At 51.9% G+C, this 57,671-nt stretch carries 45 protein-coding genes and 1 pseudogene (2 of these 46 only partly in view); 29 read left to right on the top strand and 17 right to left on the bottom strand.

The window, feature by feature from the left end; translation table 11 throughout:
* Positions 1–1,478, top strand: partial view of an Hsp70 family protein gene (locus WH279_RS18720; protein WP_445235258.1) — the 3' portion only. The gene continues 205 nt to the left of window position 1, outside the view; the window shows 1,478 of its 1,683 coding nt (coding positions 206–1,683); the start codon falls outside the window, past its left edge; it ends in the stop codon at positions 1,476–1,478.
* 52 nt (positions 1,479–1,530) lie between these two features.
* Here the strand turns inward: WH279_RS18720 and WH279_RS18715 are convergent, their stop codons facing one another.
* From WH279_RS18715 to WH279_RS18695, 5 genes are all read right to left on the bottom strand, one after another.
* A complete protein-coding gene (locus tag WH279_RS18715; protein WP_339457995.1) occupies positions 1,531–4,194 on the bottom strand; it encodes a DnaJ domain-containing protein in 2,664 nt (887 codons plus the stop codon).
* The gene (locus tag WH279_RS18710) at positions 4,191–4,898 is read right to left on the bottom strand and encodes a DUF1266 domain-containing protein (protein ID WP_244290440.1); all 708 of its coding nucleotides are present in this window, start codon (positions 4,896–4,898) and stop codon (positions 4,191–4,193) included. The genes WH279_RS18715 and WH279_RS18710 overlap by 4 nt, the downstream gene beginning before the upstream one ends.
* A 142-nt stretch (positions 4,899–5,040) precedes the next feature.
* Positions 5,041–5,844 carry a carboxymuconolactone decarboxylase family protein gene (locus WH279_RS18705; RefSeq protein ID WP_339457994.1) on the bottom strand — a complete coding sequence of 268 codons (804 nt, stop codon included), beginning with the start codon at positions 5,842–5,844 and terminating at the stop codon, positions 5,041–5,043.
* Positions 5,845–5,885: 41 nt separating this feature from the next.
* On the bottom strand, positions 5,886–6,605 hold the full coding sequence (locus WH279_RS18700; RefSeq protein ID WP_325169061.1) for a putative quinol monooxygenase: 720 nt from the start codon (positions 6,603–6,605) through the stop codon (positions 5,886–5,888).
* 150 nt (positions 6,606–6,755) lie between these two features.
* A complete protein-coding gene (locus tag WH279_RS18695) occupies positions 6,756–7,328 on the bottom strand; it encodes an NAD(P)H-dependent oxidoreductase (RefSeq protein WP_339457993.1) in 573 nt (190 codons plus the stop codon).
* A 236-nt stretch (positions 7,329–7,564) separates the two neighbouring features.
* Here WH279_RS18695 and WH279_RS18690 point away from each other — a divergent pair, with 236 nt between their 5' ends.
* Positions 7,565–8,464, top strand: a complete 900-nt coding sequence (locus tag WH279_RS18690) for a LysR substrate-binding domain-containing protein (RefSeq protein WP_339457992.1) — start codon at positions 7,565–7,567, stop codon at positions 8,462–8,464.
* 150 nt (positions 8,465–8,614) lie between these two features.
* On the opposite strand, the gene WH279_RS18685 is transcribed toward WH279_RS18690, so the two are convergent.
* Positions 8,615–10,072 (bottom strand): efflux transporter outer membrane subunit, encoded by a 1,458-nt coding sequence (locus WH279_RS18685; RefSeq protein WP_339457991.1) that lies wholly within the window; start codon positions 10,070–10,072, stop codon positions 8,615–8,617.
* An 89-nt stretch (positions 10,073–10,161) separates the two neighbouring features.
* Between WH279_RS18685 and WH279_RS18680 the strand changes: the two genes are divergently transcribed.
* The 4 genes from WH279_RS18680 (at position 10,162) to WH279_RS18665 (ending at position 16,501) form a co-directional block, all read left to right on the top strand.
* A complete protein-coding gene (locus WH279_RS18680; protein ID WP_339457990.1) occupies positions 10,162–10,776 on the top strand; it encodes a TetR/AcrR family transcriptional regulator in 615 nt (204 codons plus the stop codon).
* Positions 10,777–10,852: 76 nt separating this feature from the next.
* Positions 10,853–11,962 carry an efflux RND transporter periplasmic adaptor subunit gene (locus WH279_RS18675; RefSeq protein ID WP_339457989.1) on the top strand — a complete coding sequence of 370 codons (1,110 nt, stop codon included), beginning with the start codon at positions 10,853–10,855 and terminating at the stop codon, positions 11,960–11,962.
* A complete protein-coding gene (locus WH279_RS18670) occupies positions 11,959–15,072 on the top strand; it encodes an efflux RND transporter permease subunit (RefSeq protein ID WP_339457988.1) in 3,114 nt (1,037 codons plus the stop codon). The genes WH279_RS18675 and WH279_RS18670 overlap by 4 nt, the downstream gene beginning before the upstream one ends.
* A gap of 208 nt (positions 15,073–15,280) precedes the next feature.
* A complete protein-coding gene (locus WH279_RS18665) occupies positions 15,281–16,501 on the top strand; it encodes a Bcr/CflA family efflux MFS transporter (protein WP_339457987.1) in 1,221 nt (406 codons plus the stop codon).
* Positions 16,502–16,735: 234 nt separating this feature from the next.
* Here the strand turns inward: WH279_RS18665 and cspE are convergent, their stop codons facing one another.
* Together cspE and WH279_RS18655 are read right to left on the bottom strand one after the other, a co-directional pair.
* Complete coding sequence (gene cspE, locus WH279_RS18660) at positions 16,736–16,948, bottom strand: transcription antiterminator/RNA stability regulator CspE (RefSeq protein ID WP_339457986.1); 213 nt, start codon at positions 16,946–16,948, stop codon at positions 16,736–16,738.
* A gap of 1,031 nt (positions 16,949–17,979) precedes the next feature.
* Positions 17,980–18,522: a TetR/AcrR family transcriptional regulator gene (locus WH279_RS18655; RefSeq protein WP_339457985.1), complete on the bottom strand. Its 543-nt coding sequence runs from the start codon at positions 18,520–18,522 to the stop codon at positions 17,980–17,982.
* A 133-nt stretch (positions 18,523–18,655) separates the two neighbouring features.
* Here WH279_RS18655 and WH279_RS18650 point away from each other — a divergent pair, with 133 nt between their 5' ends.
* The 4 genes from WH279_RS18650 (at position 18,656) to WH279_RS18635 (ending at position 22,763) form a co-directional block, all read left to right on the top strand.
* On the top strand, positions 18,656–19,747 hold the full coding sequence (locus tag WH279_RS18650; protein ID WP_339457984.1) for an alkene reductase: 1,092 nt from the start codon (positions 18,656–18,658) through the stop codon (positions 19,745–19,747).
* Between the two features lie 75 nt (positions 19,748–19,822).
* Positions 19,823–20,605: an SDR family NAD(P)-dependent oxidoreductase gene (locus WH279_RS18645; RefSeq protein ID WP_339457983.1), complete on the top strand. Its 783-nt coding sequence runs from the start codon at positions 19,823–19,825 to the stop codon at positions 20,603–20,605.
* A 20-nt stretch (positions 20,606–20,625) separates the two neighbouring features.
* A complete protein-coding gene (locus tag WH279_RS18640) occupies positions 20,626–21,444 on the top strand; it encodes an oxidoreductase (protein ID WP_339457982.1) in 819 nt (272 codons plus the stop codon).
* A gap of 404 nt (positions 21,445–21,848) precedes the next feature.
* On the top strand, positions 21,849–22,763 hold the full coding sequence (locus WH279_RS18635; RefSeq protein WP_339457981.1) for a GGDEF domain-containing protein: 915 nt from the start codon (positions 21,849–21,851) through the stop codon (positions 22,761–22,763).
* Between the two features lie 67 nt (positions 22,764–22,830).
* Here the strand turns inward: WH279_RS18635 and WH279_RS18630 are convergent, their stop codons facing one another.
* Positions 22,831–24,633, bottom strand: a complete 1,803-nt coding sequence (locus tag WH279_RS18630; protein ID WP_339457980.1) for a glycoside hydrolase family 13 protein — start codon at positions 24,631–24,633, stop codon at positions 22,831–22,833.
* Between the two features lie 445 nt (positions 24,634–25,078).
* On the opposite strand from WH279_RS18630, the gene WH279_RS18625 reads away from it, so the two are divergent.
* Positions 25,079–25,351, top strand: a complete 273-nt coding sequence (locus tag WH279_RS18625) for a PTS transporter subunit EIIB (RefSeq protein WP_133841657.1) — start codon at positions 25,079–25,081, stop codon at positions 25,349–25,351.
* Here WH279_RS18625 and WH279_RS18620 read toward each other — a convergent pair.
* Complete coding sequence (locus WH279_RS18620; RefSeq protein ID WP_133841658.1) at positions 25,348–26,283, bottom strand: LysR family transcriptional regulator; 936 nt, start codon at positions 26,281–26,283, stop codon at positions 25,348–25,350. The two genes, WH279_RS18625 and WH279_RS18620, sit on opposite strands and share 4 nt — an antisense overlap.
* Positions 26,284–26,406: 123 nt before the next feature.
* On the opposite strand from WH279_RS18620, the gene WH279_RS18615 reads away from it, so the two are divergent.
* The 8 genes from WH279_RS18615 (at position 26,407) to WH279_RS18580 (ending at position 37,900) form a co-directional block, all read left to right on the top strand.
* Positions 26,407–27,672 (top strand): ABC transporter substrate-binding protein, encoded by a 1,266-nt coding sequence (locus WH279_RS18615; RefSeq protein WP_339457979.1) that lies wholly within the window; start codon positions 26,407–26,409, stop codon positions 27,670–27,672.
* A gap of 35 nt (positions 27,673–27,707) precedes the next feature.
* A complete protein-coding gene (locus tag WH279_RS18610) occupies positions 27,708–28,685 on the top strand; it encodes a carbohydrate ABC transporter permease (RefSeq protein WP_339457978.1) in 978 nt (325 codons plus the stop codon).
* Positions 28,682–29,527, top strand: a complete 846-nt coding sequence (locus WH279_RS18605) for a carbohydrate ABC transporter permease (RefSeq protein ID WP_133841661.1) — start codon at positions 28,682–28,684, stop codon at positions 29,525–29,527. The genes WH279_RS18610 and WH279_RS18605 overlap by 4 nt, the downstream gene beginning before the upstream one ends.
* A 32-nt stretch (positions 29,528–29,559) precedes the next feature.
* The gene (locus tag WH279_RS18600) at positions 29,560–30,921 is read left to right on the top strand and encodes a family 4 glycosyl hydrolase (protein ID WP_213202073.1); all 1,362 of its coding nucleotides are present in this window, start codon (positions 29,560–29,562) and stop codon (positions 30,919–30,921) included.
* A gap of 61 nt (positions 30,922–30,982) precedes the next feature.
* The gene (locus WH279_RS18595) at positions 30,983–32,092 is read left to right on the top strand and encodes an ABC transporter ATP-binding protein (protein WP_339457977.1); all 1,110 of its coding nucleotides are present in this window, start codon (positions 30,983–30,985) and stop codon (positions 32,090–32,092) included.
* Positions 32,093–32,124: 32 nt separating this feature from the next.
* On the top strand, positions 32,125–33,771 hold the full coding sequence (locus tag WH279_RS18590; protein WP_339458783.1) for a glycoside hydrolase family 13 protein: 1,647 nt from the start codon (positions 32,125–32,127) through the stop codon (positions 33,769–33,771).
* Positions 33,771–35,429, top strand: coding sequence for a glycoside hydrolase family 13 protein (locus WH279_RS18585; protein ID WP_339457976.1), 1,659 nt, complete (start codon positions 33,771–33,773; stop codon positions 35,427–35,429). The genes WH279_RS18590 and WH279_RS18585 overlap by 1 nt, the downstream gene beginning before the upstream one ends.
* Positions 35,430–35,752: 323 nt before the next feature.
* A complete protein-coding gene (locus WH279_RS18580; RefSeq protein ID WP_339457975.1) occupies positions 35,753–37,900 on the top strand; it encodes a TonB-dependent siderophore receptor in 2,148 nt (715 codons plus the stop codon).
* Here the strand turns inward: WH279_RS18580 and fhuF are convergent.
* From fhuF to WH279_RS18560, 4 genes are all read right to left on the bottom strand, one after another.
* Positions 37,884–38,651: a siderophore-iron reductase FhuF gene (gene fhuF, locus WH279_RS18575; RefSeq protein WP_339457974.1), complete on the bottom strand. Its 768-nt coding sequence runs from the start codon at positions 38,649–38,651 to the stop codon at positions 37,884–37,886. The two genes, WH279_RS18580 and fhuF, sit on opposite strands and share 17 nt — an antisense overlap.
* A gap of 1 nt (position 38,652) precedes the next feature.
* Positions 38,653–40,641 (bottom strand): Fe(3+)-hydroxamate ABC transporter permease FhuB, encoded by a 1,989-nt coding sequence (gene fhuB, locus WH279_RS18570; RefSeq protein ID WP_339457973.1) that lies wholly within the window; start codon positions 40,639–40,641, stop codon positions 38,653–38,655.
* Positions 40,638–41,450 carry an ABC transporter substrate-binding protein gene (locus tag WH279_RS18565; protein ID WP_325169065.1) on the bottom strand — a complete coding sequence of 271 codons (813 nt, stop codon included), beginning with the start codon at positions 41,448–41,450 and terminating at the stop codon, positions 40,638–40,640. The genes fhuB and WH279_RS18565 overlap by 4 nt, the downstream gene beginning before the upstream one ends.
* A gap of 304 nt (positions 41,451–41,754) precedes the next feature.
* Positions 41,755–42,825 carry a LacI family DNA-binding transcriptional regulator gene (locus tag WH279_RS18560; protein WP_339457972.1) on the bottom strand — a complete coding sequence of 357 codons (1,071 nt, stop codon included), beginning with the start codon at positions 42,823–42,825 and terminating at the stop codon, positions 41,755–41,757.
* 205 nt (positions 42,826–43,030) lie between these two features.
* Here WH279_RS18560 and WH279_RS18555 point away from each other — a divergent pair, with 205 nt between their 5' ends.
* Positions 43,031–46,138, top strand: coding sequence for a beta-galactosidase (locus tag WH279_RS18555; RefSeq protein WP_339457971.1), 3,108 nt, complete (start codon positions 43,031–43,033; stop codon positions 46,136–46,138).
* 53 nt (positions 46,139–46,191) lie between these two features.
* Entirely contained in the window at positions 46,192–47,457 is a 1,266-nt protein-coding gene (locus WH279_RS18550) for an MFS transporter (protein ID WP_213202071.1), read from the top strand.
* Positions 47,458–47,597: 140 nt separating this feature from the next.
* Here WH279_RS18550 and WH279_RS18545 read toward each other — a convergent pair whose 3' ends face one another.
* Positions 47,598–48,434: a MipA/OmpV family protein gene (locus tag WH279_RS18545; RefSeq protein ID WP_339457970.1), complete on the bottom strand. Its 837-nt coding sequence runs from the start codon at positions 48,432–48,434 to the stop codon at positions 47,598–47,600.
* 204 nt (positions 48,435–48,638) lie between these two features.
* On the opposite strand from WH279_RS18545, the gene WH279_RS18540 reads away from it, so the two are divergent.
* From WH279_RS18540 to WH279_RS18525, 4 genes and pseudogenes are all read left to right on the top strand, one after another.
* On the top strand, positions 48,639–49,316 hold the full coding sequence (locus WH279_RS18540) for a response regulator (protein ID WP_227534686.1): 678 nt from the start codon (positions 48,639–48,641) through the stop codon (positions 49,314–49,316).
* Positions 49,316–50,704, top strand: coding sequence for a sensor histidine kinase (locus WH279_RS18535; protein ID WP_339457969.1), 1,389 nt, complete (start codon positions 49,316–49,318; stop codon positions 50,702–50,704). The genes WH279_RS18540 and WH279_RS18535 overlap by 1 nt, the downstream gene beginning before the upstream one ends.
* A gap of 49 nt (positions 50,705–50,753) precedes the next feature.
* Complete coding sequence (locus WH279_RS18530; protein WP_133841672.1) at positions 50,754–51,191, top strand: hypothetical protein; 438 nt, start codon at positions 50,754–50,756, stop codon at positions 51,189–51,191.
* A 141-nt stretch (positions 51,192–51,332) separates the two neighbouring features.
* A pseudogene (locus WH279_RS18525) lies at positions 51,333–52,452 on the top strand (IS3 family transposase).
* Positions 52,453–52,504: 52 nt separating this feature from the next.
* Here the strand turns inward: WH279_RS18525 and WH279_RS18520 are convergent.
* Together WH279_RS18520 and WH279_RS18515 are read right to left on the bottom strand one after the other, a co-directional pair.
* Complete coding sequence (locus WH279_RS18520; RefSeq protein ID WP_339457968.1) at positions 52,505–53,047, bottom strand: DUF3916 domain-containing protein; 543 nt, start codon at positions 53,045–53,047, stop codon at positions 52,505–52,507.
* Between the two features lie 687 nt (positions 53,048–53,734).
* Complete coding sequence (locus WH279_RS18515) at positions 53,735–53,863, bottom strand: hypothetical protein (RefSeq protein WP_445235260.1); 129 nt, start codon at positions 53,861–53,863, stop codon at positions 53,735–53,737.
* A gap of 176 nt (positions 53,864–54,039) precedes the next feature.
* Here WH279_RS18515 and WH279_RS18510 point away from each other — a divergent pair, with 176 nt between their 5' ends.
* From WH279_RS18510 to WH279_RS18495, 4 genes are all read left to right on the top strand, one after another.
* Positions 54,040–54,582, top strand: coding sequence for a hypothetical protein (locus WH279_RS18510; protein ID WP_339457967.1), 543 nt, complete (start codon positions 54,040–54,042; stop codon positions 54,580–54,582).
* A gap of 391 nt (positions 54,583–54,973) precedes the next feature.
* A complete protein-coding gene (locus WH279_RS18505; RefSeq protein ID WP_339457966.1) occupies positions 54,974–55,582 on the top strand; it encodes a biosynthetic peptidoglycan transglycosylase in 609 nt (202 codons plus the stop codon).
* Positions 55,569–56,228, top strand: a complete 660-nt coding sequence (locus WH279_RS18500; protein ID WP_339457965.1) for a hypothetical protein — start codon at positions 55,569–55,571, stop codon at positions 56,226–56,228. Before WH279_RS18505 ends, WH279_RS18500 begins: the two co-directional genes overlap by 14 nt.
* 289 nt (positions 56,229–56,517) lie before the next feature.
* Positions 56,518–57,671: the 5' portion of a DUF3800 domain-containing protein gene (locus WH279_RS18495; protein ID WP_339457964.1), read on the top strand. Its footprint extends 58 nt past the window's final position; the window shows 1,154 of its 1,212 coding nt (coding positions 1–1,154); the start codon lies at positions 56,518–56,520; its stop codon lies off the right edge, out of view.

Below are 57,671 nucleotides of genomic sequence, written 5' to 3'. Positions count from 1 at the left end.
CGGCGCTGTTTAAGCGCTTTATGGGCAGTAAGAAACAGTTTCGGCTTGAGACACAAACCTTTGATGCGCCCGAGTTATCGGCGCTGGTGCTGAAATCCCTGAAAGCGGATGCTCAGGCTTACCTTGGTCATGACATTTCCGACGTGGTGATCTCGGTGCCCGCCTATTTCAGCGACGAACAACGCAAACAGACCCGCTTTGCCGCAGAACTGGCAGGGCTCAATGCGGTCAGGCTGATTAACGAACCGACCGCCGCCTCCATGGCCTACGGGTTGCATACCCAAAATACCGGCCGCACGCTGGTCTTTGATCTCGGAGGGGGAACCTTTGACGTCACGGTGCTGGAATACGATCTGCCGCTGATCGAGGTGCATGGTTCGGCGGGCGACAATTATCTGGGCGGTGAAGATTTTACCCAGGCGATGATTGATGCCTGTCTCCGCGAGTGGAAGCTCAATGCGGAGACAATCCCCGCGACCGAACTGGCGCGCCTCTCCGATTGTGCTGAACAGCTAAAATGCCAGCTCGGTCAGCATAATGCCCCGAATCAGTTGAGCTGGCAGTGGCAGGATAAGACGTGGATGCTCTTGTTTGATGAAGAGAAACTTGAACAGATCTGGTTGCCGCTGATGACGCGTCTGCGAGCCCCGATAGAACAGGCGCTGCACGATGCCCGTCTGCGGCCGGAGCAGCTTGATCATCTGGTGCTGGTCGGCGGTGCATCGCGTATGCCGGTGATTCAGAAGCTGGTGGTGAAACTGTTCGGGAAGTTGCCTCACCAGCATCTGGACCCTGCCACCATTGTTGCGCTGGGTGCCGCCGCTCAGGCCGCCTGTCGCTTGCGTAATGAAGATATTGAAGAGGTGATTCTCACCGATGTCTGCCCCTATACGCTCGGTATTGCCACCGCCAGCGAGCAAAGGAGCGGGATATTTTCCCCGATCCTTGAGCGTAATACCGTTGTACCGGCATCACGGGTGGAGACGTTCACGACCCGTCACGTGGAACAGACGTTTATCCGCATTGCTATCTATCAGGGCGAGAATCCCCTGGTCGCCAATAATATTTTTATAGATGAATTACAGGTGCCGGTCAAACCCAACGGCACGTTACAGAAGATCGACGTACGCTTCAGTTATGACATTAACGGATTGCTGGAAGTGGATGTGCACTTGCCTGATAGCGGTGAGTCATTAAGTAAAGTGATCGACCACAGCCCGATTGGTCTCAGCCCCGAACAGCAGCAGCGCAGCCGTGAACGGTTAACAGCGGTGAAAATTCATCCCCGCGACACGCTGGTGAACCGCAACTTGCTGGCGCGTCTGGAGAAATCCTGGGCGCAATCGCTGGGCGATACCCGTGGACAGATTGGCCTGTGGTTAGAAGAGTTTGAAATGGCGTTAGCCAGCCAACAGGAAAGCCGTATCGCGCCATTGCGTCAGCAACTGGAAGGCATGCTCAAGGACATGACGCTGTAAAACCCAAAAAATATGCCGCCCGTGAACCCGGGCGGCATACACACCTTTCCGACTATTTCTTTCGCCGCCAGCCGGGCGGAGGGCCAAAGCGGTTTGGCTCAGGCATCCCGCGTTTGAACAGATACATCCCCAGCAGTTTCAGCACCGGAATGTTAATCTCTTTCAGTTTATCCGCTGAGGCCAGGCCCAAATCCCGTCCACGGCGCACGATCGCGCTGTAAACGTTCATCACCACCAGCAGCGCCGACAGCGCGGTATTCGCCAGCTGCCCTTCAGCGACAATCGCGTTTACCAGCAGGATAGCGAGCTCGCTCCCCAGCACAATCTGCAATATCAACCCCACCCGACCCAGGCGTGAATTAACCCGCCAGAACTGCCAGAAATAATTGCGGCGCTGCGGGTACTGCGCAAACGCATTCTGACGGCGGGTATTGATCTGCAGCATTGTCGCGGCCGCTAAGCGCAGCGCGATATCCATTGCGGGGTCGTCAGCACAGTGCCCGGCAGCGGCACTCAGTTTGGCGTCCAGCAAATATTCCGGATTGCTGCCAAGCTGATGGATCCCCAGGGCGATTGCCGACGCGTCACTTGCCCCGCTGGCAACCGTGTCGTCTGTCGGGAATACCGGCAACTGGCGTAACAGCAATTGCTGCTTAAACGCGGCTTCTTCTGGCGAGCTGGCGGTGAGGGCCTCCAGGGCGTCCAGATTTTCCTGTGCATACTGCGCATTGTCATGCGACAGGAAAACCGCGTGGTACAGGGCCTGATATGCGAAGGGGGATTGCGCCAGCCGTGGTTGCCACTCGGCTTGATACCGATAGAAGTAGTGGGCCGAGTTGGAGGAGATCTCTTCACGCCGGGTAATATACTCTTCGATACTGACGGGCAGCCGGGTCCAGCAGTTGAAATGCAGCGAATTGTTCAGGTCCAGATGGCTTTTGAGCTGGCTAACTTCATCGCCCTGAGCCGGGTCAATTTGGGTAAATACCTGATACATCGACCAGAAGGGGTGCTGTTCATCCAGCGGAAAATCGTTCAGCTGGCTGAGCAGGGAGATGTTGTCGATATCCAGTTCGAGCATCGTCTCCAGCAGCATCACCTGACGCAGCGCATCGTGCGGCGGCGTCTGGTCCTCTTCCGGCAAGGCAATATCGGCATGACCGAGGAGATAGCACAGCCAGCTGGTATGCGCTGGCAACACGCTCTCGCCATACGCCGGATGTTGCGCCAGCCTGGACAGGCTGTGAGGGGGAAGCGGGCGCCAGTGCCACAACCAGGCGATGCTCTGCTTCCAGGCGGCACCCTCGCCGTCGGCGAAAATCTCAGGCAGCGGCGTCTCTTCTGGCGCAGATAACCACGCGCTGAACGCCGCCAGCACCGGTGAACCCTGAAGCCACGCCAGGCGCTGTGCAGCCTGGCGCTGCAGACCGCGTAAGATCAGCGCTTCCAGCGGTGCCGCGGGAAGCGGCTGGTCAAGGATCGCCTGTAATAAGGCTTCATTGCCCATCGTTAACATGCTGGCCTGCCAGTAGAGGTGCAGCAGTGTATCCGAGCCATCGACCTGCAAAAGATGCGGGAACATCACCTGCGCGCGATAGCGGCCTGATTTCCAGCTGATGAAGTCAGTGGCGACAGGGGACACATCCATAGGTATCGTTTCGGCCCAGCGCACCAGCGTTTGAGGTGATTGTGCCTGCGGCCGATAAGCGGTTTCTTCCTCGTCGGTGGCGGAGGCCGCCGGCGGAACATCCGGGCGGTCAAAGGCCTGAATCAGCAGGGGCAGGTAATCCGGAGAATGGCTGGCACACCACGCCAGCAGCCACTGTTCGGCTTCGGCATGCTGGTACTGTTCATGCAGGATGAGCCACAGCGGGAAGGCTGTGTCATGATCCCCCATCATACTGCAGTGGCTGGCGCTCAGATAAAGCCACTCAGGGTCATCCGGATGGCGTTCCTGTTGCCGCAGGCAGTAGTCACGCACCTCCGCGTTAGAATCTGCCGCGACATTAAACCAGCGTGCTACCTGTTTCATCAGGCGTGGACACGATGGCCAGTAAATCACACGCGGTTCTCTCAGCAGATGCCGCAACCAGCCCGTCGGTTGTTCCCAGTAAAAGTGCCGAATCTGATGGAAGTAACCCAGCGTTTCGTCCTGTGCTGCCAGACTGAGAGGGGCCAGCGTCGAAAGATCGAAAATGTCGCCGCCCTCGGCAAAGTTCAGTAAGTCGTCCGCCCGCGCGCCCATGTCCTGATCAAGTTCCGGCAGACGCATCCGCCATTGCAGGCGGTTAGCCAGCAGTAACAGGCAGTCGGCCGAGACAAAGTTCACCTGCAAAACGGCCTCCAGTAACGGCCAGCGGAGCTGGTCGATGGTGGCGACGGGGTGAGCGTCGAGCTGGCTGATAAACCGCAGCCAGTTGATCGGCAGATAACGCTCAGCGGGGGAGGCGATCAGTTGGCTGAAGGCATCAAGCAGGCCAGTGGGATCGGCTGAGGGGGGGGCTGGCGGGGGGGGTGATGGCGCAAACGGCATCAGGGGAGCGGGTTCATCCACGCCTTTCCGCGCCTGTTCATAGGCTTCACGCAGACGCTTAAACCCTTCCGGATTGCTTTCCGGGTGGCAGGTGGGCAGCAGGTCGCGGTAGGCCTGGCGAATCACCTGCTGATCCTGCGTCGGTTCAATGCCCAGGGTTTCCCAACATGACGGGTTACTCATAGATCCATCTCCGGCAATGATGCGGGTTTCTCAATTTCATTCATCGCGATGTGCCACGGCAGTTGGGATACCGGGCTATCCGGATGCGTGTAGAGCTGGCGCATTAATTCAATATTGGTGGTGCTACCGGCATCGGCACTGAAGGCATAACGCCGGGCATCGGCGTCGGAGGCATTGAGTGACTGCCAGTAGAGCCTTCCGATGATAAAACCGGCGTTATAGCGCTGCCAGCTGGTGTAGTAGTAACGGGCTCGCGCTGCCAGACGGCTGTGCAGCCACAGGTTTTCATGCGGCGTAATCCAGCCGTTGAGCAGCGCGATACGGCAAAGAAAGCCCATTCTTGCCAAATCCCAGGCGCGGATCCCGCCGTCACCGCACATCACCGCGCTGTCAGCCACCAGTGCCAGCAGGGGCTGTACGTCCGGCGCCTGATGTGCCGCATAATCCTGCCACTCTGTCAGGGGCAGACGGTGCCAGAGCCTGAAGTAATGGGCCAGATCGTCCGCGTGGCCGTTGTCGCTCATTCTGACAATCATCTCAAACAGCTCTTCACGGGAATCAATGCCCCAGCTGTCACTCAGGTCCACGCCGGTATCAAACGGATAAAACTGATCGCAGTCGTAGGCAGCACCCGCTCCGGCATTTATCGCCACCATCGGGGCTGAAAGCGCGAGCAACCAGCGCCGTGCAGAATCATCAATCACTGAGCATTTCTCCGGTAGGGGGGTATCCGCTATCCATTTGAAAAAAGTGCGCTTAGGTTACATGAAATGTTTCTGACGGTTAATTTTTAGTTGAGTCAATTCATTGTTGTACTAAAACCCTTCACCCCACATGTAAGGCGTATTAATCCTCTTTGGGCAGCCGCGTACGTAATACTTCACCCACCACCGGCGCCGCAGAAAAAGCATTTGGCCAGCCCGCATAGAAAGCTGCCTGAGTGATAATTTCACCGGCTTCTGCAGCCGTCAGACCATTATCCATCGCCCGATGAAGGTGATAGCTAATTTGCGCACTCTGTCCCGAAGCGATTAACGCGCTGACCGTCACCAGACTTCTGTCACGGGGCTTCAGCGCAGGCCTCTGCCAGAGATCGAGGAAGAGAGGGGTGGCGGTGAATTTGACCAGCCCCGGAGAAAGAGGACCCACATTTTTTTCCACCGTTTCCGAACGCTGGTTTTCTGCCTGCTGATTGAGCGGTAACAGTTCCGGTGAGGCGTCAGGCAGATCTTCAGCCTTGACCCCACGCTCCTGAAAAACAGTTTTCGTGACGCTAATCGCCGACATGGCATTTGGCCAGCCGGAGTAGAAGGCAAGGTGAGTGATCATTTCCGAGACTTCGGCCGCTGTGACGCCGCTGTCTAGCGCGACCTCGAGGTAATACTTCAACTCAGTGGGGTGGTTTCTGGCAATGAGGATGGCGACGGTAATCATGCTGCGGTCCCGTGGAGAAAGCGCATTACGCTGCCAGAGATCCTCCGTTATGGCTTCGCGACCAAACCGGGAAAGTGCCGGAGAGACAGACAGGATATCGGCCTCGGAAAGGCCTGATGGTTCAGTTTTCAACATAGCTTCACCTCTTTTTTCATTTGCATTCGTCACATCTGCAAGTACAAGCGACATTGCCACTGCCGCAATGACCTTTTTCATGTTAGCGCCTCACCTGTTGTCCGAACGGCTAAGCTGAAGCCTCACTCAACAAACCGTATTTCGCCTTTATTTCGCAGAGAGAGCGGGGCGACAGGGAGAGATTCTTTGCTGACGGCCATGTGTGCTGTCTGCGCGATGTAGTCCCGAAAGTGCGGCGTCTGCCTGTGTTGCTGATAAGCCGCCTCGCTGGCGTAAATTTCATAAAAATACCAGCGGTACTTATTGTTCACATCCGTTGCGGCATACATAGCAAGAACGCCTTGCTCAATTCTGATGGACTCCGCCATTTCAGGAAGGACAATGCGTTTAAATGCCTCCTGAAATTCAGGTTTCACATCGACAACCACCAGATTATTGATGGTTCCTGAATTTTGTATCACGGGCTTATCGCTGAGAAATTGTGGTGTTAACTTTATCTGATGCTTCTGGTTGATTATTTCAGGGGCATAGGCAATAAATTTCTTATATTGCGCAGAATTAAGGTGATGGTGATAAGCCTCTTTGTTTTTATATATTTCAACCATGTAGGCCTGTTGCGGATGATCCTTATGCTTGAGGGCGTACATCGCCAGCGTCCCCGCTTCCTCGTCGAGTGACGTGGAAATCGTATCCCTTGCCATTTCATCATATTGCGGGTTTTTATCCGGTTTCACGCTGAGCTCAAAAATGCTCATTATCGGGCTGTGCGGAGAATTCGTTGCTTTCGCGATGACGGAACTGCTCATCATCAGACTGAGGGTCATTACGCCAATGTTTTTCACAGATAACCTTTATCGTCGAGGGTTAATATTCATATAACGGAAAATCACTTTTTCAGTCGAGCGATAAACTGCCCGCCTGTTTTACGTCTTTCTTTTTCGACGGATTTTGCGCCATGATCCCTGGCAAAGCCTGCGGCTGATAGCAGGTTATCACGATAATGGATATTCGCCGGTGACGGCATTAAGCACCCCGATAAGCCGTGATGCGTGTTCCCTTGCGATCGTTTTTTGTTGCGCAATTTTATCTGCATCCCTGTCCGCATAGCTGATACCGCAGGTATAAACAGGTTTGAGCAGCTCAAAATTGCAAAGCCTGGCCGTCGTTTCTAACGGGATGAGGTAATCTTCAACGCGATGTCCAAAGAATCCCTCTGAGGTATACAGCGCCTGAGGAGCACCCGTCGTAAATGAAAGGATAAGCTTTTTACCGCCGAGTTTTGCCATGGAGCCATGCGCGAATCCATGAATAAAAACCTCATCCAGCCATAACTTCATGATCCCCGGGAGCGAGTACCACGAAAAAGGGAATTGCCAGACAATCACATCCGCTTTCAGCAGGCTGTCCTGCTCCGCCTGGATGTTGATTTTACTGTCAGGATAAAGCCAGTCCAGACGACGGATTTCAGCCTCAGGCAGCGCAGTGGCCACTTCTTGCAGAATGGTTGCATTACCAATGGATGAACTCAGGTCAGGATGGCCGGAAATAATCAGAATATTATTCATTCGCTTTTGTACACCTCACGGAAAATGCGTTGCGCATCCTGGTTGTCACGATAATCCCGCATATCAGCCCCCAATTATCCAGACATAGAACTCGCATTTCAGTCTCCCGAATTGACTCTCAGATCGAACAGATGGGAAGTATAAGTTCACTTTTTCGGGAAGATTAGGCCATCATTGACTTAAGGATATTTAGTCTGTATCTAACAATCAGGTGGCTATTGTTTGAGGATGACGCTATGAATAACGCCATTTATAACCAGATACGTATTTTTCAAAGTATTGCCCGGGAAGGCAGTATCTCAGCGGCCGCTCGTAAGCATGAAATTACCCCTCCCTCAGTGAGCCATGCCCTGAAGTTGCTGGAGCAACACATTGGGCATCCGCTTTTTGTACGAACCACGCGGCGCATTGAGCTGACCGACATCGGGCAGCAGTTGCTTGAGCGAACCGCAGTGGCGATGGATTCGCTTGAGCAATCGGTGCAAAGCATCCGCGATCAGAATCAGGAACCGTCAGGTCTGGTGAGGATTACCCTCTCTCGCTTCGCGTATTTGCTGATACTCAAACCCGTAATGGCCGCGTTTTGTCAGCAGTATCCGGGTATCCAGCTAGAGATTTCGGTTTACGACGGCACAGTGAATATCATTGACGATCGCTTCGACCTGGGGATCCGCTTTGGCGATATTCTGGATGGCGGGGTGGTGGCACGCCCGTTAATGAAGCCCTTCAGGGAAGGGCTGTATGCCTCATCGTCCTATCTTGCCGAGTACGGTACGCCTGAGGTACCCGCCGATCTCTATCAGCACAAGCTTATCGGGTATCGCTTTATCACCAACAACCGAATTCTGCCCCTGATCCTGGATGACCACGGGGAGCAGCTGACCGTTGAGATGCCCGGCCAGTTAATCAGCAATGATATTGAGGTGATGGCTGACGGAATACGTAACGGGCTGGGGATTGGAAGGTTATTTGAACCCATTCACCGCTTACAACCGGATCGGGAAAAACTGATCCCCGTGATGGAGCGCTACTGGAAAACATACCCACCGGTTTATGTTTATTACCCGAAAAGCGCGGGTAAAACGAAACGAGTAAAGACATTGATTGATTTCCTCATCACAACCACCGGCGGGTAAACGTGCTCAGATCCGTTCTTCGGTTAACGCATTAACGCCAGGAGTGCCTGTTTTTTTCATCCATACCACCGGTTATCAGTACGGTTACCTGACGCTATCCGCGGTAGAAGGTTCGTCATGTCTTTGCCTGTGTGTCCCCGGACACGCGATTTATGAACGCTTTGGGGCCGCTTCCGGGGGCTGCCAACCCCCTCCGAGCGCCCTGAACGTAGCGACAGCGGCGCGTGCGGATTCTGTCTGGGCCTGTGCTCTGGCATCGGAAGCCTGCAACAGGGTTTCATCGTTATGCAGGACGTCAATCAGGCTGGCTGTTCCCTGCCGGAAGGCAATGAAAGACGATTCGCGCGCGCTGGCCAGCGCGGTTTCACCCCGTGTCAGCGTGGCTGCCTGTGCCTCGCGATTGATCAGGGCGGAGAAGGCATTTTCGACGTCTTCAGCAGCGCGTAATACCGACAGGCGATAAGCGGCGAGCGCCTCCTGTTCCTGGCCCTTCGCCTGGTTTATCTGGGCGTTGATACGACCGAAATCGAAGATCCGCCAGCGCAGTCCCAGCACGCCCGCCGACTGGCTGGCTCCGCCGGAGAACAGGTTATTCCCCGACACGGCGGTTGCGCTGCCGAGCAGTGCACTGAGTGAAAACTTCGGATAATACTCACTGATGGCCACGCCGATGCGTGCACTTGAGGCGGCGAGATGACGTTCCGCCACGATAATGTCAGGCCTGCGGCGCAGCAGGTCGGCAGGTGTGCCCGTTGAGACGATTTGCGGAGCCTGCGGAATGGCCCCCGGCAACGCTAACTCAGCGCGATGGGTGCCGGGCGGCGTGCCAAGCATAACGTCTAATGCATTTATGGCCGCATCAAGCCCCGTCCGGAGAACCGGTACGGTTGCCTGAACCTGCGCCAGTTCCCCTTCGGTCTGGCGAACCTGATACCCGGGCGCCAGTCCTTTAGCGTTCAGGAGTTGTACCTTTTCCAGCAGTTCCTGCTGCGTACTGACCTGTTTCTCCGCAATGGACAGCCGGGTCTGTAATCCGCGCAGGGTGATATAGATATCGGCAGTCTGCGCCGCGACGGCCAGACGGGTTGCGGCAACGCCTGCTTCGGAAGCCTGATAGTCTGCGAGTGCAGCCTGTCGCCCACGTCGCAGCCCCCCAAATACGTCAATCTCCCAGCTTGCGTTGAGATTGGTTTCATCGCTACTGCCGTAGCGATTATAATCCGGCGTGGCGCTGAGAACCTGACCCAGCGGGGTTTCGGCCGACTGATACGCGCGTGCCGCTTGCCCGCTGATGTTACCAGAGGGCAACAGCGCTGCTGTGGCCGCGCCCAGTCCGGCACGGGCCTGGGTCATGCGGGCAGTGGCCTGGGCGAGGTCGAGATTTTGCGCGAGGGCATCCGCAACGAACTGACTTAACAGGGGATCGTCGAAGCCGTCCCACCACTCAGCAAAAGTGGCGGGCCGGGATGCGCTTCTCTGCTGGACGGCCGACTGCGCCTGATAGCGTTCCGCAAGTGGCGCATCCGGGCGATGATAATCCGGCCCGACGGCGCAACCCGCCAGTAAGCCGGCGCTCACCACCAGTGCAAGAGTACGGAGGGGGAACATTGATATTCCTTGAGTCAATTTTGAGGAGTGACTACATGACCAAATGGTCACTCGTTGTCAATCAGGGCTCATTGAGCTAAGCTGGAAAAATGACTAAACGTATAAATGTACATGCCCCAAGGGGGCCATCGGATCACGGTGTTCGCGATCAGGTTGTGGACGCGGCCACAGAGCATTTCGGGCATTTTGGCTATGAAAAAACCACCGTCTCCGATTTGGCAAAAGCGATAGGTTTTTCAAAAGCTTATATCTATAAATTTTTTGATTCCAAGCAGGCGATCGGCGAGGTGATCTGCACCAACCGGCTGGCGATGATCATGGCGATTGTCCATTCAGCGATTGCTGATGCGCCGTCAGCCTCCGAAAAATTGCGGCGTTTATTCAGAGCACTGACTGAAGCCGGCAGTGATTTGTTTTTTCACGATCGCAAGCTTTACGACATTGCTGCCGTCGCGGCGCGGGATAAGTGGCCGTCGGCACAGGCTCATGAAGAACGGTTGCGAAAACTGATTGAGCAAATCATTGTTGAAGGGCGGCAGGCGGGAGAATTTGAACGTAAAACCCCGCTGGACGAGGCGGCTCATGCGATATATCTGGTCATGCGGCCTTACATCAGTCCTGTCCAGTTACAATACAATCTGGAAACAGCACCGGCTGCGGCTACGCTCCTGTCCTCACTGATCCTGAGAAGTTTGTCACCCTGAAAAGGTGACTATTGACATTATTGGTCACTAGTCTGAGAATGCGGTTACTCTCCTGTTAACGTAATGAAGGGAACCCATGCTCAGGCTTAATCCTGCCACCTTTGCCGTTTGCCTGTTGCCACTTGCCCTTGTGGCCTGCGGTGACACTTCCGTCACCGACGACCCTCGTACTCAGCCTCCTCTGGTCAGGTCTGCGACCGTGGTGAGTGCTGCCGATGTCTCCCGATCATTTACCGGCGTTGTTGTCGCCCGGATTCAAAGCGATCTCGGTTTCAGAGTGCAAGGCAAAATCCTTGAACGTCTGGTCGATACCGGCCAGACCGTTAAACGTGGCCAGCCATTGATGCGTCTGGATCCGGTTGACCTGAGCCTGCAGGCGCAGGCTCAGCAACAGGCCGTCGCGGCGGCACGGGCTCGTGCAAAACAAACGTCTGCTGACGAGGCGCGTTACCGCGGGCTGGTTGCGGGCGGTGCCGTATCGGCATCGGCCTACGATCAGATCAAGGCCGTTGCCGATACGGCGAAAGCCGAACTCAGTGCGGCCCAGGCGCAGGCGAATGTGGCGCAAAACGCGACGGGCTACGCCGTGCTGCTGGCGGATGCCGACGGCGTGGTCATGGACACGCTGGCTGAACCCGGTCAGGTTGTCAGTGCCGGCCAGCCGGTGGTCCGTCTGGCCAGAGCAGGGCAGCGCGAGGCCATTGTGCAGTTGCCCGAGACGCTACGTCCGGCTGCCGGAAGCGAGGCCGGGGCAACGTTGTATGGCACCGGTAAACAGTCCGTCCCTGCGAAACTGCGGCTCCTTTCCGATGCGGCAGATCCACTCACACGTACCTTCGAGGCAAGATATGTGCTTGAGGGGGCACTGGCGAGCGCGCCTCTGGGATCCACCGTTACCCTTCATATTGCAGACGATAAATTACCGGGCCAGGTGATGCAGGTGCCTTTAGCGGCCATCTATGATCCGGGCAAAGGGCCGGGGGTCTGGGAGATTTCGGGTAAGCCCGCCAAAGTGTCATGGCGGCCTGTGCAGGTGCAGGGATTGGGTGACGATGCGGCGAGGATCACCGGGAGCTTAGTGCCGGGTGAACAGGTGGTCGCCCTGGGAGCGCATCTGCTGCATGACGGTGAGGCCGTACGCATGGCCGAACAAAGCGATGCCCGCGTCGCCGGGAGCCAGCCATGAGCGGGGGGCGATTCAATCTTTCAGCGCTCGCCGTGCGTGAGCGCTCAATCACGCTGTTCCTGATTATCCTGATTACTGTGGCCGGTATTCTTTCATTTTTTGAACTGGGACGGGCTGAAGACCCGCCGTTTACGGTCAAGCAGATGACCATTATTTCTGCCTGGCCGGGCGCCACCGCGCAGGAGATGCAGGATCAGGTGGCTGAACCGCTGGAAAAGCGGATGCAGGAGCTGAAGTGGTATGACCGCAGCGAAACGTATACACGTCCCGGTCTGGCTTTTACCCTGCTTTCGCTGAAGGACAGCACACCGCCTTCACAGGTGCAGGAAGCGTTTTATCAGGCACGTAAGAAGCTGGGGGATGAGACCAAAAACCTGCCGGCAGGCGTCGTCGGGCCGATGGTCAATGATGAATTCTCCGAAGTGACCTTTGCGCTCTTTGCGCTGAAGGCCAAAGGCGAGCCACAGCGGCTGCTGGTGCGCGATGCGGAAGCGTTGCGCCAGCAAATTCTGCATGTGCCGGGGGTCAAGAAGGTCAATATCATTGGCGAACAGGCCGAACGCATCTTTGTTTCGTTCTCGCATGACCGGCTGGCCACGCTGGGTATTTCGCCTCAGGATATTTTCTCCGCCCTCAACAGCCAGAACGTCCTGACGCCCGCGGGTTCGATTGATACCCAGGGGCCGCAGGTCTTTATCCGCCTGGACGGTGCCTTCGACACACTGGAAAAAATCCGCAAAACGCCCATCGTCGTGCAGGGCAGGACTCTGCAGCTTTCTGACGTAGCCACCGTTGAGCGTGGCTATGAAGACCCTGCAACCTTTAAGATCCGCAATCAGGGTGAACCGGCGCTGCTGCTGGGCGTCATCATGCGCGACGGCTGGAACGGTCTGGAGTTGGGTAAGGCGCTGGATGCGGAAACGACCAACATCAATGAGGGCATGCCGCTGGGCATGACCCTGACCAAGGTCACGGATCAGTCAGTCAACATCAGCTCCGCCGTTGACGAGTTTATGATTAAATTCTTTGTCGCGCTGCTGGTGGTGATGGTGGTGTGCTTCGTCAGTATGGGATGGCGCGTGGGCGTAGTTGTCGCGGCGGCGGTGCCCCTGACGCTGGCGATTGTCTTCGTTGTGATGGAGGCTTCCGGCAAAAACTTTGACCGCATTACCCTGGGCTCGTTGATCCTGGCGCTCGGGTTACTCGTTGATGATGCCATTATCGCCATCGAGATGATGGTGGTGAAAATGGAAGAGGGCTACGACCGCGTCAAAGCGTCGGCCTATGCCTGGAGCCACACGGCGGCCCCGATGCTGGCGGGCACGCTGGTCACCGCCGTCGGTTTCATGCCCAATGGTTTTGCCCAGTCCACCGCCGGCGAATACACCAGCAACATGTTCTGGATTGTCGGTATCGCCCTGATTGCCTCCTGGGTTGTGGCGGTCGTATTTACGCCTTATCTGGGCGTGAAAATGCTGCCCGACATCAAAAAGGTTGAAGGGGGACACGCTGCTATCTACAACACCCGCCATTACAACCGTTTTCGCCGTGTACTGACCCGCGTGATCGCGCGCAAGTGGATAGTGGCTGGCACCGTGATTGCCGTCTTTACGGTAGCGATTCTCGGTATGGGACTGGTGAAAAAACAGTTTTTCCCTACCTCCGATCGTCCGGAGGTGCTGGTCGAAGTGCAGATGCCTTATGGCACCGCGATTGAACAGACCAGCGCCACGACGGCGAAAATCGAAGCCTGGCTGGAAAAGCAAAAAGAGGCAAAAATCGTCACGTCTTACATCGGCCAGGGATCGCCACGTTTTTATCTGGCGATGGCACCCGAGCTGCCCGATCCGTCGTTCGCGAAAATTGTCGTGCTGACGGATAGCCAGGAAGCGCGCGAAGCGCTCAAGTTCAGACTGCGTGAGGCAGCGGCCAGCGGCCTGGCGCCTGAGGCGCACGTGCGCGTGACGCAGTTGGTGTTTGGTCCGTATTCACCATATCCGGTGGCTTACCGTGTTATGGGGCCGGATCCGACTCAACTGCGCGAAATTGCAGGCAAAGTCGAAAAGGTGATGCAGGCCAGCCCGATGATGAGGACCGTCAACACCGACTGGGGGCCGCGTGTACCAGCGCTGCATTTCACCCTCAATCAGGACCGCCTGCAGGCGGTGGGGCTGACATCGAATGCGGTCGCGCAGCAGCTTCAGTTCCTGCTTTCTGGGGTTCCTGTCACCGCTGTGCGTGAAGATATTCGTTCGGTGCAGGTCATGGGGCGGGCGGCAGGAGATATCCGGCTCGACCCGGCCAAAATAGCGGGCTTTACCTTAGTGGGCTCTGCCGGCCAGCGCATTCCGCTGTCACAGATCGGGGAGGTTGAGGTGCAAATGGAAGATCCTGTTCTGCGCCGTCGCGATCGTACGCCGACTATGACTGTGCGGGGAGACATTGCCGAAAACCTGCAGCCGCCGGATGTTTCAACGGCGCTGATGACAGCGTTGCAGCCGATCATCGATACACTTCCGGCTGGATACCGCATCGAGCAGGCGGGTTCTATTGAAGAATCCGGGAAAGCCACCCAGGCGATGGCACCGCTGTTCCCGATCATGATCGCCATGACGCTGTTGATGATTATCCTGCAGGTGCGGTCGATGTCGGCGATGGTGATGGTCTTCCTCACCGCGCCACTGGGGCTGATTGGCGTGGTGCCCACGCTGCTGCTGTTCAATCAGCCGTTTGGCATCAATGCGCTGGTCGGACTCATTGCGCTGTCGGGCATCCTGATGCGTAACACCCTGATCCTGATAGGGCAGATCCATCACAACGAACAGGAAGGGCTGGCACCCTTCCATGCGGTGGTGGAGGCAACGGTACAACGAGCCCGGCCGGTGCTGCTCACGGCAATGGCCGCCATTCTGGCGTTTATCCCGCTGACACACTCGGTGTTCTGGGGCACGCTGGCTTATACCCTGATTGGCGGAACCTTTGGCGGCACCATCATCACGCTGGTCTTCCTGCCTGCCATGTATGCCATCTGGTTCAAGATACGGCCTGACACTCAGCAGCAGAGTGGAAGTTCGACATTGGCCAGGCCTGTTTCCGGCGAAAATGAATGAACCGCGTTTTGCCGCATAGTCTCACCACAGACCATTGTCACTGGGTGATGGTTTGTGGTTTTCCCCGATCGACTGAGAAATTAAGGAACCTGAGGATGACGTATACCGGTCAAAAGCACAGGGGCATAACATCGTCCTGCCGGAATGCTCACGCTCTGGCGGGTAAGAGGCGCATTTATTTGTCAGTCTTTTTCGACGTAATTTTTCTATGAAGACGCAAAACCTCCCGACGGGGATCGGGGCAGGTCATCCGGCCTGTGAAAACCCGAGATTAACCGGAAAGATTATCGCTTTACTGGCGGGGCTTTCGGCTATCAGCACCTTGTCCACAAATATCATTCTCCCCGCGTTTCCGGAAATCAGCGAACAGTTAGGGGTATCAGCACGCGAACTGGGTCTTACACTCTCCAGCTTTTTTATCACTTTCGCTTTGGCGCAGTTAGTGATCGGACCGCTGGCAGACCGCTACGGACGCAAAAAACTGATATTGGGTGGGCTCTCAATATTTATCGTAGGGACGGTCGTGGGGGGGCTTGCCGGCTCACTTGAAACGCTGATTATCGGACGCGTCATCCAGGCGTTAGGTGTCTGTGCCGCGGCAGTTCTGGCGCGAGCCATGGCACGTGATTTGTTCGAAGGTGAAACACTGGCACGTGCACTGTCCCTGACCATGATCGCCACAGCGGCTGCCCCCGGTTTTTCACCGCTGTTGGGCAGTGTGCTGACCACCACTTTGGGCTGGCGGGCGATCTTCATTCTCGTGGGTCTTGCTGCCTTTGCTGTCGCCGTATTTTATGCCAGTACATTGGGAGAAACGCATCCTGCTGAAAGGCGCGTTCCACTTTCACTTCCGGGCGTTATTGTTGCGTATGGCAAGCTGGCAGTGGATGGGAAATTTATCCTTCCGGCACTGTCGATGAGCCTGCTAATGAGCGGTTTTTTTGCCTCATTCGGTGCCGCTCCCGCCATTCTGATAAACGGGATAGGGTTATCATCATTACACGTCGGATTTTACTTTGCCGCCACCGTATTTGTGGTCTTCGCCGCGGGTATGGCGGCACCACGACTGGCGCACCGCTATGGCCCGCAAATCATTACCACGGGAGGTATCCTGACCGCGTTACTCGGTGGTGTCCTGTTGTTGATTGGGCCTGAGTCTCCGGGGTTGGGTTGGTATACTCTGTCGATGGTTATGTTTCTCTGGGGCATGGGGCTGGCCAATCCATTGGGCACGGCAATCACAATGGGCCCCTTCGGGAAACAGGCCGGGCTGGCATCCGCTTTGCTAGGTTTTCTTACTATGGGGGCGGCTGCGGCTGCAACCTGGCTCGGTTCTGTGATGATATTTCCCGCAGTGGCAACGCTGGGAGGTATACAGGCGACTGCCTGTCTGATCGCGCTGCTCTTGTTTCTGCTGCGAGTAAAATAATCCCGGCAGGTCGTCCATCACGGCCATTGCTGCGGGATGAAACAGATAACGACGGTCTGTCTCTTCCCATCGAGACTCACTTCAGACATTTCATGCCCGATGCGTCGGGGACGACGATTGACATCCGACAAAACGAAAAAAACCCGCACCAGGCGGGTTTTTTTATCACTGTCACTTATCTGCTCAGGCTCAGGCCTTCATCGCTACCGTAAGTGTCAGCGGGATTATCGGCAATTAAAGCGCGACAACATTACCAGCTGACGGGCCTTTCACGCCGTTCTCGATAGAGAACTCCACTTTTTGGCCTTCGTCTAATGTTTTGAAATCGCTGCTCTGGATGGCGGAAAAGTGCACGAACACATCCTTGCTACCGTCTTCAGGCGTGATGAAGCCGAAACCTTTTTCAGGGTTAAACCATTTTACTAAACCAGTCATTTTGTTAGACATAGATACTTCCTTTCATATTTGAGCCACTGAAGTGGCGAACATGGCCTGTTTTGCAGAGTTTTACTTATGGGGCACTTAGGAGGAGGCTCATGAAGAAGGGTATCTGAGGATAACGCTTGAACTGAGGACTGCTTTACTAAAACTGCTTTCATAAGGTCTGTATTCCAAACCGATGACGCTATAATAGACATGGTTTGATTTATTAAGCAAGGGTTAATTTTATTGATGCTTTTCTCATCCGTTGCGCATTGGCGACACACACAGGCAGATGGGGGAGTAGCCGAAGAATTATCATCGAGGCATAAACAATAAAAGCCCTGACCGTTGCAGTCAGGGCTTTTAAGGTACTACAGACTCGAAATTTAACATTAATGAACTTACTAATGATTACTGCTTATGGTACTGCTTTTAAATGTACACGTTTACCACAGATAATATCGGGTATTAATCCTAAAAACCTCCCTCTATTTGCCGTTGAAATTTTCCTGCAGCCCTGATAATAACACTCAGGCATTGCAGTCTAAACAAGTACACTTCCCCTTGCGACATATTTACTTTTGATGCGTGGCCTTACTTGCATTGCGATTCTCTAACCCAAAATGCTTAACAATAGATCGCAATCAATCACTTTTTGTATCATGGCCTTACATCGTCGCACTCACTTTAACATCATGTGATTTCATCTATCAACTGCATGGCCTTAAAGCATCACCGAAGTTATAAGCAATACTGACTTTTAACACCGGATATCCCATACAAAAATACTTCGTGGCCTTTATCGAAATCACACTTCTTACTTAACTAAAACTATTTTACTTCAACAGCAAGCTAGTGTTTCCCTGCCGTTGAGAGCTAATTTACGGTTTTTTAAAATAGTGTCAATACTGTTTTTAATAACATGTTTTTTTTACTAGTATTCAGAGATCAACAGATATTTTCCCGTCTTAGCATTAGTGGGGGGCTAAAATCATCGGTGAACGCGCCAAATTTCACGCACTGCTGAAGCCTGGGGACACGTCGAATGATTTTTCTCACCCCAAAATTCGCGAGCGGCAAATTTGCAGAATCTCATCAGCAAGCGGCGAATCATCCGGGCAGGCACGGGACAGCACCAGGGCGCCGACAAGATGTGCAATGGTGTCTATCAGCTCAGCACGCGATCCGGCGTCCCCATTATTTTCATTGCCTAACACAGCCAGCTGACGTTCAATCCCGGCCGCAAATGTCGCCTTGATGGATTCAGACTGACGGGCCGTATCGGTGCCCAGTGCCGACATCACACATCCCTTTCCCATGTCATCGCGATGTTGTCGGGAGAGGTAGTATTCAATAAATTTTTCCCGGTTCACACCTGCCGTGCTTTCTGCCGATCGCGTGAAACCGCAGCGCATTGCCTCCGCCATCAGATCAGCTTTGGAACCAAAGTGCTTGTAGAAGCCTCCGTGGGTTAAGCCTGCCGCTGACATCAGTTCCGCGACGCCCACGCCATCGTAACCGCGCTCACGAAAAAGTTCTGAGGCCGTTGCAACAATGCGCATTCGATTTTCCCGAACCTGCTCTTTCGACACTTTCATACTTTCTGCCCGTTTCAAAAATAGGGGGTAAGTATACATTGATGATGACCATAATCAAACCAGTTGACTTTATAGATTACGATCATCATCATTACATCAACACGTTGACCATCCACTGAGCAGGCGATTAAACATGACAAACCAGACATTATTTCAACCCTACGAGCTGGGGACCATCACCCTGGCCAACCATCTCGTGATGGCCCCCCTGACGCGTAACCGGGCAGCAGCAGGGTTGGTACCCAGCGAACTGGCGGCGACCTACTACGCCCAGCGTGCCACCGCAGGATTACTGATTACCGAAGCCACGCAGATCTCAGCACAGGCGCAGGGCTATCAGGATACGCCGGGCATCTATACGCAAGCGCAAATCGAAGGCTGGCGCACAGTGACTGACGCGGTTCATGCCAAAGGTGGACGCATATTTGTGCAGTTATGGCACGTAGGACGTATCTCGCATGTCGATTTACAGCCGGGTGGCGCTGCGCCGGTCGCACCGTCTGCTCTTCGCGCCGAGACGAAGACCTTTGTGAACAACGGTTTTGCTGATGTCTCTGAGCCACGTGCGCTCGAGTTGCCAGAAATACAGGGGATTATCGACGATTTCAGAAAGGCATCGGCCAATGCCATTGCCGCCGGGTTTGATGGTGTCGAGATCCATGGCGCAAATGGCTATCTGCTGGAACAGTTCCTGAAAGACGGTGCCAATCAGCGTACCGATGAGTACGGCGGCTCTGTCGAGAATCGTGCGCGTCTGCTGTTAGAAGTGACGGCGGCCGTGAAAGAGGAGATCGGCGCTGATCGCACCGGCGTACGCATTTCACCGGTTTCACCAGCGAATGCGATTTCATGCAGCGATCCGCAGCCGCAATATGACTACGTTGCCGATCAACTCAATGCATTAGGCATCGTGTATCTCCATGTGGTTGAAGGCGCGACGGGCGGTCCGCGTGATGTATCGCCGTTCGATTACGGCTCCCTGCGCCGCCGCTTTAAAAACACCTGGATCGGCAACAACGGCTATGACCTGGCGCTGGCGTCCGCTCAACTTACGCAAGGCAAAGCCGATCTGTTCGCGTTTGGCCGCCCATTCATTTCTAACCCGGATCTGGTCGACAGGCTGAAAACGGGTGCACCTCTGGCCTCACTCAACCCTGACACGCTGTATGGCGGTGGCGCAGCGGGATATACCGATTACCCGTCGCTTGCTGAGACCAGAAAGTAAAGCAGCCGATGTCCAGGTTCTACCCGGATCGCACATTGCGGATTCTGATTACACATTAATAAAGAAGATCATCTTATGACTAAAACTTCAGTTCTTATTACAGGCGCTTCGACGGGTATTGGTGCTGTTTATGCTGAGCGGTTCGCCCGCCGGGGACACGACCTTGTTCTGGTTGCACGCGACAAAGCAAGGTTAGAGACACTTGCCGATCGTCTGCGGCAGGAAAATGGCATTTCTGTCGATGTGTTACCTGCTGACCTCACGCAAACGCGTGATTTAGCCGTGGTCGAAGCCCGCCTGCGTGAAGACGCGCAGATTGGCATTCTGATCAATAACGCGGGTATCGCGCAGTCCGGCAGTTTTACAGAGCAGACGCCTGATTCGATAGAACGCCTTATCGCGCTTAACGTTACCGCCCTGACGAGACTGGCCAGTGCCGTGACACCACGGTTTGTGCAAGCGGGTGAGGGATCGATCGTCAACATCAGTTCTATCGTAGGCCTGGCCCCTGAATTTTCTATGTCGGTTTACGGCGCAACCAAAGCTTTTGTTCTTTTCCTGTCACAGGGAATGAATGTCGAGCTGTCATCCAAGGGTATTTATGTCCAGGCGGTGCTCCCTGCCGGCACTTACACGGAAATCTGGGATCGTGCGGGGATCGACATCACTAATGCGTCAAAATTCATGGAAGTGGGCGAGTTAGTGGATGCCGCCCTGGTGGGCTTTGATCGCCGTGAACTCGTCACCATCCCACCACTGCATCATGCTGCACGCTGGGACACCCTCGATGCCTCGCGCCAGGCTCTGCTTTCGGACATCAAACAAGATGAAGCCGCAGAGCGATATAAAACGCTTTAGTGAATAAGGTCCTGTTCAGCATGACAAAAAAACGTGTAGCACTGGTGACCGGCGCTTCCTCAGGTATCGGCGAAGCGTCAGCTCATAAACTGTTAGCCGCGGGTTATACGGTCTATGGCACGAGTCGGCGTGGCTCCCAGGCGGGAACGCATCCGTTTCCGTTATTGACGCTGGATGTCACGGACGACGCTTCTGTCGAGGCTGCCATTGAGGAGTTGCTGCGTCTGGAAGGGCGGATCGATATTCTGGTGAACAATGCGGGCTTCGGGATTGCCCCGGCGGCGGCGGAAGAAAGTTCTGTCGAACAGGCCAGGCGCATTTTCGACACTAACTTTCTGGGCATCGTCAGGGTGACGCGGGCAGTGATCCCTCACATGCGCCGTCAGGGCAGTGGGCGGATTATTAACATCGGTTCAATACTGGGTATCGTCCCGTTGCCCTACGTGGCTCTGTATGCTGCCAGTAAGCATGCGGTCGAAGGGTATACGGGAGCCCTGGATCATGAACTGCGCACGCAGGGCATCAGAGTGTCCGTCATCGAACCGGCCTATACGAAAACGCAGTTTGAAGCCAATAACATCGAGCCGGATGCGAAGCTTGAAGAGTATGACCTGATCAGGGCTAAACTTGCGAAAGTGGTGAGCAAAGCAATGGACGCAGCGGAAAGCCCGGAGGTTGTGGCTGATGTGGTGGTGAAGGCGGCTCAGGCGTTACGCCCGAAGGTGCGTTACACGGCGGGCGCGCTGGCAGGACAGTTGAATTTTATTCTCAGATTCGCCCCTGCGTCATTGCTGGATAAGGTGGTGCGCAAAAATCTTCAGCTTGATGCGAAAGAATAAAATGACATTTCTTAACGGGCTATTCTGACCTTTTTCCCGGTAGGGTAACGGTAGGGATGTCTTTCCCGTTCACCTCAATGCATTAACATCATACAAAGTTTCGTGCAGATTGATGAGAAAAGCCCGCTCAGTATTTCCTGAGGGGGCTTTTCTCATTCCCCCTCCGTTCAAGAGGGGGTTTATCAGGCCGGAATTCTGTTTCTGAATGCGGCAGGATTTTGGTACAGGGTAAAATTCAGGTAGCCAGTTGTTATGTTCCGAGAAGATCAGCACAATGTTTTCACGCCAGCCAAAACAAGGAGATGAGATGTTGTGATAGCCGCCAGGGATATGTAAATAATGAAATATTAGGCATAAAAATTATATGAGAATAATTTTCATTTCACTATGTATCAGGGGTTAGTATGCCATTTGTGAAATATGAAGACGGACTTTTTACAAGAAATGAATCACTAAAAAATCTTTATCTACCAATGGCATCCTCTCTGGTGTTATGTTTTTTGGTGGTGATGATTAATCTGGCCAGCTTTCCGGAAAAGAAAATTGGTCATTCATGGATCGAAAATTCCGGCTGGATAGTGGACGTCATTCAGTGGCTAATCCTTAATTTTATCTTATGGAGTTTTAACCGTTTAACGGTTAACGCCAGGTTGCGCAGAGGCATTAACCTGGGCCTGCATATCTGGATTATCTCTGCAGCGTTTGATGTGATGGATGAATTTATCCAGCAACCGCGCTGGGTGGGTTATTATATTGAAGATGTCTTCAAGCTGGCCGGGATGCTCTGTGTTTCGATTGGTATCTATTTTATTGTGCGATATGTCAATGGTAAATATGCCGATGCCAGCATTGATTCTTATCGTGATGAATTGACGAATTTGCCAAACAGACGGTATTTCAGAAACATTCTTATGGAGTTGAAAAATACAGGTAATTATATTTTTATCATTGATATCGACTTTTTTAAAAACATCAATGATAAATATGGACATGATATGGGTGATGAGGTCCTTAGGGCATTCGGTAACCTGTTGAGTAGCCTGCATGACGGTAATGTTACCGCGTCAAGAATCGGCGGTGAAGAGTTTGCCGTTATAGCGACACTGCCATCACAGCAGGACGCCAGCGTTATGGCGGAAAAGATACTATCCCGAACCCGAGACTTAATCATCCGGGATGAAATACGCTTTACTGTCAGTATCGGCGCCGGTCAAAAAAAAGAAGACGAAACGGTCGATAATTTACTCAAACGCGTCGATATCGCCCTGTATGAAGCGAAAAAACGGGGCAAGAACCGAATCGAATGGGCAGCAGAGTAAACCGGGTCGCCAGGCCTTTTTTGAGCCTGGAAGGGGCTACAAACGCTTGTAGCCCCACGAGGATCTTCTACGGATTAAGTTTATAAATACCGGACTGCCAGGGTTCAAGACGGAGTTGCCTGTCATTTTTATTCACAATAGTGTGACTGTTGTTTTCAGTAATCACCTTATTAATGGATAAATCACCAGGCAGGGTATAGTGCATCACTTCTTCTTTAAAATTAATGACCACAAGATATTTTTCAGCGCCGAGCGTTCGGGTGTAAGCATAGACTGAATTGTTGTCAGGGTCTAAATCAATATAACTGCCGTAGGTCAAGGCAGGGATGTCATGGCGAATGTTAATCAGCTTTCTATAATAGTTAAATACGGAATTTGGATTGTTAATCTGATCTGCGCTGTTGATTTCTTTATAATTGGGATTGATTTTTAACCAGGGGGTTCCACTGGTAAAGCCCGCGTTTTTGCTTGCATCCCACTGGAAGGGGGTTCTGCTGTTATCACGGCTGGTTTGGCGTACGTTTTGAAGGAATTCCTCAGCTTTCACTTTGCCTGTTTCAACGTAGTCTTGCCAAAAACCTTTCACCTCTACATCATCGAAATCATCGATTTTTTTAAAGGGATAATTGGTCATGCCGAGTTCTGAACCCTGGTAGATAAAAGGCGTTGCACGCTGGGTCAGCGTCAATGTTGCCAGTGCTTTCGCCGCATGCTCGCGCCATTGTGGTCGATCATCACCAAAGTGAGAAACCGCGCGGGGATTGTCATGATTGTCTAAGAAAAAGGCATTCCACCCATACTCTCCTGCCGTTTGGTCAACCTTATCGACAATTTTTCGGAACTGAGAAAGGGTCCAGTCTTTTCGCCGCCATCTTTCATCAGCATCACGATCGAGTCTGATCAGATCAAACGTAAACGCTATATTTAATTCATTTCTACGGCGATCGAAAAACTTAATCGATTTATCCAGCGGAACGCCAAATATTTCCCCCGCAGTGGCGATATCATAGTGGGATAATACTTCTCTGTTCATTTCATTCACGTAGTCGTGAATTTTAGGACCTTTAGTATATTCCTCGGCGAAATTTTTTAACTGCTGTTGGCTAAGGTCAGGGAAGTTTGGGATTTTCGAGTAGGTGGCAACGGTATCAAAGCGTAAACCAGAAACGCCTTTATCTAACCAGAAGCGGAGCATGTCATACAGGTCTTGACGGACTTTGGGATTGTCCCAGTTGAGGTCGGGTTGCTGTTTGGCAAAGTAATGGAGGTAGTACTGGCCTGATTTATCGTCTTTTTCCCAGGCTGAGCCACCGAAGAAGGAGGGATAGTTATTGGGGGCATGGCCATCCTTACCGTCACGCCAGAAATAATAGTCCCTGTAGGGGTTGTTCTTACCCGATTTGCTCTGAACAAACCAGGCATGCTGATCGCTGGTGTGGTTGATAACAATATCAATCATCAAACGCATATTGCGTTTCTTCATTTCTGAAATAAGACGGTCAAAGTCTTCCATCGTACCGTATTCTTTCATTATCTTACGGTAATCCCGGATGTCATAACCATTATCCGTATTGGGTGAATCGTAATGTGGATTGATCCAAATCGCATCAATACCCAGTTTCTTCAGATAGTCTAAATTCTCAATAATACCGTTTAAATCCCCAATGCCATCCCCATTTGTATCTTTAAATGAGCGTGGATATACCTGATAAAAAACAGCCTGCTTCCACCATGTGGGCAGAGCATTTGATTGCTGAACGTTGAGCGTGGGGGCGGTATCTGGCCCGGCACTACAGGCCTGATAGGATGTGGCAGAAAAAGTGGTTGCAAGAAAAATAGCGACAGCCGTTTTCAATCCTTGAGAGGACATAACATAATTCTCCTATGATTAATCCTAAAATATAGAGAGGTGATGAGTTATTACTTTAATACGCGTGGAGTAGGATACATTGAGATTGCAATGTCAAAAATAGACTTATTGACTAAGTTATTATTAATTATCATGCGTATTTTTGTTTTTTTTAATTATGCGACTTCCGGGTGATCAAGTAAATGTGAAATAAAATTTACGTCGCTAAAAGGAATCATGTTCTCTATTTTTATTCAGGACGAGTAATATTAAGCTGAATCGATTTAGTTTCTTTTGCTCTCTGGGGGATAGTTCTGTTTTTTTTCATTGAAAAATATCCACCGCGCTATGCTGTTGAAGCGAGTTATAGATGGACTCTATATCTCTCGGCAATAAATCAATTTCACTTCGCCAGATGCCAACCCTATGCTACAGCAGAAAATATGAAAGGCTCTCAGGAGGAAATATGGAAAAACAACAGCTCGCGGCGGGTGTACTGAAGGCATTAGGGGGGGCGGAGAATCTCGTTAAGCTGAGTTACTGCGCCAGTCGCATCAGGGTGACCATTCGTGACAACGCGTGCTTCGACAGGCACGCGTTAGAAGCGTTAGACGCGATTAAATCCGTGCTGGAAGTCGACACGGCTCAGCACAGCACTGAGTATCACCTGGTTGTCGGCCCGGGTAACTCCCGTTCGTTGTATGAGGCGCTGACGGGGTTAACCGATCACCGTCGTTAAACCAGCAGGTGGCGGATCGGCTCAAGATGCTGTTGCATCAGTTCCTGCATTTGCACCACGTGAGCCGTGTCCCTCTTCTCACGCATCAAATAAAAGCCGACGTTATAGCGTGGACTGGGTTGCGTGGTTTGCAAGGGAACAATCTTATGGCGAGAAAAGTAGTCAGCCATGCATAACGGATAGCTCAACATCACGGCGTCCGACTCGTTGATCATGTCGACTGCCGCCATCATGGAGTTTGTTGACCAGATCACCCTCTCTTCTAAATGCATGCGGTTTCTTGCCTGCCTTTTCGGTTGCATATCTTCCATCATATGCTGAAAGCGACCCTCATCCGGCGTCAGCTCCACACAAGGATAGTCCTGCAGTTCAACCGGTTCGATAACTCTGTTGCTCAGCGGATGACCCTGCCGGACAAACAGGCTGTCAGTGACGCTAAACAGCGGCACAAAGCTGATCCCCGCCTTCGAATTCAGACCCTGAATTTCATGCCCGACAAACAGATCGATATCCCCCCCCAGTAACAGATCCATCAACCTGAGATGGTTTCCCTGGTCGATGTGAATATTGACGGTAGGGTGCAGCGTTCGGTAAGCGGTGAAGCTGTCGCGGATAAACAGATGCCACCAGGCATGCCCCGTGCCCATACGCAGGCTTTGTACCTGACGTGCTTTGATAAACGCTAGTTTTGTCAGCGTATTTTCATAAATCCGCTGCATCATTTGTGCCTGCTCCAGCAAAAGGTCGCCATATTCGGTGGTCTTCACGCCCGTTGACGTGCGCTCCAGCAGCTGCACGCCCAGACTCTCTTCTAACTTCTTCATATTATGGGTAACGGTGGGCTGGCTAAGGCAAAGTTTGTTTGCAGCATGACTCACATTTTTGAACATCGCGACTTCAATAAACTGACGAAGAATTTTATCCACGATCACATATTCCCTTCATGCTATAGATTTTTTCTATAGCTTAGCGGTGAAAATCAATTTCCGTCAATGTCATGGTTTCGCTATTTTTTTTCCTATGACGATATTCTCGCCCCCACCTGAGAACAAGCTATGAGAAGAGTGATCCCGGAACTGGTGCTTGCCGTACTGACCCTGACATCGGGTCTGGCTGCTGCAGATACCCTGCGCATGGAGTGTCCGCCAAGCAAGGAAGGCCGTCAATTTTGTCACTATATTAAGCAGAAGTTTGAGGCTCAAACGGGCCATACCCTGAAATTTATCGATCTTCCTCCTGCCTCCAATGAAAAACTGTCGTTGTTTCAGCAGCTGTTTGCCGCGAAAGATTCCGATGCCATTGATCTGTTTCAGGCGGATACCGTCTGGATTGGCGTGCTGGACAAACATCTTCTCGATTTGACGGACAGCGTTAGCGATATACGCCATGACTTTTTCCCCACCGCGATGCAAAACGATGTGGTCAATGGACGCGTGAAAGCGATTCCCGCCTATATGGATGCGGGAGCGTTGTTTTACCGCAAAGACTTACTGGCTAAATACGGCGAAAAGCCCCCGGTGACCTGGACAGAACTGACCCGCATTGCCACGCGTATTCAGCAGAGTGAACGCGAATCAGGGCATAAAAATTTCTGGGGAATGGTGTTTCAGGGCAAAGCCTATGAAGGGCTGACCTGTAACGCGCTGGAGTGGGTGGAGTCACAGAACGGCGGCAGTGTGATTGATTCTCAAGGCAATATTACCATCAACAACGCGCGCGCTGCGCAGGCATTGGATATGGCCGCAGGGTGGATCGGTAAAATCGTCCCGCCTGGGGCGCTGGGCTATATGGAAGAGGAGTCGCGGTGGGGTTTCCAAAACGGTGATGCCCTGTTTATGCGCAACTGGCCTTACGCCTATACGCTGGCAGAAGACCGCAGCAGTGCCATTCGTGGCAAGGTCGGCGTTATGCCGTTACCCGCCAGCGACGATGGCACATCGGTCAGCGCCATGGGCGGCTGGCACTGGGCGATCAGTGCGTATACCAAAAATCCACAGGCAGCGATTGCCCTGCTCAAGATCGTCAGCAGTGCCGAATCACAGAAGAAAACCCTGGCGCTGATGGGGTGGACTCCGTCACGCACCGCGCTGTATGACGATCCTGAGGTCCTGGCGCAGGCACCTTATCTGTCTGACTTCAAAAACATCTTCTTGCTGGCCAAACCGCGCCCCGCCACGCAGACCCGCCGCCAGTACGCGCAGGTCTCTAAAGCGATCTATAACGCCACCTACAACGTGTTGCGCGGTGACATTGATGGGGCAACCGCGGTGGCCGGGTTACAGCAGCGGCTGGAGAGAATTAAAGCCAGAGGATGGCGTTGAACCCAATGCCCCATTAACGGTCCGGAGTACGATGTATGAAGCAAGAAACGCCTTCCCTGTCCCTTCCTGACAACACCGCCAGCGCACCGGTGGCGAAGCGCAACTATCAATTGCGCCGCAGCCGTATTGCCTGGCTGCTGGTGGCGCCTGCGCTACTGTTACTGGCCGCCGTCGCTGGCTGGCCTCTCTTTCGTACGCTGTTTTACAGCTTCACTGACGCCATGCTGGATGCGCCTGACGATTACCATTTTGTCGGTTTTTCCAATTATTTTGACGTTGCTGCGGGTGGCCATCATTACGGCGTGCTGGCAGACCCGCTGTGGTGGATGGCCGTGGGTAACACGCTGCGTTTCAGCATGATGTCGGTATCGCTTGAACTGGTCTTCGGCATGCTGCTGGCGCTGTTGATGAACGAGAAGTTTCGCGGGCAGGGGCTGGTGCGCACCGCAATCCTCGTGCCCTGGGCGATCCCGACGATTGTGTCAGCCAGAATGTGGAGTTGGATGTTTCACGATCAGTACGGCGTGGTGAACGACCTGCTGCTCAAAATGGGCGTGATCAACACGCCGCTGGCGTGGGTGGCGGACCCGGTGCTCTCAATGTGGGCGGTAGTGATCGTTGACGTGTGGAAAACCACGCCGTTTATGGCACTGATGCTGTTAGCCGCGCTGCAGCTGATCCCCCGCGACTTGTACGAAGCGGCACGGATTGATGGTGCCAACGCGTGGCAGCGTTTTCGTCGCATCACGCTGCCCTTAATTATGCCGGCGATGATCGTGGCGCTGATTTTCCGCGTCATGGATGCGCTGCGCGTCTTTGATCTGATTTATATCCTGACCTCCAACAGTGAGGCGACGGTGTCGGTGTCAGGTTACGCACGCGATCAGTTAGTGAGTTATCAGGAAATGGGGTCCGGTTCCGCTGCGTCGGTACTGGTATTCATGATGGTGGCCGGGATTGCAGCCTGCTTTGTGATGCTGGGCCGCCGCAGCAATGGAGAGGCAAAATCATGAGGCTGAACCGTCAACAACAACAGCTTGCCCGGCGTTTAATGATTCTGACCGCAGCGACACTCGCCTGTCTGATCTGCCTGTTCCCGTTTTATTACGCCATTATCACGTCGCTACGTTCAGGGCAGAATCTCTTCAACGTGGAGTGGCTACCCAATGAAATGAACTGGGGAAATTATGTCACGGCGCTGATGGATAACGGCATCGCCCGCAGCCTTTTCAACTCGGCAGTAGTGGCAACGCTGACCGTGGGCCTGTGCCTTCTGGTGTCGATTACCGCCGCTTTTGCTTTGTCGCGCATTCAGTTTACAGGCCGCAAGTATTTGCTGTTCACCATTCTCTGCGTGTCGATGTTCCCACAGGTGGCGGTGCTGTCCGGCATGTTTGAGCTGGTGCGTTTTATGGGGTTGTATGACTCGCTTGGCGCGCTGGTGCTCTCTTACACCACCTTTTCATTGCCGTTCACCATCTGGGTGCTGACCACCTTTATGAAGGCTATCCCAACGGAGCTGGAAGAGGCGGCCATCGTCGACGGTGCCAGTACCTGGACCATCATCCGTCGCATTTTCGTGCCGATCATGGGGCCGTCGCTGGTGACCACAGGACTGCTGGCATTTATCGGCGCGTGGAATGAATTCATGTTCGCCCTGACGTTTGTCATTTCCGGTGATAAACGCACCGTGCCTGTCGCGATCGGCATGATGCAGGGATCTTCTCAATTTGAACTTCCCTGGGGAGCCATCATGGCCTCCTCGGTGATCGTGACGCTTCCCATTGTGGCGCTGGTGCTGATCTTCCAGCGACGCATCGTCAGTGGATTAACCAACGGTGCAGTTAAGGGCTAACGCCCACATTATCCTCGTCAGGAGACGTAAACATGGCTACAAAAATCGTTTTAGTGGGTGCAGGCAGTGCACAGTTTGGCTACGGCACCTTAGGTGACATCTTTCAGAGCCGTGCGCTGTACGGCAGTGAAATCATCCTGCATGACATTAATCCTGTTGCACTGGCGGTGACCGAAAAGACTGCGAAAGACTTTCTGGCAAAAGAAGATTTACCGTTCATCGTCAGTGCCACCACCGACCGTCGCACGGCACTGCGCGGGGCCGAATTTGTCATCATTTCGATTGAGGTGGGCGACCGTTTTGCCCTGTGGGACCTTGACTGGCAGATCCCGCAGCAGTACGGCATTCAGCAGGTTTATGGTGAGAATGGGGGGCCGGGGGGGTTATTCCATTCGCTGCGTATTATTCCTCCGATCCTCGATATTTGTGCCGATGTGGCTGACATCTGTCCTGATGCCTGGATTTTTAACTATTCAAATCCCATGAGCCGCATTTGCACCACCGTTCATCGCCGCTTCCCGGAACTCAATTTTGTTGGCATGTGCCACGAAATTGCCTCACTGGAGCGCTATCTGCCTGAAATGCTCAACACCTCGTTCGATAACCTGAGCCTGCGGGCGGGCGGCCTTAACCACTTCAGCGTGCTGCTGGAAGCGCGTTACAAAGACAGTGGCAAAGATGCCTATGCCGATGTCCGCGCCAAAGCGCCTGACTATTTCGCCAGCCTGCCGGGTTACAGCGACATCCTGGCGTATACGCGTCAGCACGGCAAACTGGTGGATACCGAGGGCAGTACTGAGCGTCATGCGCTGGGCGGCAAAGACAGTTCGTATCCGTGGGCAGACCGCACCCTGTTCAAAGAGATCCTGGAGAAGTTCCACTGCATGCCTATCACCGTGGATAGCCACTTTGGCGAATACATCAGCTGGGCAGGTGAGGTCAGTGACCATCGTGGCATTCTCGACTTTTACACGTTCTACCGTAACTACCTTGGCGGGGTGCAGCCGAAGATCGAGCTTAAATTAAAGGAAAGAGTGGTGTCGATTATGGAGGGCATCCTGACCGACTCCGGCTATGAGGAGGCCGCCGTCAACATTCCTAATCGTGGGTTTATTAAACAGTTGCCCGAATTTATCGCGGTAGAAGTACCGGCAATCATTGACCGTAAAGGCGTGCACGGTATTCAGGTAGACATCCCACCGGGTATTGGTGGGCTGCTCAGTAATCAGATTGCCATTCACGATCTTACGGCCGAGGCCATTATTGCCGGCTCGCGCGATCTGGTGATTCAGGCGCTGCTTGTGGACTCTGTGAATAACCAATGCCGTGCGATCCCCGAGCTGGTCGATGTGATGATCTCTCGCCAACAGCCCTGGCTCAACTATCTGAAATAGCGTCATTTCATTCATGCCGGTGGCTGGCCGGCATCATTTTATCGAGGACCGGGAGGGGAATATGGCGCAGTTAACGCTGGATAAGATTCAAAAACGCTATGGCGCGAAGGCGGAGGTCATCCGTTCGCTGAATTTGCAGATTAAAAGCGGAGAGTTTGTGGTGATCGTCGGGCCTTCTGGCTGCGGCAAGTCAACGCTGCTGCGAATGATTGCCGGGCTGGAGGAGATCAGCGGTGGGGGCATGTACATCGATGGTCACTACGCCAATGACGACAGCCCGGCCGAACGCGGTATCGGCATGGTCTTCCAGTCATATGCACTGTATCCGCATATGAGTGTTTATCAGAATATGGCTTTCGCGCTGGAGCTGGCGCACTGTTCAAAGGCGGAAATTGATCAACGGGTGAGGGAGTGTGCACGCATTTTACAGCTGGAGCCGTTGCTCGAGCGACGGCCAAAAGATTTGTCGGGTGGCCAGCGTCAGCGCGTGGCGATCGGGCGTGCCATTGTGCGCGAACCGCGCTTGTTCCTGTTCGATGAGCCGCTCTCCAACCTTGATGCCTCGCTGCGGGTGCAGATGCGTATGGAAGTCTCTGCCCTGCATAAACGTCTGGGTGTCACCATTATTTATGTGACGCACGATCAGGTCGAGGCGATGACGCTGGCCGACCGGATCGTGGTGCTCAATCAGGGCAATATCGAACAGGTGGGAACGCCGCTTGAGCTGTACGACCAGCCCGCCAATGAGTTTGTCGCCCAGTTTATCGGTTCGCCGAAGATGAATCTGATCCCGGCCACGCTGCGCCGGTCGGGCGAACAGCAAAGCGTGGTGGAACTGGACAATGGCAAAACGCTGGTGTTATCCATCGCCACCCCGGCCGAGGCGGAGGGCCGCAGCGTCAACATCGGTATTCGTCCAGAACATATTCGTAGTGGCAATGTGGAACAGTGCGAATACCAGGGCGAGGTGATGTTTGTGGAACAGATGGGCAATGAAACCCTGCTGTATCTGGACAACGGCAATGCGGGCGAACCCTGGGTCGTGCGGCATGCCGAGCGTTCCGCCATTCATGTTGGCCAAACCGTTGGGGTACGGCTTCCGGTGGAATGCTGTTACCTGTTCGACAGTAACGGCCAGGCGTTCCAACGTCATCTGGCAAAAGTACACTAATTCGTCTGGGGGAAAATCACGTGATCAATGCTATGCACAGCACACCGCACTGGAAAGAGGCCGTAGTTTATCAGGTCTATCCGCGCAGCTTTATGGACAGTAACGGCGACGGTACCGGCGATCTCAACGGTATTATCAGCAAGCTCGATTACCTGCAACAGCTCGGCATCACGCTGTTGTGGCTGTCGCCCGTTTACCGTTCGCCGATGGACGATAACGGCTATGACATCTCTGATTACGAAGATATTGCCGACATTTTTGGCTCGATGAGCGACATGGAGCGCCTGATTGCAGAAGCTAAAGCGCGTGATATCGACATCCTGATGGATCTGGTGGTCAACCATACCTCTGACGAACATCCCTGGTTTATCGACGCACTGACCTCAAAAAACAGTGCTTACCGTGACTTTTATATCTGGCGAAAACCGGCGGCAGACGGCGGGCCGCCTGATGACTCTCGTTCGAACTTTGGTGGCAGTGCCTGGACGCTTGATGAGGCCAGCGGTGAATATTACCTGCATCAGTTTTCCACGCGCCAGCCCGATCTCAACTGGGAAAACCCGCGCGTTCGTGAAGCCATCCACGCCATGATGAACCGCTGGCTGGATAAGGGCATCGGGGGATTTCGAATGGACGTTATCGACCTGATCGGGAAAGAAGTGGATCAACAGATCATGGCGAATGGCCGTCATCTTCACCTGTATCTTCAGCAGATGAACCGGGCGACCTTTGGCCCGCGCGGCAGCGTGACGGTAGGGGAGACGTGGAGCGCAACGCCGGAAGACGCCCTGCTCTACAGTGCCGAAGAGCGGCAAGAGCTGACGATGGTCTTTCAGTTTGAGCACATCAAACTTTTCTGGGATGAACAGTACGGGAAGTGGTGCAACCAGCCGTTTGATCTGTTGCGCTTTAAGGCCGTGATTGACAAGTGGCAGACGGCACTGGCTGACCATGGCTGGAACTCGTTGTTCTGGAGCAACCATGATTTGCCTCGCGCGGTCTCCAAATTTGGTGACGACGGTGAGTATCGCGTGGTATCAGCAAAAATGCTCGCCACCGCGCTTCACTGCCTTAAAGGCACACCTTACATTTATCAGGGTGAAGAGATTGGCATGACCAACGTGAGTTTTGCTGATATTGACGACTATCGGGATATTGAAAGCCTGAATCTTTATCAGGAGCGGATCGCCGAAGGGATGAGCCATGAAGCGATGATGCGCGGTATCCACGCCAACGGGCGCGATAATGCGCGAACGCCGATGCAGTGGGACAGCAGTCCACATGCCGGGTTTACCACCGGTCAGCCCTGGATTGAGGCTCATCCCAACTTCAGGACAGTGAATGTCGCGGCTGCGCTTGACGATCCTGACTCTGTTTTTTACCACTACCAGAAGCTGGTGGCATTGCGTAAGCAGCTGCCGCTGCTGGTGCACGGCGACTTCAGGCAGATCGTTGTCGACCATCCGCAGGTGTTTGCCTGGCGGCGCACGCTGGGGGAGCAGACGCTGGTGGTGATCAATAACTTCACGCGAGACGCTGTGATGCTGGCGATCCCCGACAACCTGCAGAGCCAGCAGGGCCATTGTCTCATCAACAATTACGCGCCACGGGAGCGGCTGGAGCCGATTATGAAACTGCAACCTTATGAATCCTTTGCATTACTTATTGAGAGGCTGTGATGGCAAACTGGTGGAAAGAGGCCGTGGCGTATCAGATATACCCGCGCAGCTTCAACGACAGCAATAACGATGGTATAGGTGACCTGAATGGCATCACGGAAAAACTCGATTACCTGGAAGATTTGGGCATCGATCTGATTTGGATCTGCCCCATGTATCAGTCCCCCAATGATGACAACGGCTATGACATCAGCGATTACCAGAAAATCATGGCTGAGTTTGGCACGATGGAGGATTTTGACCGTCTGCTTGAACAGGTGCATGCGCGCGGTATGCGCCTGATTATTGATTTAGTGGTGAACCATACTTCTGATGAGCATCCGTGGTTTTTAGCGTCCAGCGCGTCACGGGATAACCCGAAACGCGACTGGTACATCTGGCGCGACGGTAAAGCGGGCGCTGAGCCGAACAACTGGGAAAGCATCTTCAACGGTTCTGCCTGGAAATACAGTGAGGCTACCGGGCAGTATTTCCTGCATTTGTTCTCCGAAAAGCAGCCAGATTTGAACTGGGAAAACCCCGAGGTGCGTTCGGCGGTGTACAACATGATGCGTTGGTGGCTTGACAAAGGGGTGGATGGTTTTCGCATTGATGCCATCTGCCATATGAAAAAAGAGCCAGCTTTCAGCGATTTGCCTAATCCCCTGGCGCTGCCTTACGTACCGTCATTCGAGCGCCACCTCAACTATGACGGGCTGCTTGATTACGTCGATGACATGTGTGAACAGGTGTTCAGTCACTATGACATTGTGACCATCGGCGAAATGAACGGTGCCTCCGCTGAACAGGGTGAAGAGTGGGTCGGCGAGCAGCGGGGCAGGCTGAATATGATCTTTCAGTTTGAGCACGTGAAGCTGTGGCAGGATGGGCAAAAGGACACCCAGGAGGCCAGTCTCGATTTACCCGGCTTAAAAGAGATTTTCACGCGCTGGCAGACACTGCTGGAAAACAAAGGCTGGAACGCGTTATACGTAGAAAATCATGATCTTCCCCGTGTGGTATCGGGCTGGGGCGACGATAAAAATTATCAACGTGAAAGCGCGACTGCTATTGCGGCGATGTTCTTCCTGATGAAAGGTACGCCGTTTATTTATCAGGGGCAGGAACTTGGCATGACCAATACGCATTTCGCCAGCCTGGAGGATTTTGACGACGTTGCCGCGAAGAAACTCGCCGTTGAAATGCGCCGACAGGGCAGGGAAGAGCCCGAGATCCTCGCATTTCTCAGCCGCACCGGGCGCGATAACTCGCGCACCCCGATGCAGTGGGATCAGAGTACCCACGGCGGTTTCAGCAATGCCACCCCCTGGTTCCCTGCGAACAGTAATTACCCTGAGATCAACGTGGCGGACCAACGCGCTGACAGCGGTTCCGTGCTGAACTTCTATCGTGCGCTGATCCGCCTGCGTCGGCAGATGCCGGTATTGATTGAAGGGGCTTATCAACTCCTGCTGCCGACACATCCGCAGATCTATGCTTATACCCGTAGTCTGAATGAACAGCAGGTGTTGGTGATCGTCAATTTCAGTGCCCATCAACAGGAGATAGATCCGCAAGAGCTGTTACTGGACGGCTGGCAACCGTTGCTGAGCAACTATCAGGAGCAGGGAAAACGGCAAAGCTTACGGGCTTATGAGGCACAGATTTATCAGCGGTAACACCTCTGCCTGTAGGGGGGGATCTGATGCTGTTGAGATTGATACTCGCAGAAAACAAGCAGCCCGCTCAGGGAAACCTGAGCGGGCTGCTTTAAAATTCTTTCCCGCTGTAAACTCACTTTTGTTATAAAAAATGAATAAACGGTTCTCCGTTGAGGCAGAATCAACCGAGTGATCAAGCTTAATCCTCTGAAAGAGAATCAAATTTCCTATTCTTTGTTAATTAACTCTCAATACGCGCTGCCTTGACGCTTAATAACATGTTACATTTAGAATGAGAATACTAATGATAGTCATTACTGTTACATGAAGGGTTCTCAATAATGCCATCTATTTTCACACCAGCTAAACTCAGCACCGTTATCAACCCCATAACGCTGTTCATCTCTTCCACCATTCTGCTCATTACTAACGCTCATGCGCAATCGCAAACAGCCGCAGAAAACACTATCACGGTGACTGCCGTTGCACCTGAAGACAGTACCGATTATCTGCAGGGTTATGTGGCCACTAAAAATCTCAGTGCCACCAAGGCGGATACTTCGATTACCCGCACCCCGCAGTCGGTTGCTGTGGTCACGGCTGATGAAATGAAAGCCCGGCAGACGGATACCCTGGCCGATGCTTTCAAATACACCCCCGGTTTTCTGGCGCAACCGAATGGCTTCAGCCGTGCCGCAGACGATTATACGATCCGCGGGTTCAATGTGGGCTCCGGTACGGGGGGCATACTGAAAGATGGCATGAAGATGCAGGCCAGTGTCTATGATGGCGGGCTGGAACCTTATGCATTTGAACGTATTGAAATGATCAAAGGAGCCGCTTCTGTTTTATACGGACAATTGTCGCCGGGCGGCTTAATCAACGCCGTCACCAAACGCCCTTCCACCATTCCCTGGCACGAGCTGAATGTGGAATATGGTAGCTATGATCGCAAACAGGTTTCGGGCGATTTCTCCGGTCCGATCGATGATGAAGGCAAATATTCTTACCGCTTAACTGGCCTGCTACGCGATAGCGACACGCAAACCGACTATATCAACGATGATAAGCAGTATCTGGCACCGGCATTTACCTGGCGACCTAATGACAGTACCAGTCTGACACTCCTTGCCAGCTACCAGAAGATTAAGACCCAATTTGCCACCCCACTGAATTATAACATGACGACATACAGCAAAACGGCAGGTGCAAAAATTGCACGTGATCAGTTTGTCGGCGAACCGGATTTTGACCGCTTTGATACCGAGATGAAGAGCCTGGGTTACCTCTTAACGCATCAGTTCTCTGACTCGCTGAAGTTCAGCCATGCGCTGCGTTATATGGATGCTGAAGGTGACTTTAACTATATGAATGCCAATGCCATCAGTGGTAACACCCTGACGCGCTATTACAGTAAGCGCCATGAGCATTCCACCGGATTAACCACCGATAGCAATTTGACCTGGACGCTCGATGCAGGCGACTGGGAACATCAGATATTGGCGGGGACCGATTATTACCATAAAACGTATGATTCCTCGCGTTACATCGGGTTAGGCTCCTCGCTGGATTTAACGAACATCCAGTACGGCAATACTCCTACTGTAGCCGCCGTCGACAGCGGGTCACGGTTGACCAGCGACCAGTTTGGCATTTACTTACAGGATCAAATTACCTGGAACAAAAAATGGGTACTGCTGCTGAGCGGTCGTAACGACTGGTCAGAAAGCCGCACGACGAAACACAGCAATCAGGCCCAAACCATTCAAAGCGATCATAAAGCCACGGGGCGTATAGGTGCTGTCTATCTGGCCGATAACGGCCTGGCACCGTATATCAGTTATAGCCAGTCATTCAACCCGACATCGGGTACCGACAGAGAAGGTAACAGCTTTCGTCCAACGGAAGGTGAGCAGTATGAGGCGGGCATTCGCTTCCAGCCACCAGAAAGCAAAACTATTATCAGTATGGCGCTGTATCAGCTCACACAAAACAATGCCCTGACATCCGACCCTGCCGATAGCAGTTATAACGTGCAGACGGGCGAAATACGTTCTCGTGGCCTGGAACTGGAGATGAAGAGTGAGATAACGTCAAACCTCAATATTATCACTTCCTACGCTTACACGGATGCGCGAGTGACGAAAGACAATAACATGCTGAAAAAAGGCAGCCGGGTAGAAGGCGTGCCGTACAACACGGCAAGCATCTGGAGTGATTATCGTCTTGCCAGCCTTGGATTGCCGCAGGTGACGGTGGGGGCGGGCGCTCGCTACATTGGTACAACCAAAACCTCGCCGTCGGTCAGCAGTGATAAGATCCCGGCGTTTACTATCTTTGATACCAAAATCAGCTATCAGCCGGTCAACAACCTGACCCTGTCACTGAAGGTACAAAACCTGACAGACGAGAAATACCTCTATTGCAACACGGTCTGCCGTTACGGTGATGAACGCTCCGTTATTGGTGGGCTCAGTTATCAGTGGTAGAAGGTAGATAGTTTGCCTGCCACGCTTGTGGCAGGCAGCAATTTTTGCAGTAACCCATCTCTGGCAACAAATAGCGCAGGCAGCATCCTTTACGGAGCTTCACCGCCTCGCCATCCGGTGACCGCCGCACAAATACCGATCGATACATCAAATTACGTGCCCCATCTGGCCAGAATTTTTCTGTAAACAACGCCGCGATGGCCTGCTCTTTTTCCGGCGACAGATAACCCGACGCGCTGAGCAAATGACGCAGTCCCTCAACGCCGTTGGCGATATTGCTCCATAACACCGGCGCTTTTACGCCCGTTACTGCACTGAGTGCCACGAAGTGTGCATCAATATGCTGTTGAAAAAAAATCGAAAAATCTTCGACAGTGCTTACTGGCGCTACGGATTTCCCCTCATCTGGCACAACAACCGCTGTTACCTGCCCGTCAGCATCCAGCAATAACAGCAGATCCTTTAGATCGGCAGGCAACAGGGTATCGTATAGTATGCGTGCAAATAACCAACCGCCGGAAAATAGCGACAAATAATGCTTACTCCACATGGAGGCAACGGCCGTGACGTCCTGCCGCTCCCAGCCATGCTGGTGGGCAAAGCCTTTAAGCTGCTGCGCGATAAATTCGTGCTGCAGCAGATGTGTGGCGGGAAGTAAGCGATTGTCGCTTATGCTGGCATCGGGCAGGGTCACGCCCCTGACTAAAGGAAGAAACGCCGGGGTGAGTGGGGCAAACAATTTCAGCATCATGTTATCGGCCTCTGCGTCGCATCATCCACATGAAATAGGGCGCACCAATGAAGGTCGCACAAAGCCCTGCAGGGATCTGGAAGGGATAGAGAAGGTTACGTCCCACCCAGTCTGCACAGAGTAACAAAATTGCCCCCATGAGTGCCGATGCAATGAGCCGGGTGACTCCCCGCTGGATCCCCATCATCACCACGATATGTGGTGCCAGCAGCCCAACAAAACTCAGCGGGCCGGTCAGTAACGTAGCGCTGGCACAGAGTATCGCCGTCAGGAGTATAATCAGCAGCCGACTTCTGCCCACTGGCATGCCGGTGGCGCGCATCACCGTTTCTCCTAAGGGAAAACTGTCCAGCCAGCGAACCAGCAGCGGTAAAATCGCTAACGCAGCCAACAGAATCACGATAGCCACATACGCTTCGGGACCCGTCACGCGATAAGTGGAACCCGCCATCCAGTTCATCAGCAGTAGCGAACGATCATCCCCACTGGCGATATATAGAGTAGAGAAAGTATTGCAGGCGGTGCCGGTTGCTATACCGGTCAGCAGCACACGTTCAGGTGAGAAAGAGGATTTACGGCTGAGCACTAACATCAATATCATGGTGGCCATCGCGCCTGACGTTGCCGCAAAGAGCATCCACGCCGGGCTTGATGTCTGTGTGAACATAAACAACATGACCACGCCAAATGCTGCACCAGAGCTGATGCCTAATACTTCCGGGCTGGCCATCGCGTTAGTCGTCATTCTTTGCATCAGCGTGCCAGCCACGGCAAGCATGGCGCCGGCGACGACGGCAGCCATTACCCTCGGCGCCCGCCATGTCAGTAATTGCTGGAATTGATCACGCTGAGAAAACGCCCAACCTTCAGGCATACGCCCGAATGCCAGCGCTAGCCAAATGATAATAATCAGCAACAAAAGCAGAAACGCCATTAACCACCACGGTGACTGAACCCGTCGCAGGGAAAAAGAAGAAGATGAGGATGAAAGCTGTCGCTCTCTCAAACGCGGTATCAACAATAACAACAGCGGAGCTCCTGTTATCGCTGTCGCCAGCCCGGTGGGTATAGTCACGCCCACATACTGGCCGAGGGTCTGTACAAGTAAATCGGTAAAACTCAGCATCAGTGCACCCGTGAGCGGCACCAGAAACAGGCGAACAGACTGACGATGAATGCCACACAATCGAACAGCCGCAGGCGCAGCCAGACCGATAAAACTGATAACACCCACGCGGCTGACCACCATCGAACTTAACCACGCGGCAATTAACAACAAAAGCAGACGAAAATAACGCACGGTGAGTCCAACACTGTGGGCAGTCTGTTCATTCATACTCAGTAATTGCAGTGGGCGACTCGTTGCGATAATAAACAGAGCGGCAATGCCCATTTGTAACGCCAGCCATTGCGCAGTATCCCAGTTATTTTGCTCCAGCGACCCGGTTTGCCAGATAAAAAGATCCATCAGCGCGGCATGATTGAACAACATCATCATCGAGCTGGCACTGGAACAAAAGAGCGTCACGACCATGCCACCAAGGATCAGTGATAATGGTGATAATCCGCGACCTTTCGCCAGCAGCATCACCAGCATCAATGTCACTCCGGACCCACCAAAAGCAATCCATTCACGCCCCGCAGCTAACGCAAAGGGAAACCATAAACCAATGACGACCATTGCGAGCCATGCTCCAGCGGAGATGCCCAGCGTCGCAGGTTCAGCCAGCGGATTACGTAATACCTGCTGGAAGATAAATCCGGCCAGTCCCAATGCTGCGCCCGCCAGCAAACTCACCGCCAGGCGAGGAAGAAGACTATAGTGAAAAATAAGCTGCTTATACGAAGTATCGTCTGGTGACCATATTGCATTCAACAGATCATGGGAGGAAAAATGATAGGCTGGATTTTGCGTTATCAGCAGAATGGAACCCATCAGTAATACCCCGGAAAGCAAGGTAAAACTGATTATGTTAGCGCGGGACCTCATACCGTTTGCCCTGACATGGCTGTTTCAAGTTCGCGAAGAAAATTCATAGCAGACAGCAACCCGCCGCTGGGATAAAGACGGTTTATGGCGCTATAACGTCCTTCACGTATCAAAGGAACTGATTTCCAAAGTGGTGAACTTAACAGCGCATCGACAGTATGCCGATCGCGGCGATTACTGAAGAAAACCAGCCGCGCTTCCGGCTGGCTTAGCAGATGGTCCAGCCCAACGATGGCTCCACCCCAGGCGTTAGTTTTGCCATTAAACGCATTATGAAAGCCCATCTTTTGCAGCAGATCATCATACATACCGTGACGACCAAACAGTAACAAATGGCGCCCGTCTTCGTTGATGCGTGCCAAAAATAGGGGGCGGGTTCGAAATTTTTGCAGACGCGCGCCAACATGATGTAACTGGTCTGACGCTTCCTGAACCAGCTGTTCTGCACGTTCGCGTCTTGATGCGAAGACGCCAAGCTGCGTTATCATCTGTTGCGCCAACAGCCAGGGCGAGCTGTCCGGCTGGAAAATATCCATTGTTACTACCGGAGCTACATGCTGCAGCCGGGTATTGGCCTGGATTTGACTCCGGGTAGCGCAAATAAGATCGGGTCTAAGCATCTCCAGCAGTTCAAGATTGGGTTCATCAGGCAGCCCAATCTCACGTACAGATTCGGGAAGCGGTGGGTTCACGATAAAATTCTGATACCAACGTTTGTTCGCTACAGCCAGTGGGATCACCCCAAGACCCAGCAGGCTTTCGGTGATGGCCAAATCCAGTGAGACTATGCGTAATGGGGATGGGGACACTCCAGCGAAGAGTGTTTTTGCCGGAAGCAACGCAAGGGCTGTCAGTATAAGTGTTCGTCGGGTTAACAAAAAAGAATCTCATCAATTATAAAAGGAAATGATAATCATTCATTAAGACAAAAAACATCAGAGCGCACAAGTCGTAATGGTCCTCTTCCTGAAAATAGTGAAGGCTAAACTGAAGTATCCCATCTTTCAGAGGTATAACAGGTGTGCTTTCAACCTCGAGCTGATTACAGCCACAACCTGACCGTAATCGCACCTGATCCACCCTCTGCGGTGGGACTCAATAAACGCGAAATTTTCACAGTTTTTCTATCAGTGATTTTAATTGTGCAATGACAGATTTTTTCTCATCCTCTTCTTCTCCACCGTAAGGACAGGTTGACTGGCGGATAATCAAATGTGTCGGCAGCAATTCACGGATGTGAATCTGAGGGGCGGCCATCTGCTGGATTAACAGCTCGACGGCCCGCTTACCCAGCTTGTTGAAATCCTGCGCAACGGTGGTGAGCGGTGGCTGGAAATAGAGGCTGTCCGCCGTATCATCATAACCGGTGACGGAAACCATCCTGCTGCCGGTGCGATTCAGTTGCGCGAGAGCGCTCAAAACCCCTAGCGCCATTTGATCGTTCGCGACGACGATCGCGCTAATCCGCGGATACTGATGTAACAGCTCAAGGGCCTTATTTCGGCCACTGGCGGCACTCCAGTCACCAAAGACCGTAACCGCATTACTCACTCCAAGCCGGTGCAATGTCTCACGCCAGCTACTCAATCGCATACGCGCCGAAACGGAACTCTCTGGCCCTGCAAGCAGGCCGAACTCACGATGCCCCAGTTCCCAGAGATGACGGATGCATGCTCCGCAGCCATTAAGGTGATCAAACCGTACGCAGCAGACATCCGTTTCCGGCGAAACATCTAAAAACAGACAGCAAATATCCGGGTTCTCATTCACCAGTTTTTCCGCAATGTGATCCTCAAGGGGCAGATTAATCACCGCGCCCCGGATATTTTGTGCGCGAAATTCATTCAGCCGCGCCTGAAGTGAGGCATAGTCAGCCATCACCGGCATCGCGATAGCGACCTCCAGTTGATGTGTACCTGCGTGACTTTTTATCGCAGCAGCGATTTGCGAGGGCGCATGCAGGGTCAACGACGCGGTAATCAACCCTATAGACGGTGCCGACTTCCCCGCCAGCAATTGTGCTGAGCGGTTCGGTACATAGTGCAGTGCCTGCATTGCACGAATGACGTTATCGCGGGTACGCTCAGCCACCACATCAGGTTTATTCAGCACGCGTGAGACCGTCTGCTGGGATACCCCGGCCTCGCGAGCCACATCTTCTAAGGTTGCCGTACGGCGCTCCATCGTCTTCTCCTTTACCCGTTAACAATAATGTCGTTCGCTAACATTTTATGTCAGAAAGACGACAATACATTATCGCTTTAGCCTTGTTTCGTGATCGTCCGTGAGTTTCAACTTCAACATGATTGCCGCTTTTAACAAAATATCTGATAACTCATTCTATCTTGTCTGGCGAATGACATTTTACATTGATCCTACAGGTATACCTATGCGACATCACGATTGCCACCTCTCCGGTGGTCCTCTTTTTCATGACGTACTTGCCCGTGAAGACTGGCAAAACCAGACCATTACGCACCTGAACCGTTTACCGGCCCATCCGACCTTTGCCAGCTGGCGCGATCTTCGCTCGGCAAGGGAGAATCAGCTCTCTGCACAGCGCCGCCTGCTGGATGGTCAGTGGCAATTTTCTTATGCCCGCAGCCCGTTTGAGGTGGACGCCAGCTGGCTGGAAAACGATTTGGCGGGCAGCCGCAGTACACCGGTCCCCTCGAACTGGCAAATGGAGGGGTATGACGCGCCAATCTATACCAACGTGCGTTACCCCATCGATACGATGCCGCCACGCGTACCAGACGAAAACCCGACCGGCTGCTATTCACTCTCGTTTAGCGTGGAGAAAGACTGGCTGGCTGAGGGCCAGACGCAGATTATTTTCGATGGCGTGAACTCCGCATTCCACTTGTGGTGCAACGGCGAATGGGTCGGTTACTCGCAGGACAGTCGCCTGCCCGCGGCCTTCGATCTCAGTGCGTTCCTACAGGCGGGCGAGAACCGCCTCTGCGTCATGGTGATGCGCTGGAGCGCAGGCACCTGGCTTGAAGATCAGGATATGTGGCGTATGAGCGGGATCTTTCGTTCCGTCTGGCTGCTGAATAAACCGACGCTGCACCTGAGCGATGTCCACCTCACTCCGCAACTCGATGCGCTTTATCGCGATGCCGAACTCGAGGTCCATGCCACCGTCGCCGCCCCGACACCGTTGCTGGAAAAACTGACGGTGGCCGTTGAGCTGTGGAATGACACGCAACGGGTCGCCAGACATCAGCAGTCGCTCGGCTCACCCGTCACCGATGAACGCGGCAATTATGCTGAACGCTCGGTGATACGTTTCCCTGTGGAACGTCCGGCACTGTGGAGCGCGGAAACACCGAACTGCTACCGGGCAGTCGTCTCACTGTGGCGCGGCGATGAACTGATTGAAGCCGAAGCCTGGGATATCGGGTTTCGCCGGGTTGAAATCGATAATGGCCTGTTGAAGTTGAATGGTAAACCGCTGTTGATCCGGGGGGTAAACCGTCATGAGCACCACCATCAGCGCGGTCAGGTTGTTACCGAAGACGATATGGTGCAGGACATTCTGCTGATGAAGCAGAACAACTTTAACGCGGCTCGCTGCTCTCACTATCCTAACGCGCCGCGCTGGTACGAACTCTGTAACCACTATGGCCTGTACGTGGTCGATGAGGCTAATATCGAGACCCACGGCATGGTGCCAATGAGCCGTCTTTCCGACGATCCCTCCTGGTTAGCTGCATGGAGCGCCCGCGTCACACGGATGGTGCAAAACAATCGCAACCACCCGTCGATTATTATCTGGTCGCTGGGCAATGAGTCCGGCGTGGGTGGCAATCACGAAGCTATGTACCACTGGCTCAAGCGTAACGACCCGTCACGTCCGGTGCAGTATGAAGGCGGCGGCGCTAACAGCACGACCACTGATATTCTCTGCCCGATGTATGCCCGCGTAGACAGCGATCAGCTTATCCCTGCGGTACCGAAATGGGGGATTAAAAAGTGGATCAGTCTGCCTGGCGAGCAGCGCCCGTTAATCCTTTGCGAATACGCTCACGCCATGGGCAACAGCCTGGGAAATTTTGCCGATTACTGGCAGGCATTCCGTGATTATCCGCGCCTGCAGGGGGGCTTTATCTGGGACTGGGCCGATCAGGCCATCACTAAAACGTTCGATGATGGCAGCGACGGCTGGGCATATGGCGGTGATTTTGGCGATAAACCCAACGATCGCCAGTTCTGTATGAACGGTCTTGTCTTCCCCGACCGTAGCCCTCATCCGTCATTAATTGAAGCCAAACATGCACAGCAATACTTCCAGTTTACCCTGCTGTCGCAAACTCCGCTTTGCATTAGCATCACCAGTGAGTACCTGTTTCGCACAACGGATAACGAGGAGTTGCACTGGCAGGTCCAGGCTGCGGGAGAAACGGTTGCCAGTGGCAGCTTAACGCTTGAGCTTCGCCCTGAAGGACAGCGCGAGCTCACGCTGTCGGGGACATTAACACTGCCTGCCGGGGCCAAAGAGGTATGGCTCACGCTGGAGGTTATCCAGCCGCAGGCCACGAAATGGTCCGATGCCGGGCATCGCGTCGCCTGGCAGCAGTTTGCCCTCGCAGCACCGCTGGTCCTTCGGGCGCCTTTGTCAGCAGGAAATGCCCCTGAGCTTGAGGTCAGTGACAGTACATGGGCGGTGCGCAGCGGCTCGCAGCAGTGGGTGATCGACCGTCAAAGCGGACTGTTGACACACTGGCAGGTGGACGGCGTGGAGCAACTGCTGACCCCGTTGCGCGACCAGTTTATACGCGCACCACTGGATAATGATATTGGCGTGAGTGAAGTGGAGCGCATCGATCCCAACGCCTGGGTTGAACGCTGGAAAAGTGCAGGCCTGTACAACCTCACTACCCGCTGCGTGCAGTGTGACGCGCAGCGTCTGAACAGCAGCGTTGTGGTAGATAGCCGCTGGCATTACCTGAGCGGGGACGAGGTTATGATCGTCAGCCACTGGCAGATGACCTTTGACGCGCAAGGCAAACTGCACCTGGCCATTGACGGCGAACGTGCTGGCACCCTGCCGCCGCTGCCACGCATCGGGCTGAATTTCCAGGTGCTGGATCAGAACAAACCGGTCTCATGGCTGGGGTTCGGCCCGCATGAGAACTACCCGGATCGTCGCACCAGCGCCTGTTTCTCCCGCTGGGAGCTGCCGCTGGACCAGATGACGACACCGTACATATTCCCCACCGAGAATGGCCTGCGTTGTGATAACAAAGCACTGGACTGGGGGCGCTGGCACGTGGCGGGCGATTTCCACTTTTCCCTACAGCCTTACGGCACCGAGCAATTAATGAAGACTGACCACTGGCACTGGATGCAGCCGGAAAGTGGCGTCTGGATAACCCTTGATGGGCAGCACATGGGCGTCGGCGGTGATGACTCCTGGACGCCCAGCGTACTGCAGCAATGGCTATTGCTTGAAACACAATGGAAATATCAGTTAACGATTCATTTCCAATAATAATCGAAGCGTGAGCCCCGGGCTTACCGGGATAACCAGATGGAACAGTCAAAATGAAACTCTCTGAACTCGCACCAAGAGAACGACATAACTTCATTTACTTTATGTTGTTCTTTTTCTTCTATTATTTCATTATGTCGGCCTACTTTCCTTTCTTTCCGGTCTGGCTGGCAGAAGTTAACCACTTAACCAAAACAGAAACAGGGATTGTGTTTTCATCTATCTCGCTGTTTGCAATTATTTTCCAGCCGGTGTTTGGTCTGCTCTCCGATAAACTGGGATTACGCAAACACTTGCTCTGGATTATCACGGTCTTACTGATTTTATTTGCGCCATTCTTTATTTTTGTTCTGTCTCCTCTACTGCAGATGAATATTTTTGCTGGTGCACTGGCTGGCGGGATCTATCTGGGCGTCGTCTTCTCCAGTGGATCCGGAGCGGTAGAAGCCTATATTGAACGCGTAAGTCGGGCTAACCGTTTTGAGTACGGCAAGGTTCGTGTTTCCGGCTGTATTGGCTGGGCGTTATGTGCATCAATCACCGGTATTTTATTTAGCATCGACCCTAATATTACATTCTGGATTGCCTCCGGTTTTGCCCTGGCGCTTGCCGTACTGTTATGGATGTCACGCCCGGAAGGGAGCAACAGCGAGCGGGTTATCGACGCGCTTGGTGCCAACCGCCAGGCTTTTTCTATGCGCACCGCCGCCGAGCTATTGCGGATGCCACGCTTCTGGGGATTTATTATTTACGTTGTAGGCGTCGCCAGTGTCTATGACGTATTCGACCAGCAGTTTGCTAACTTCTTCAAAGGTTTTTTCTCCAGCCCACAACGCGGGACCGAAGTGTTTGGTTTTGTCACTACCGGTGGGGAAATACTCAATGCAACGATTATGTTTTTTGCTCCTGCCATCGTTAACCGCATTGGTGCGAAGAACGCCCTCCTGGCCGCAGGCGTCATTATGTCGGCGCGTATTTTGGGTTCTTCTTTTGCCTCTTCAGCCACAGAAGTGGTTATCTTAAAAATGCTCCATATGTTTGAACTGCCGTTCCTCCTGGTCGGCACCTTTAAATATATCTCCTCCGCATTTAACCCAAAACTTTCGGCAACCTTGTTCCTGATTGGTTTTAATTTATCGAAACAACTTTCGGGCGTCGTACTGTCGACATGGGTAGGCCGGATGTATGACACCGTAGGCTTCCATCAGGCTTATCTTGTTTTAGGCTGTATCACACTGAGCTTTACCCTTATTTCACTGTTTACCTTGAAAGGAAGTAAAACACTGCTCTCGACATCCGAATATAACAACGCAACCTGATACGAAATGCCCGTCTCACATAACGGGCACTTAAGCGGGATATTTACAAGCGCCCCATCATCTGAAATGGGGTGGGGCGAATGTGTATTTATTGACAGTGTATAGCCACAAGCTACCGGGAAGCACACGTCGAACAACGATCAGAAGCTATATGTCACCTTCAGGCTGCCAGTGGGCGATGTTTTTCGTTGAACAATTGGGCTGTTGCGTGCATCACCAGCCAACTGCGTAAAACCTGCTGCGGCAACTACGCTCCAGTCTTGATTAAGCTTGTGCGTCCAGTCCATATTCAGTGAATAGGCATAAATTCCCGATCTGGCATCATATCGTGTAAACCCCGATGCGGCCGACTGTGATGCATTTACCCCGTAGTAAGTCTGCATGTACTTGCTGGTCCCCCAACTACTGGTCAGCGCCAGCGTCACAGCGTTTTTCGATGACGTATAGAGCGGGCTGACAATGCTGAAATGCAGGGCCTCACCATTGCTTCGCTGAGAAACCGGCACCTCAGCCTGCAATTGCAAATTAAGCCAGTCGGTCACCTCGTATCCCAGGCCAGGCACAACGATAGCTGAGCCTTTAACGTCACCCATACCTCGCAAGTCGTCGCTACCGTAGCTGAGCGAGTCGCTGTCCACGTCACGATCCTTTCTGCCTGCGCGATAACTCAGCGCAGCGCTGTAATCAAATTTACCGATGTTGTTGCCGTAACCGATACCACGCGTGGAGCTGACGAAGAAACCATTTACCATAGAGTAATCAATCACCAGGGCCGTCGTGACTCGGCTTTCATCCGAACCAGAATAACGTGGCGCGACATCCACGCCTCCCCCCAGGGTCAACTCGTTGCCCTGTTTCTGTTCTGCTGCCAGTATTGGGGTTGCCAGTAACGCGAGGACAAATCCTGACAACAATTTTCCCAGGGGTTGCCCCGAGAGTGAAGGGAGGAACTTATGACTCAGTTCGATGTTTCTCATTAAGGAAGTCCTTGTGGGGTCAACTGACTACGATGCAAGCGCTTTTAAACGCCAGAACGCTCAGTTTGAATGCTGACCCTGAAGTTCTCATGAGCCCAAAATGAAGAAATACTGAAGTAAGTACCCGTTCTGCAAACCTGATAGATTTACGGATACTGTTTTTTCTTCAGACGTTCTTCATTCACTGTTGATAAAGTCACTATTGTGAAAATTCTCCTAATTGAAGACGACATCGATCTCGGCAACGGCGTACGTATTGCCCTCACAGACCAGGGATTAGATGTCATATGGGTTCGCCGAAAAGTGGATGCTCTGCATCAACTTGATGTATGCGTGCCAGAACTTGTCTTGCTCGACCTCGGCCTGCCCGACGGTGATGGCATGAGCCTGATGGCGCGTCTGCGTCAGCAGTTCAAGGGGATCCCCGTCATCATCCTGACTGCCCGGGGCACCCTGCAAGATCGCTTGACTGGGCTGGATGCCGGCGCAGACGACTATCTCGTCAAACCTTTTGTTCTCGCCGAGTTATTGGCCAGGGTGAGGGCACTTGTGCGGCGCAGTTACGGTTTTCAGAATGAGGTGATAGAGATTCGAGGGCTATCGCTCCATGTGCCGACTCGTCGCGTGACCGTGAGCGAAAGGCATGTTGATTTGACGGCAAGTGAATACGCGCTGCTTGAAACGTTAATGTTGCGTGCTGACCGTGTTATGACACGTAGTTTTCTGGAAGAAAAGATCTTCGGTGCAAAAGAAAATATGAGTAATGCGCTCGATGTACATATGGGAAATTTACGTCGCAAAATCGGTGACGGCTATGTGCGAACGGTGAGAGGAGTGGGGTTTGTCATTGATACCGTACCCATTCAGAAGGGGGCAGGTTGATGCTTAACTTTTGGCGCTATCTGAGAATCCCAACGCTCGTACGGCGAATGATGATCGCCCAGATGCTATTACTGACGCTGCTTTGGTGTATTTTTCTGACCTACATTTTATGGGATAACTTACGTAACCCTCCAATGCTATCAGGCAGCAAAACCTATGAAACCATTCTGACATTGGTGGATCGTATGGGGGATCGTCCGCACGATCTCACCGATGTGCTGGAAAAATTCAGCAAGGCATTGCGGGAAGGCTATGGCGGAGGTGAAGACCCCAAAATGTCAATCAGCCTAATCGTTCGGAAGAATAAAGAGATAATTTACGCATCTGATGGCGCTCCGGCAGGAGTGACCAACACCGGCTATGGGATCATTCAGAGTATTCAGAGTAACGGCCGTACCTGGACGAGCCGTACTCTGAAGTCTGGGAACTCCGACACAGAGGTAACACTGCTCACTCCTGCTGGCGGTTGGAACTTCTTCATATACCTGAACTCGCGCGGATACTACATATTACCGCTGCTGGTATGCATTCCTTTTCTTTTGTTTCCCGCGTGGTTGTCAATCCGCATTGCCATGCGTCCCTGGAACAAGGTGGCAAATGAAGTTTCCTTACGAACACCAGAAGATCTTTCTCCCTTAAAAGCAGTTCCAAAGCACAAGGAGCTGCGCCAGATAGTGGACGCGATCAATATATTCCTTGCCAGGGTACGAGAGAGCACTGAAAGGGAGCGGACGTTCATTGCAGATGCCGCTCACGAGTTGCGTACTCCGCTGGCTGCAATGCGAGTCAATGTTGAGGCTTTGCAGTCCGATGTCAGCAACGTTCGTCAACAGGAATTGCTTGCAGGGATTATTCGTAGCAATAGCCGTGCTGCTCGACTCGTCAATCAGTTGCTGCTGCTGATGCACAGTGAAGCGCGCATTGACACTGTTATGGAGCCTGTGCCGCTGACGACGCTCATACAAGAGCGAATGGCTGAGTTATCACCGCTAGCTGCTGAGAGCCAGATTGAGCTTGAATTCTACTTTCATGATGAAGTCTGGATTACCGGGGTCAGGGAACGCCTGATGTCGCTAATCGACAACTTAATTGAAAATGCTGTGAAGTACAGTCCTGAGGGCGGGCGGGTTGAGGTAGAAGTACGATTGTTAGATAAATCCACTCAATTGCGTATCTCAGATGCAGGGCCCGGGATCATGGTTGAATTGAGGGAGCGGGTATTCGACAGATTTTTTCGTGATCCCAATCAGATACAAAGCGGCAGTGGATTGGGGCTGGCAATAGTCAAAGCGGTTGCGCAGCAACACAACAGCAGTGTTTTTCTAAGTACGTCTGCAGAAGGCGGGCTTATGGTTATTGTTGATATCCCGAATCACAATTCCGTCTGAAAGAGAACGCAATTTAGTCCCCATCCTGCCCAGGACATTTACCAGAATAATGGAGCATAAATTGAAATATTTGGCCCTGGCTACACTATTATTTTCTATATCACTGAGCGGATGTGCCATAACCGTCAGCGATTTAAAAAACAGCAAATCATCCTTAGACGGCAGTTTCATTAGCAAGACGGGGTCCTCCGATACTTATCGAACCCTAAGGCACATTGCAAGGCAGTGTCTGGAATATGAGTCATATTCAGGAAATCCTGTCATCGTATTTAGCGAGTTTGACGGTGAGCGTAAAGAAGGTGAGATCACTCAAAAGCTGGTTTCAGAGGGACTGTTGATCAACAACACACTCATTGAGATAGAAAGTCATGATGGTGACAAAGCTAAGATCAGCCTGTACACAACCAAGAATATTTTGAGTACGGGCATCAGGTCGCCAAATATAAGTGATATCAAGCGATGGACTGACGGCGATAGAGCCTGCTAGTGGAGCCTGTAATATCTAACGTCCGCTTTCTTTAAAGAAGAATGTCAGACTTCAGCATCTTCTGTCTCAGTGACCTGCTCCCCGTTGATTAGTACACCCCGATATTAGTAATGTCTTCATAAGCCACATGAGGACATCCCCATGAAGAAGCGTTTTTCCGACCAACAGATCATCAGTATTCTCCGCGAGGCTGCAGCCGGGGTATCCGCCCGTGAACTCTGCCGCAAGCACGCCATTTCCGACGCCACGTTTTACACATGGCGTAAGAAGTATGGCGGTATGGAGGTGCCTGAGGTTAAGCGCCTGAAGTCGCTTGAGGAAGAGAATGCCAGACTCAAGCTGCTGCTTGCCGAAGCCATGCTGGATAAAGAGGCGCTTCAGGTGGCTCTTGGGCGAAAATACTGACGACAGACCAGAAGCGGGAAGCCGTGATGTTGATGTGTGATGCGACCGGTCTGTCGCAACGTCGTGCCTGCAGGCTCACAGGTTTGTCCCTGTCGACCTGCCGTTACGAGGCTCAGCGTCCGGCTGCTGATGCACATTTATCAGGGCGCATCACTGAGCTGGCACTGGAGCGTAGGCGTTTTGGCTACCGTCGCATCTGGCAGTTGCTGCGCCGTGAAGGGCTTCATGTTAATCATAAGCGCGTGTACCGGCTTTATCACCTCAGTGGCCTGGGCGTAAAACGCAGAAGACGTCGTAAAGGGCTGGAAACAGAACGTCTGCCGCTGCTCCGTCCGGCGGCGCCCAATCTGACCTGGTCGATGGATTTCGTCATGGACGCATTGGCCACCGGTCGCAGGATCAAGTGCCTTACCTGCGTGGACGACTTCACGAAGGAAGCCTGACGGTCACTGTTGCCTTTGGGATTTCAGGCGTGCAGGTCACGCGTATTCTGGACAGCATTGCGCTGTTTCGCGGCTATCCGGCGACGATAAGAACTGATCAGGTCCCGGAATTTACCTGCCGCGCGCTCGATCAATGAGCCTTTGAGCATGGCGTGGAGCTGCAACGTATCCAGCCCGGCAAGCCGACACAGAACGGATTTATTGAGAGTTTTAACGGACGCTTTCGCGATGAATGCATGAATGAACACTGGTTCAGTGACGTCAGTCATGCCAGGAAAACCATCAGTGAATGGCGTCAGGATTATAATGAGTGCCGCCCGCACTCTGCGCTGAATTATCGGACGCCGTCTGAATTTGCGGCGGCCTGGAGAAAGGGTAATTCAGATAGGGAAGGATCCGACATGACTAAGTGAGCGTTGTATCTAATCCTGGGGGCAGGTCATGACGGTTAGTAAATAGCATCGGTCACTGTAGCTGCCCATAATACCAGCGTTCGCCTGAAAACCAGTCATCCGGGTCGTCACCACCATAGTAATCAAGTGTAATCCCTAATTCCTGCAAACCATCCGGGAGAGTCAGCCCCCATTCCCTGGCGAGACTACGTTCTTTGAGTAGGACTGATGAGCCATTCTCAGAGCTACCTTCTGTGATGAAGCCTTGAAAGTATTCTTCAGAACGAAATAAACATACTTCACTGGTAAACATATCCGGAAGGCAAATTACGGCAGTAATTCGAGGCGTATTACCACAATCTGCTGTGGCGAGTATCAAGTTAGAACAAGCATTAATCATGGCTTGTGCACACTCTGCTTTAGTTTTCTGTTTGCTGTGTTTTCCTTGTATAAGATTGATTTCTATCGGAATCTTGTAATTCCAGTAGTGCTCGCTCATAGAAAAAACTGCGCGATCTGGATTGAGAAAGGTTTTGGCCCAACGGTTAAGTGATTTAATACGACGAGGAATGTTTCGTACTTTTGTACGATTATCCCTACATAAACGCCTGCTCATATATTTAACTTCCTGATTTTTTAATTAGCATGGTTATGATGAATAATTATTATTCTTTCTATTTGGTTTCCAATCAATGTTTTCACTGTAATCAAACTACCTGCTTTGCACAAGAATGCCCGCTCCTCGCTCATAGCCACCAGTCAGAATACCCCAACGCTGCGTCAGCTTTTTTATCCATCCCCTTCTAACCGAAATAAGGTCAATCCCACAGAGTATTGCAGCCGTGGTTTCTAAACCAATAGCGAGCACAATCTTACGGGGATAAGGCCAGTTTGGGGTAAGCCGGACGTCACGCGCCAGGGATGGCGCGTGCCGAGGCCCGCAGGATGCGTCTTTTGCCGGTCCTGCGTGCTCAAACTGGCCTTAGCCCGGTTACGGAGAATGTCAGCAACATCAGTGCCGTTGACATTATCTGATATGCAGACCGTAGCCACTGGCCGACCGAAAAAGAAGGTCGACTGCTACGGGTAAATTTGGTAGTCGGGATGTGACTTCGATGCACGAACAGGCGCTAATAACAGGCTGGATTTCGCTCAAAGTTAAGCCACGAAGGAGTCAAATTCAGCCACTCAACATGCCACTCGTTATAGCGCTACTGAATGCCCTTCCCACTCCTGGCGCAAGCGCTATCGCCATCAGCGACTATTGCGCTGCATTGCAACGCTGGGTGCAGGCGTGCCTGCGCTAGTCGTGCCCTTTACTTAAAGATATTGCCAACGGTAAACCCTGATCACGCGCCGACACCAGAATGGTCGGGCCGTGGTTAATCAGGCGATACGCTTTTTCCAGTTCTACCGGGGCAATGGTACTCATAAGGGGGTCACTCTATTGTGGGATTTGTAGGGGGATTATGCATTTTAGAGGGGGACCGGGGGAAGTTATTCGGTGTTGGCATACTACAACGGGATGTCATGGTTAATGACTGGCTTAATATCCGTTTAAAGTTTTGCCCATCTGAGTCGATAAAACAGGAACAACAGAAACGTAGGATGATGCACATGTATGGAAAACTGGCCGTTACGGGATTAATGGTAACATTGTTGAGTGGATGTACGGCGGGGTTTAGGCCTTCGCTAGAAGACTATAAAGGTTCAGATGCAGCTCGGGTTCGTGCTGCATCTAGCGGTAATACAGCTCTGCAATTTTATGAAAAACAGACAAGTGGTTGTTATAAAAAAGTGTTAGAGCGTCGGATCACGGCTGGACTGGCTATTATCGGTATTCCTGTCACAGGAAATAAAAAAATTGGAATGCCAGAGTCATCTAACAACAAGGGAGTTTTCATAAATGAATTTACTGTCAAGCCGGGGCAACTGGTGACGGTAATTCATTATTGGACCCAAGCTGGTTACTATCAAAATACTGAACGGTCTGACTCCGAAAGATTCATTCCTCAGCCAAATCATGATTACGATATTGTCGTGACCGGTTCACAATATTCCGGAGATAGCGTATCGGTAAGAGATCTGGATTCAAGCGCCAAGATAGTGGGATGGGAAGGCAAATACTGCCCCTCCGGTATCTTCGATTAATTGCATGAGGCTGGTCACCGTCTGTACGGTACTATTCTCATTTTAATCCCACCCTGGAGTATGCTTATTCATGTGGAGCAGGTTATCTGCTCCACGTTGATTTATACAGAATGCTGTTAGTAATGTCCGCAGATCGCTCATAGCGGATATTTTCCAACTTAATGGGCTGGTTAGTGCCAGAAGCGGACGTTTCCCACACTTAGGTGGCGCTAATCAACTGACAACAAGTGAAATATTTAATTTATTAAATGCGATAATCGTAATATTATAAGGTTTCAGATCTCGAATGCTACAGCATTAACCATTAAAGCAAATCTTAGGGTTAAACGAGCTTACCCAGGGAAACAGAGATAACTATCTTTGGGAGAACTATACTGAATTAGAGAAAAAGATGACGATTAATAAAGACTGGCTACTTCTAAAGCATCAACTGACACACTTACTAAAGGAGGCTAACCGGTGGGTTATATCCCCGAATCTCGTAATCATGTTGATTTATGCCGAAGATCATAGATTTAGCCGTAGAAATATTGGCGTTGATTTTATAGCTATTTGTCGTGCGTCATGGAGAACATTACTCTGGCGAAGGACAGAAGGAGCTTCAACAATCGCAATGCAACTTGTAAGAGTGTTGACCGGTCGTTATGAGAGAACAGTGAGTAGAAAACTGTTAGAAATGTACTTGGCGATACGTTTAACAAAATATATAAAAAAAAATGAGATACCGAAGCTCTACCTGTTTGTTGCTTATTATGGATGGAGAATGAATGGGTTGATTCAGGCGTCGCATCGATTAAATTTTAAAGCTTCAAATCTTACCGATTATGAGGCAGCTAGTATAGTAGCTCGGCTCAAATACCCTGAACCAAAAAAATTCAATCAAAATTGGCATGATAAAATTCTAGCGCGAACAAATCATATTCTCTTACAAGCGTTAGCCCGTTCACAAACAAGACAACCACAACATACGCAAAAAGGTGATAATAATGGAACCGTTTAAGGTCTCGCCTCACTTATCCACGCTATTGGATAGCTATCCCGATGTAAAGCTGATTGTTGAAGCTGCGAAAAATGGTGGGAACCTTTCCAAAGAAGCTATTGCTAGGCTGTGGCTATCAGAGGGAATACCTTTTGCATTCAAGAACTCCCCGGCATTATATGAAGTTATTAGAGTTTGGTTAGGTAATCGCCTTGATGTTGATCCAAAAGAAATACACTTAAGTGGTAGTGCACGAATTGGACAGTCCTTAGCACCAGCCAAGATAGGTAAAGCTTTTGGGAGTCACTCGGATTTAGACCTATTCGTGATTTCAAATTCATTATTTGATCAGGTTAGAACCGATTTTAATAACTGGTCATATGACTTTGAAAGTGGCTCAATTCAAGCATCCAATGAAAGAGAAGGCATTTTTTGGGAGGAGAATAACAGGCGTGGCCAAAAAAACTTAAGCCGTGGTTTTCTAGATTCGCTCGTAGTGCCCAATCGAGATGCGTATCCGAAAATAAAAATCATTTCGCAATCGATGTGGTTACTTAAAGAAAAGTTAGATCTAACCAATAATGCCCCTAATATAAAATCAGCATCAATTAGATGCTATAAAAATTGGCATAGCTACGTCCAGCAGGTAGTGCTTAGCTTAAGCTGAGAATTTTTTATTTTCATAAATATAATGTAACCCATTAAAATAACTTAGGTCTTTTCGATGTGCAGAACTACTCCTCTTAATCAATACACCAAGGTTATGAGTCATAAATTTGAGGATAACGGCAACTTTCGTTCCTCGCTCTCAGCAGACCTTCAGCGTCACATTTTTGTCTGCTGTGTGCCAAAAGCAGTCATTGCCAACACTCGCTTTAGTCAATAAGTGAGCAGCAGTTCAGTCTTTTATGATATAAATTTATAGAAACTACCATTATCAACTAAAAGGATGTTGTATGTTATTACCCAATAAGCTTCAAAATAAAAAATATACCTTCTACTATGATGAATCTAACAACGTAAGAAAATTGGCATTGTCAGATAAGATTGACGGATACAATATTGAACATGACGAAGATAAGTATTCAAGTTTAAACTTTGTTTTAGGTGGAGTGGCACATTTAAATGACTCATCTACGGCTGATTTCGATGCACTTAAAAAATTAATTATGCTTCAACCTACAGCGAAAGAGATTAAGAGAGACCATGTAGCCACTGGCGACTTCATCTTTATGCTTAATTCTCGAAAGCTTAAAGGGCTGTTTGAATGGCTGCTACAAAGCGATCTCTATGTTCAATATTTTAATCTCAACATGGAGTACTGGGCTTACCTTGATATTATTGAAGACTGCGTTCTATTCTGCCTTGAAAATAAACTTCTTAGCTTTAATTCTTTAGAACATTGTCGGCACTACCAAGATGTCCACAAAGATGAATTATATAAAGTAGTCTCCTCTAATAGAGAAAAGTTCATAAGATTCCTAAAATGCTATGATTACCCATATTTTACAGGGAAAGAAAAAAACTTTCTTCAAGAGCTACATGACATAGTTCTTGACCACTACAACACCCTTCGTTATAAGCCTCTTGTTACACAAGATGAAAAACTACACATGGAGAGTCTCAGAGAGCTACTTGAAATGTGTATTGAAAACGAAATGGAGGATTTCACTCTTACCACAGACTTTAGATATGAAGCTAAAGAAGATAAATTTAGAGCCAGTGAAGATGAAGGTCAGGATGATAGTAGTGATAACTATTTAGTGGATGCTTTTGCTGTCTTCTATCGATATCGTGGTATGGATTTTCCTAACAGTAAGCACATTTTTGATGTTGAAGAGGTTGTGAAAGAGAGCTTTGAATCTTCGCTCCCGCATGATGAAGAATTGGTAAAGCTTGATTATCAGTTTGATATTTCTCACGATAATTTATTTATTCAAGTGAGTGATGTTGTTGCCGGAGTTTTCCAGAAATACTTCGCCTATTTGAATGCCAATCGCATAGAAGACATAAAAAATGTTCGTGACAACCTAAACCCAATACAAAAAGCCAACCTTGAGCTTTTTAGAAAACTTATTAACAAGTCAGACAGTGAAAATAAACAGCTTTT

It is taken from the genome of Erwinia sp. MYb375 (assembly GCF_037479175.1).
Classification (GTDB): domain Bacteria; phylum Pseudomonadota; class Gammaproteobacteria; order Enterobacterales; family Enterobacteriaceae; genus Erwinia; species Erwinia rhapontici.
Note: the sequence above shows the minus strand (reverse complement) of the source record. Positions and strands in the feature narration are given on the sequence as shown.

What these genes read in the sequence shown, in the direction of transcription:
- WH279_RS18655 (WP_339457985.1), bottom strand. Translation starts at nt 18,522, where the DNA reads ATGAAAGTGTCGAAAGAGCAGGTTCGGGAAAATCGAATGCGCATTGTT.
- WH279_RS18615 (WP_339457979.1), top strand. Translation starts at nt 26,407, where the DNA reads ATGAGAAGAGTGATCCCGGAACTGGTGCTTGCCGTACTGACCCTGACA.
- WH279_RS18520 (WP_339457968.1), bottom strand. Translation starts at nt 53,047, where the DNA reads ATGAGCAGGCGTTTATGTAGGGATAATCGTACAAAAGTACGAAACATT.
- fhuB (WP_339457973.1), bottom strand. Translation starts at nt 40,641, where the DNA reads ATGAGGTCCCGCGCTAACATAATCAGTTTTACCTTGCTTTCCGGGGTA.
- WH279_RS18630 (WP_339457980.1), bottom strand. Translation starts at nt 24,633, where the DNA reads ATGTCCTCTCAAGGATTGAAAACGGCTGTCGCTATTTTTCTTGCAACC.
- WH279_RS18670 (WP_339457988.1), top strand. Translation starts at nt 11,959, where the DNA reads ATGAGCGGGGGGCGATTCAATCTTTCAGCGCTCGCCGTGCGTGAGCGC.
- WH279_RS18585 (WP_339457976.1), top strand. Translation starts at nt 33,771, where the DNA reads ATGGCAAACTGGTGGAAAGAGGCCGTGGCGTATCAGATATACCCGCGC.
- WH279_RS18680 (WP_339457990.1), top strand. Translation starts at nt 10,162, where the DNA reads ATGACTAAACGTATAAATGTACATGCCCCAAGGGGGCCATCGGATCAC.
- WH279_RS18600 (WP_213202073.1), top strand. Translation starts at nt 29,560, where the DNA reads ATGGCTACAAAAATCGTTTTAGTGGGTGCAGGCAGTGCACAGTTTGGC.
- WH279_RS18590 (WP_339458783.1), top strand. Translation starts at nt 32,125, where the DNA reads ATGCACAGCACACCGCACTGGAAAGAGGCCGTAGTTTATCAGGTCTAT.
- WH279_RS18705 (WP_339457994.1), bottom strand. Translation starts at nt 5,844, where the DNA reads ATGAAAAAGGTCATTGCGGCAGTGGCAATGTCGCTTGTACTTGCAGAT.
- WH279_RS18580 (WP_339457975.1), top strand. Translation starts at nt 35,753, where the DNA reads ATGCCATCTATTTTCACACCAGCTAAACTCAGCACCGTTATCAACCCC.
- WH279_RS18635 (WP_339457981.1), top strand. Translation starts at nt 21,849, where the DNA reads ATGCCATTTGTGAAATATGAAGACGGACTTTTTACAAGAAATGAATCA.
- WH279_RS18685 (WP_339457991.1), bottom strand. Translation starts at nt 10,072, where the DNA reads ATGTTCCCCCTCCGTACTCTTGCACTGGTGGTGAGCGCCGGCTTACTG.
- WH279_RS18675 (WP_339457989.1), top strand. Translation starts at nt 10,853, where the DNA reads ATGCTCAGGCTTAATCCTGCCACCTTTGCCGTTTGCCTGTTGCCACTT.
- WH279_RS18640 (WP_339457982.1), top strand. Translation starts at nt 20,626, where the DNA reads ATGACAAAAAAACGTGTAGCACTGGTGACCGGCGCTTCCTCAGGTATC.
- WH279_RS18715 (WP_339457995.1), bottom strand. Translation starts at nt 4,194, where the DNA reads ATGAGTAACCCGTCATGTTGGGAAACCCTGGGCATTGAACCGACGCAG.
- WH279_RS18695 (WP_339457993.1), bottom strand. Translation starts at nt 7,328, where the DNA reads ATGAATAATATTCTGATTATTTCCGGCCATCCTGACCTGAGTTCATCC.
- WH279_RS18505 (WP_339457966.1), top strand. Translation starts at nt 54,974, where the DNA reads ATGACGATTAATAAAGACTGGCTACTTCTAAAGCATCAACTGACACAC.
- WH279_RS18645 (WP_339457983.1), top strand. Translation starts at nt 19,823, where the DNA reads ATGACTAAAACTTCAGTTCTTATTACAGGCGCTTCGACGGGTATTGGT.
- WH279_RS18530 (WP_133841672.1), top strand. Translation starts at nt 50,754, where the DNA reads ATGGAGCATAAATTGAAATATTTGGCCCTGGCTACACTATTATTTTCT.
- WH279_RS18515 (WP_445235260.1), bottom strand. Translation starts at nt 53,863, where the DNA reads ATGAGTACCATTGCCCCGGTAGAACTGGAAAAAGCGTATCGCCTGATT.
- WH279_RS18595 (WP_339457977.1), top strand. Translation starts at nt 30,983, where the DNA reads ATGGCGCAGTTAACGCTGGATAAGATTCAAAAACGCTATGGCGCGAAG.
- WH279_RS18555 (WP_339457971.1), top strand. Translation starts at nt 43,031, where the DNA reads ATGCGACATCACGATTGCCACCTCTCCGGTGGTCCTCTTTTTCATGAC.
- WH279_RS18605 (WP_133841661.1), top strand. Translation starts at nt 28,682, where the DNA reads ATGAGGCTGAACCGTCAACAACAACAGCTTGCCCGGCGTTTAATGATT.
- fhuF (WP_339457974.1), bottom strand. Translation starts at nt 38,651, where the DNA reads ATGATGCTGAAATTGTTTGCCCCACTCACCCCGGCGTTTCTTCCTTTA.
- WH279_RS18690 (WP_339457992.1), top strand. Translation starts at nt 7,565, where the DNA reads ATGAATAACGCCATTTATAACCAGATACGTATTTTTCAAAGTATTGCC.
- WH279_RS18500 (WP_339457965.1), top strand. Translation starts at nt 55,569, where the DNA reads ATGGAACCGTTTAAGGTCTCGCCTCACTTATCCACGCTATTGGATAGC.
- WH279_RS18610 (WP_339457978.1), top strand. Translation starts at nt 27,708, where the DNA reads ATGAAGCAAGAAACGCCTTCCCTGTCCCTTCCTGACAACACCGCCAGC.
- WH279_RS18545 (WP_339457970.1), bottom strand. Translation starts at nt 48,434, where the DNA reads ATGAGAAACATCGAACTGAGTCATAAGTTCCTCCCTTCACTCTCGGGG.
- WH279_RS18625 (WP_133841657.1), top strand. Translation starts at nt 25,079, where the DNA reads ATGGAAAAACAACAGCTCGCGGCGGGTGTACTGAAGGCATTAGGGGGG.
- WH279_RS18535 (WP_339457969.1), top strand. Translation starts at nt 49,316, where the DNA reads ATGCTTAACTTTTGGCGCTATCTGAGAATCCCAACGCTCGTACGGCGA.
- WH279_RS18550 (WP_213202071.1), top strand. Translation starts at nt 46,192, where the DNA reads ATGAAACTCTCTGAACTCGCACCAAGAGAACGACATAACTTCATTTAC.
- cspE (WP_339457986.1), bottom strand. Translation starts at nt 16,948, where the DNA reads ATGTCTAACAAAATGACTGGTTTAGTAAAATGGTTTAACCCTGAAAAA.
- WH279_RS18665 (WP_339457987.1), top strand. Translation starts at nt 15,281, where the DNA reads ATGAAGACGCAAAACCTCCCGACGGGGATCGGGGCAGGTCATCCGGCC.
- WH279_RS18650 (WP_339457984.1), top strand. Translation starts at nt 18,656, where the DNA reads ATGACAAACCAGACATTATTTCAACCCTACGAGCTGGGGACCATCACC.
- WH279_RS18560 (WP_339457972.1), bottom strand. Translation starts at nt 42,825, where the DNA reads ATGGAGCGCCGTACGGCAACCTTAGAAGATGTGGCTCGCGAGGCCGGG.
- WH279_RS18510 (WP_339457967.1), top strand. Translation starts at nt 54,040, where the DNA reads ATGATGCACATGTATGGAAAACTGGCCGTTACGGGATTAATGGTAACA.